This window comes from Pseudomonas palleroniana (genome assembly GCF_003031675.1).
Taxonomy (GTDB): Bacteria; Pseudomonadota; Gammaproteobacteria; order Pseudomonadales; family Pseudomonadaceae; genus Aquipseudomonas; species Aquipseudomonas palleroniana.
Map to the genome: position 1 here is coordinate 1 of NZ_PYWX01000072.1, position 57,671 is coordinate 57,671.

At 61.3% G+C, this 57,671-nt stretch carries 46 protein-coding genes and 4 tRNA genes (1 of these 50 running past the window's edge); 22 read left to right on the top strand and 28 right to left on the bottom strand.

Translation table 11 applies throughout. The features are described 5' to 3' along the window. Positions 1–533 (bottom strand): LysR family transcriptional regulator (locus C9383_RS25580; RefSeq protein WP_146164720.1); only part of this gene is annotated, 533 nt, incomplete at its 3' end. 111 nt (positions 534–644) lie between these two features. Here C9383_RS25580 and C9383_RS25585 point away from each other — a divergent pair. The 3 genes from C9383_RS25585 to C9383_RS25595 all read left to right on the top strand — a co-directional run bounded on the left by C9383_RS25585 (position 645) and on the right by C9383_RS25595 (position 3,262). Continuing rightward, positions 645–1,766, top strand: a complete 1,122-nt coding sequence (locus C9383_RS25585; RefSeq protein ID WP_090370107.1) for a 2-aminoethylphosphonate--pyruvate transaminase — start codon at positions 645–647, stop codon at positions 1,764–1,766. Further along, a complete protein-coding gene (phnX, locus tag C9383_RS25590) occupies positions 1,763–2,590 on the top strand; it encodes a phosphonoacetaldehyde hydrolase (RefSeq protein WP_090370105.1) in 828 nt (275 codons plus the stop codon). Before C9383_RS25585 ends, phnX begins: the two co-directional genes overlap by 4 nt. Before the next feature lie 114 nt (positions 2,591–2,704). After that, positions 2,705–3,262, top strand: coding sequence for a cytochrome b (locus tag C9383_RS25595; RefSeq protein WP_090370104.1), 558 nt, complete (start codon positions 2,705–2,707; stop codon positions 3,260–3,262). Here the strand turns inward: C9383_RS25595 and C9383_RS25600 are convergent. Both C9383_RS25600 and C9383_RS25605 read right to left on the bottom strand, forming a co-directional pair. After that, positions 3,252–4,136 (bottom strand): 1-aminocyclopropane-1-carboxylate deaminase/D-cysteine desulfhydrase, encoded by an 885-nt coding sequence (locus C9383_RS25600; RefSeq protein ID WP_090370101.1) that lies wholly within the window; start codon positions 4,134–4,136, stop codon positions 3,252–3,254. The two genes, C9383_RS25595 and C9383_RS25600, sit on opposite strands and share 11 nt — an antisense overlap. A gap of 55 nt (positions 4,137–4,191) precedes the next feature. Then, the gene (locus C9383_RS25605; RefSeq protein WP_090370099.1) at positions 4,192–6,231 is read right to left on the bottom strand and encodes an NADPH-dependent 2,4-dienoyl-CoA reductase; all 2,040 of its coding nucleotides are present in this window, start codon (positions 6,229–6,231) and stop codon (positions 4,192–4,194) included. A 211-nt stretch (positions 6,232–6,442) separates the two neighbouring features. On the opposite strand from C9383_RS25605, the gene C9383_RS25610 reads away from it, so the two are divergent. The 3 genes from C9383_RS25610 (at position 6,443) to C9383_RS25620 (ending at position 9,943) form a co-directional block, all read left to right on the top strand. Beyond that, a complete protein-coding gene (locus tag C9383_RS25610) occupies positions 6,443–7,573 on the top strand; it encodes a carbon-nitrogen hydrolase family protein (protein WP_090370097.1) in 1,131 nt (376 codons plus the stop codon). A gap of 3 nt (positions 7,574–7,576) precedes the next feature. Further along, positions 7,577–8,605, top strand: a complete 1,029-nt coding sequence (locus C9383_RS25615; RefSeq protein WP_090370095.1) for an AraC family transcriptional regulator — start codon at positions 7,577–7,579, stop codon at positions 8,603–8,605. Between the two features lie 333 nt (positions 8,606–8,938). Then, entirely contained in the window at positions 8,939–9,943 is a 1,005-nt protein-coding gene (locus C9383_RS25620) for a transketolase-like TK C-terminal-containing protein (protein ID WP_090370093.1), read from the top strand. A gap of 49 nt (positions 9,944–9,992) precedes the next feature. Here C9383_RS25620 and C9383_RS25625 read toward each other — a convergent pair whose 3' ends face one another. Continuing rightward, complete coding sequence (locus tag C9383_RS25625; protein WP_090370091.1) at positions 9,993–10,463, bottom strand: MarR family winged helix-turn-helix transcriptional regulator; 471 nt, start codon at positions 10,461–10,463, stop codon at positions 9,993–9,995. A 145-nt stretch (positions 10,464–10,608) separates the two neighbouring features. On the opposite strand from C9383_RS25625, the gene aceE reads away from it, so the two are divergent. After that, positions 10,609–13,269 carry a pyruvate dehydrogenase (acetyl-transferring), homodimeric type gene (aceE, locus tag C9383_RS25630; protein ID WP_090370089.1) on the top strand — a complete coding sequence of 887 codons (2,661 nt, stop codon included), beginning with the start codon at positions 10,609–10,611 and terminating at the stop codon, positions 13,267–13,269. A 1-nt stretch (position 13,270) separates the two neighbouring features. Here aceE and C9383_RS25635 read toward each other — a convergent pair whose 3' ends face one another. From C9383_RS25635 to C9383_RS25685, 11 genes are all read right to left on the bottom strand, one after another. Beyond that, the gene (locus C9383_RS25635) at positions 13,271–14,134 is read right to left on the bottom strand and encodes a DUF2242 domain-containing protein (protein ID WP_090370087.1); all 864 of its coding nucleotides are present in this window, start codon (positions 14,132–14,134) and stop codon (positions 13,271–13,273) included. A 157-nt stretch (positions 14,135–14,291) separates the two neighbouring features. Further along, positions 14,292–16,166, bottom strand: a complete 1,875-nt coding sequence (locus C9383_RS25640; RefSeq protein ID WP_060756759.1) for a SurA N-terminal domain-containing protein — start codon at positions 16,164–16,166, stop codon at positions 14,292–14,294. A 232-nt stretch (positions 16,167–16,398) separates the two neighbouring features. Next, entirely contained in the window at positions 16,399–16,671 is a 273-nt protein-coding gene (locus C9383_RS25645; RefSeq protein ID WP_060756760.1) for an HU family DNA-binding protein, read from the bottom strand. A 148-nt stretch (positions 16,672–16,819) separates the two neighbouring features. Beyond that, a complete protein-coding gene (lon, locus tag C9383_RS25650; protein ID WP_060756761.1) occupies positions 16,820–19,216 on the bottom strand; it encodes an endopeptidase La in 2,397 nt (798 codons plus the stop codon). Between the two features lie 200 nt (positions 19,217–19,416). Further along, positions 19,417–20,700, bottom strand: coding sequence for an ATP-dependent Clp protease ATP-binding subunit ClpX (clpX, locus tag C9383_RS25655; protein ID WP_003238279.1), 1,284 nt, complete (start codon positions 20,698–20,700; stop codon positions 19,417–19,419). A 112-nt stretch (positions 20,701–20,812) separates the two neighbouring features. After that, positions 20,813–21,448, bottom strand: coding sequence for an ATP-dependent Clp endopeptidase proteolytic subunit ClpP (gene clpP, locus C9383_RS25660; protein ID WP_016974096.1), 636 nt, complete (start codon positions 21,446–21,448; stop codon positions 20,813–20,815). A 91-nt stretch (positions 21,449–21,539) separates the two neighbouring features. Next, positions 21,540–22,850, bottom strand: coding sequence for a trigger factor (gene tig, locus C9383_RS25665; protein ID WP_060756762.1), 1,311 nt, complete (start codon positions 22,848–22,850; stop codon positions 21,540–21,542). Between the two features lie 399 nt (positions 22,851–23,249). Continuing rightward, a tRNA-His gene (locus C9383_RS25670) sits at positions 23,250–23,325 on the bottom strand. Between the two features lie 77 nt (positions 23,326–23,402). Then, positions 23,403–23,487 (bottom strand) — tRNA-Leu (locus C9383_RS25675). Positions 23,488–23,543: 56 nt separating this feature from the next. Beyond that, positions 23,544–23,619: transfer RNA gene (locus tag C9383_RS25680), tRNA-His, on the bottom strand. A 32-nt stretch (positions 23,620–23,651) separates the two neighbouring features. After that, positions 23,652–23,728 (bottom strand) — tRNA-Arg (locus tag C9383_RS25685). Between the two features lie 275 nt (positions 23,729–24,003). Between C9383_RS25685 and folD the strand changes: the two genes are divergently transcribed. Both folD and pbpG read left to right on the top strand, forming a co-directional pair. Beyond that, entirely contained in the window at positions 24,004–24,858 is an 855-nt protein-coding gene (gene folD / locus C9383_RS25690) for a bifunctional methylenetetrahydrofolate dehydrogenase/methenyltetrahydrofolate cyclohydrolase FolD (protein WP_090370085.1), read from the top strand. Between the two features lie 207 nt (positions 24,859–25,065). Then, positions 25,066–25,989 (top strand): D-alanyl-D-alanine endopeptidase, encoded by a 924-nt coding sequence (gene pbpG, locus C9383_RS25695; RefSeq protein WP_060756764.1) that lies wholly within the window; start codon positions 25,066–25,068, stop codon positions 25,987–25,989. Between the two features lie 182 nt (positions 25,990–26,171). On the opposite strand, the gene C9383_RS25700 is transcribed toward pbpG, so the two are convergent. Next, entirely contained in the window at positions 26,172–26,834 is a 663-nt protein-coding gene (locus C9383_RS25700) for a peptidase C39 family protein (protein ID WP_090370082.1), read from the bottom strand. A 209-nt stretch (positions 26,835–27,043) separates the two neighbouring features. On the opposite strand from C9383_RS25700, the gene C9383_RS28285 reads away from it, so the two are divergent. Next, positions 27,044–27,199 (top strand): hypothetical protein, encoded by a 156-nt coding sequence (locus tag C9383_RS28285; RefSeq protein ID WP_162843524.1) that lies wholly within the window; start codon positions 27,044–27,046, stop codon positions 27,197–27,199. Here the strand turns inward: C9383_RS28285 and C9383_RS25705 are convergent. Further along, positions 27,196–27,606, bottom strand: a complete 411-nt coding sequence (locus C9383_RS25705; protein ID WP_060756766.1) for a PA0061/PA0062 family lipoprotein — start codon at positions 27,604–27,606, stop codon at positions 27,196–27,198. The genes C9383_RS28285 and C9383_RS25705 overlap by 4 nt on opposite strands. Before the next feature lie 219 nt (positions 27,607–27,825). On the opposite strand from C9383_RS25705, the gene C9383_RS25710 reads away from it, so the two are divergent. The 4 genes from C9383_RS25710 to C9383_RS25725 all read left to right on the top strand — a co-directional run bounded on the left by C9383_RS25710 (position 27,826) and on the right by C9383_RS25725 (position 34,282). Continuing rightward, on the top strand, positions 27,826–31,047 hold the full coding sequence (locus C9383_RS25710; RefSeq protein WP_090370080.1) for an efflux RND transporter permease subunit: 3,222 nt from the start codon (positions 27,826–27,828) through the stop codon (positions 31,045–31,047). Beyond that, on the top strand, positions 31,037–32,206 hold the full coding sequence (locus tag C9383_RS25715) for an efflux RND transporter periplasmic adaptor subunit (RefSeq protein ID WP_090370079.1): 1,170 nt from the start codon (positions 31,037–31,039) through the stop codon (positions 32,204–32,206). Before C9383_RS25710 ends, C9383_RS25715 begins: the two co-directional genes overlap by 11 nt. Further along, on the top strand, positions 32,190–33,608 hold the full coding sequence (locus C9383_RS25720; protein ID WP_090370077.1) for an efflux transporter outer membrane subunit: 1,419 nt from the start codon (positions 32,190–32,192) through the stop codon (positions 33,606–33,608). Before C9383_RS25715 ends, C9383_RS25720 begins: the two co-directional genes overlap by 17 nt. Before the next feature lie 215 nt (positions 33,609–33,823). Further along, positions 33,824–34,282, top strand: a complete 459-nt coding sequence (locus C9383_RS25725) for an REP-associated tyrosine transposase (RefSeq protein ID WP_090370075.1) — start codon at positions 33,824–33,826, stop codon at positions 34,280–34,282. Between the two features lie 197 nt (positions 34,283–34,479). On the opposite strand, the gene C9383_RS25730 is transcribed toward C9383_RS25725, so the two are convergent. Then, the gene (locus tag C9383_RS25730) at positions 34,480–35,763 is read right to left on the bottom strand and encodes a Zn-dependent hydrolase (protein WP_090370073.1); all 1,284 of its coding nucleotides are present in this window, start codon (positions 35,761–35,763) and stop codon (positions 34,480–34,482) included. Positions 35,764–35,875: 112 nt separating this feature from the next. Further along, positions 35,876–37,363 (bottom strand): NCS1 family nucleobase:cation symporter-1, encoded by a 1,488-nt coding sequence (locus tag C9383_RS25735; RefSeq protein ID WP_090370071.1) that lies wholly within the window; start codon positions 37,361–37,363, stop codon positions 35,876–35,878. A gap of 591 nt (positions 37,364–37,954) precedes the next feature. Here C9383_RS25735 and hydA point away from each other — a divergent pair. From hydA to preA, 3 genes are all read left to right on the top strand, one after another. Continuing rightward, the gene (gene hydA, locus C9383_RS25740) at positions 37,955–39,394 is read left to right on the top strand and encodes a dihydropyrimidinase (protein WP_090370069.1); all 1,440 of its coding nucleotides are present in this window, start codon (positions 37,955–37,957) and stop codon (positions 39,392–39,394) included. Positions 39,395–39,519: 125 nt separating this feature from the next. Further along, positions 39,520–40,887, top strand: a complete 1,368-nt coding sequence (locus C9383_RS25745; protein WP_090372363.1) for an NAD(P)-dependent oxidoreductase — start codon at positions 39,520–39,522, stop codon at positions 40,885–40,887. Beyond that, a complete protein-coding gene (gene preA / locus C9383_RS25750) occupies positions 40,887–42,161 on the top strand; it encodes an NAD-dependent dihydropyrimidine dehydrogenase subunit PreA (protein WP_090370066.1) in 1,275 nt (424 codons plus the stop codon). The genes C9383_RS25745 and preA overlap by 1 nt, the downstream gene beginning before the upstream one ends. A 121-nt stretch (positions 42,162–42,282) precedes the next feature. Here preA and C9383_RS25755 read toward each other — a convergent pair whose 3' ends face one another. Next, a complete protein-coding gene (locus tag C9383_RS25755) occupies positions 42,283–42,903 on the bottom strand; it encodes a TetR/AcrR family transcriptional regulator (RefSeq protein ID WP_060756775.1) in 621 nt (206 codons plus the stop codon). A gap of 143 nt (positions 42,904–43,046) precedes the next feature. Here C9383_RS25755 and C9383_RS25760 point away from each other — a divergent pair, with 143 nt between their 5' ends. The 5 genes from C9383_RS25760 to C9383_RS25780 all read left to right on the top strand — a co-directional run bounded on the left by C9383_RS25760 (position 43,047) and on the right by C9383_RS25780 (position 46,669). Next, positions 43,047–43,514, top strand: coding sequence for a GNAT family N-acetyltransferase (locus C9383_RS25760; RefSeq protein WP_090370064.1), 468 nt, complete (start codon positions 43,047–43,049; stop codon positions 43,512–43,514). After that, positions 43,508–43,873: a copper homeostasis periplasmic binding protein CopC gene (copC, locus tag C9383_RS25765; protein ID WP_090370062.1), complete on the top strand. Its 366-nt coding sequence runs from the start codon at positions 43,508–43,510 to the stop codon at positions 43,871–43,873. Before C9383_RS25760 ends, copC begins: the two co-directional genes overlap by 7 nt. Positions 43,874–43,876: 3 nt before the next feature. Next, positions 43,877–44,734, top strand: a complete 858-nt coding sequence (gene copD, locus C9383_RS25770) for a copper homeostasis membrane protein CopD (protein WP_090370060.1) — start codon at positions 43,877–43,879, stop codon at positions 44,732–44,734. A 222-nt stretch (positions 44,735–44,956) separates the two neighbouring features. Next, a complete protein-coding gene (locus C9383_RS25775) occupies positions 44,957–45,778 on the top strand; it encodes an NAD-dependent epimerase/dehydratase family protein (protein WP_090370058.1) in 822 nt (273 codons plus the stop codon). 3 nt (positions 45,779–45,781) lie between these two features. Continuing rightward, positions 45,782–46,669, top strand: a complete 888-nt coding sequence (locus C9383_RS25780; protein ID WP_090370056.1) for an SMP-30/gluconolactonase/LRE family protein — start codon at positions 45,782–45,784, stop codon at positions 46,667–46,669. Between the two features lie 27 nt (positions 46,670–46,696). Here the strand turns inward: C9383_RS25780 and C9383_RS25785 are convergent, their stop codons facing one another. The 8 genes from C9383_RS25785 to C9383_RS25820 all read right to left on the bottom strand — a co-directional run. Beyond that, complete coding sequence (locus C9383_RS25785; RefSeq protein WP_060756781.1) at positions 46,697–47,842, bottom strand: HlyD family secretion protein; 1,146 nt, start codon at positions 47,840–47,842, stop codon at positions 46,697–46,699. Continuing rightward, positions 47,839–49,485, bottom strand: coding sequence for an MFS transporter (locus C9383_RS25790; RefSeq protein WP_060756782.1), 1,647 nt, complete (start codon positions 49,483–49,485; stop codon positions 47,839–47,841). Before C9383_RS25790 ends, C9383_RS25785 begins: the two co-directional genes overlap by 4 nt. Positions 49,486–49,629: 144 nt before the next feature. Then, positions 49,630–51,108 (bottom strand): DASS family sodium-coupled anion symporter, encoded by a 1,479-nt coding sequence (locus C9383_RS25795; protein ID WP_090370054.1) that lies wholly within the window; start codon positions 51,106–51,108, stop codon positions 49,630–49,632. Positions 51,109–51,185: 77 nt separating this feature from the next. Then, entirely contained in the window at positions 51,186–52,556 is a 1,371-nt protein-coding gene (locus C9383_RS25800) for an ATP-binding response regulator (protein ID WP_060756784.1), read from the bottom strand. After that, on the bottom strand, positions 52,540–53,703 hold the full coding sequence (ercA, locus tag C9383_RS25805) for an alcohol dehydrogenase-like regulatory protein ErcA (RefSeq protein WP_090370052.1): 1,164 nt from the start codon (positions 53,701–53,703) through the stop codon (positions 52,540–52,542). Before ercA ends, C9383_RS25800 begins: the two co-directional genes overlap by 17 nt. Positions 53,704–53,829: 126 nt before the next feature. Next, positions 53,830–53,901 (bottom strand): pyrroloquinoline quinone precursor peptide PqqA, encoded by a 72-nt coding sequence (gene pqqA / locus C9383_RS25810; RefSeq protein ID WP_010209364.1) that lies wholly within the window; start codon positions 53,899–53,901, stop codon positions 53,830–53,832. A gap of 371 nt (positions 53,902–54,272) precedes the next feature. Further along, positions 54,273–55,793 carry an acetaldehyde dehydrogenase ExaC gene (gene exaC / locus C9383_RS25815; RefSeq protein WP_090370049.1) on the bottom strand — a complete coding sequence of 507 codons (1,521 nt, stop codon included), beginning with the start codon at positions 55,791–55,793 and terminating at the stop codon, positions 54,273–54,275. A 121-nt stretch (positions 55,794–55,914) separates the two neighbouring features. Beyond that, positions 55,915–57,671 carry the 3' portion of a PQQ-dependent methanol/ethanol family dehydrogenase gene (locus C9383_RS25820; protein WP_060756787.1) on the bottom strand. It continues 19 nt past the right edge of the window, so only the last 1,757 of its 1,776 coding nucleotides appear in the window; the start codon falls outside the window, past its right edge — the gene reads right to left on this strand; it ends in the stop codon at positions 55,915–55,917.

The window sequence follows — 57,671 nt, forward strand, 5'->3', positions numbered from 1 at the left end:
CCCCCAGGCTGCTTGGCCCAGGCATGACCCGCCGGCACCAGCGCGCAGATCCGCGACTCACTCAAGGGCTGCAAATGCAGGCCGTGGCGCGGCTCCACCTCGGTCAGTACCGCCACGTCTGCATGCTCGGACAGCAGCGCCGCCAGGGTTTCCTGAGCATTGCCCAACCGCAGGTTGACGGTGATGCCCGGGTAACGCGCGCGCAGGCTGGCAATCATCGGCATCACCAGGTGCGGGCCATCCGCCGCCACTTCCAGGCGCCCGGTCAGCAATTGCCGGTTGGCCTCCAGCAGCATCTGCGCCTCATCCACCAGGCCGAAGATCGCCCGCGTGATCGCGGCCAGGCGCGTGCCCTCCTCGGTCAACTCTACCCGCCGGGCCGTACGGCGCAGGAGTGGGATCTGGTAGTGCTCCTCCAGGGCCTTGATATGCCCGGTCACCGCCGGCTGGCTGATAAACAACCGGGCCGCCGCCCGGGTAAAGCTGCCCTCGCGGGCCACGGCATCGAATGCGCGCAGTTGGAACAGGTTCATATCTATCGGCCTCACTGATAGCTTGCATAACAACAAACAATTTGATTGATAACAAGCCAAACTGCAATTTAGGCGCCGTAGATTGACTCGACCGTTTCACGAGGAGCTGCAATGACCCCGCCGATTCTGCTCACGCCCGGCCCCCTGACCACGTCCGCCCGCACCCGCCAGGCAATGCTGATGGACTGGGGCTCATGGGATGACCGTTTCAACCAACTCACCTCCAGTGTTTGCGAGCAGTTGCTGGCGATTATCAACGGCGCCGCGAGCCACCACTGCGTGCCTTTGCAAGGCAGCGGCACCTTTGCCGTGGAAGCCGCCATCGGCACCCTGGTGCCCCGCAACGGCAAGGTGCTGGTGCTGATCAACGGCGCCTACGGCAAACGCCTGGCGAAGATCTGCGCAGTGCTCGGCCGCGTATTCACGGCCTTTGAAACCGCCGAGGACGAGCCGACCACCGCCGCCGACGTGGACCGCCTGTTGCAGGCGGACCCCACCCTCACCCACGTCGCGTTGATTCACTGCGAAACCAGTACCGGCATTCTCAACCCGCTGGCGGCGATCGCCCGGGTGGTGAAGCACCACGGCAAGCGCTTGATCATCGACGCCATGAGCTCGTTCGGCGCCTTGCCGATCGATGCCCGCGAGGTGCCGTTCGACGCCCTCATTGCCGCTTCGGGCAAATGCCTGGAGGGCGTGCCGGGCATGGGTTTCGTTTTTGCGCAAAAGCACGCCCTGGCCGCCGCCGAGGGTAATTGTCATTCCTTGGCGATGGACCTGTTCGACCAACACCGCTACATGGCCAGTACCGGTCAATGGCGCTTCACTCCGCCGACCCACGTGGTCGCAGCCCTGCACGAAGCGCTGGTGCAATACGCCGAGGAAGGTGGCCTGCCTGCGCGCTATCAACGCTACGCCAGTAATTGCCAGGCGCTGCTGGACGGTATGGCTGGACTGGGCCTGCGCAGCTTTTTGCCGGCAGCGATCCAGGCGCCGATTATCGTGACCTTCCACGCCCCGCAAGACCCGCGTTACCAGTTCAAGGCGTTTTACGAACGGGTCAAGGCCAAGGGGTTCATCCTGTACCCCGGCAAATTGACGCAGGTGGAAACCTTCCGTGTGGGCTGTATCGGCCAGGTCGACGCCAGCGACATGCACGCCGCCGTCGCCGCCATCGCCGAGGCACTGCAATCCATGCATATCAACCTTTCTTCTCTGGGATCGCCGGCATGAACTATCAAACCCCCAACACCCTCCAGGCCGTGATCCTCGACTGGGCCGGTACCGTGGTCGACTTCGGCTCCTTTGCCCCCACGCAAATCTTTGTCGAAGCCTTCGCCGAGTTCGGTGTGCAGGTGTCCATAGACGAAGCCCGCGGCCCGATGGGCATGGGCAAATGGGACCATATCCGCACCTTGTGCGATCAGCCGCAGGTAGCTGAACGCTACCGCAAGGTGTTCGGCCGCAGCCCGACCGACGATGACGTCACCGCGATCTACCAGCGCTTTATGCCGCTGCAGATCGAAAAGATCGCCGAGCACTCAGCGCTGATCCCGGGCGCCCTCGACACCATCGCCCGGCTGCGCGTGCAAGGCATCAAGATCGGTTCCTGCTCAGGCTACCCCAAGCAAGTAATGGACAAGGTGGTTGCCCTCGCCGCCGCCCACGGCTACATCGCCGACCATGTGGTTGCCACCGACGAAGTGCCCAACGGCCGACCATGGCCGGCCCAGGCCCTGGCCAACGTGATCGCCCTGGGGGTCGATGATGTGGCGGCGTGCGTGAAGGTCGACGACACCGTGCCAGGCATCCTTGAAGGTCGCCGCGCCGGGATGTGGACCGTGGCCCTGACCTGTTCCGGCAATGCCCTTGGCCTGACCTACGAGCAGTTCCGCGCATTGGACAGCGCCACGTTAGCCGGCGAACGCAAACGCATCGAGCACCTGTTCGAAGGCTCGCGCCCGCACTACCTGATCGACACCCTCCTGGAGCTGCCGGCAGTCATCACGCAGATCAACCAGCGCCTGGCTCGCGGCGAAATGCCGCAAAGCGGCTGACAGAGGTCAAAACAACGGTATTTGCGCCAGGCAAACCACTCAAAATCGGCATACAGTTAAAGCACTCCGTCGCCAAAGAACGGAGGTTTGCCCTGATGAGTGAGGAACCCAGCGATGCCGTGGAAAAATTCCGATACGCGTTACAGCACCATGTCGATAGCGTTGCACTGGGTGATGGTGGTGCTGCTGGCGGTGGTTTACGCCTGCATTGAGTTTCGTGGGGTCTTCCCCAAAGGCAGTGGCGGTCGGGCATTGATTGTGGAAATGCACTTCATGTTCGGCCTGACCATCTTTGTACTGGTCTGGCTGCGCCTGTTCGCACGCGCACTGGGCGTGGCACCGAAAATCGTGCCGGCACCGCCACCCTGGCAGGCGGCACTGGCGACACTGATGCACGTGGCGCTGTATGTGTTCATGATCGGCACGCCGGTCCTGGGCTGGTTGATCGTCAGCGCCCAAGGGCATTCCGTGATGTTCTACGGAATAGAGTTGCCGCCCCTGATCGGCGAAAACAAAGACTTGGCCAAGCAGATCAAGGAGTGGCATGAACTGAGCGGCACCGTCGGCTACTGGCTGATCGGGCTGCATGCCTTGGCGGGGATCTACCACCACTACATCGTGCGCGATAACACTGCGCTGCGCATGATGCCGGGCAAGCGCGCTACCCCGTGAACCCTCGGCGGCCTTGCAAGCCGCCGGTATGAATGAAGATCAACCGGGTGCCAGGCTTGAAGCGCCCGGCTTCGATCTGCTGCTTTAACGCCAGCAGCGCTTTGCCGGTATAGAGCGGCTCCAGCGGCAAGCCACACGCCTGTTCGGTAGCCTCGATAAAGTCACGCAACACCGCGTCGATTTTTGCGAAGCCGCCCCGGCAGGCGTCCAGCAGTTCATAGCCGCCCTGCACGAGCGCCTCGATGTTCTGCGCAACCCCGTGATCATCCGGCACGGCCATGGCGCCGTACACCGGATGCGCCCCCGCCTCAGCCAGGGCCAGGCCCGCGAGCGTCGTGCCGGTACCCGCCGCCAGCCACCAGCCGTCATAGTCCGCCCAACCCAAGGTGTGCAATTGCGCGCGCGCCTGTTCCAGCAGCACCGCGCAGCCCAATGCGCCGGCCATTCCGCCTCCGCCTTCGGGCACAGGATGCAGGTGCGGGTATTGCTCGCGCCAAGGCAACCAGAAGTCCGGCGCATGCCGCGCGCGATAGCCGCCGTAGCCCAGCCAATGCAGCTGCATGCCGAACGCTTTCAGGTCGAGCACGGTGGGCGTGTCTTGAGGGTGGCCGCGCAACAGGCCAACGGTGGGGAAACCCAAGCGTTGCCCGGCCGCCGCCAAGGCGTGCAAATGGTTGGAGTAAGCGCCGCCCAGGCTGATGATGCCGCTGGCGGTTTGCGCCTGCGCCAGATGCCCGGTGAGCTTGAACCACTTGTTGCCGCTGATCAGCGGGTCGATGCGGTCCAGGCGCAGTACCGCCAACTCGACGCCCTTCAACCAGTCCAGGTACAAGGGTTCAAGGGGAGCGCGGGGAAGCCAGTCGAAGGGGCCCATCAGGGGATCTGCATGAAAAACGGGGCGGTAGTCTAACACCGCCCCGCTTGTGGCCTTACAGCTCGGCCGCCAGGCGTGAACCCTGGTTGATCGCACGCTTGGCATCCAGCTCGGCCGCCACGTCGGCACCGCCGATCAGGTGCACGTTCTGGCCCGCCGCGACCAGGCCATCCTGCAATTCACGCAGCGGGTCCTGGCCGGCGCAGATCACAATATTGTCCACCGCCAGCACCTGAGGCTCGCCTTCGGCACCAATACGGATATGCAGGCCCTCATCGTCGATCTTCAAATACTCGACACTGTTGAGCATCTGCACCTGCTTGTTCTTCAGACCGGTGCGGTGAATCCAGCCGGTGGTCTTGCCCAAACCGTCACCGACCTTGGAGGTCTTGCGTTGCAGCAGGAACACTTCACGTGCCGGCGCATGGGGCTGAGGCTTGATCCCGGCCACGCCGCCACGGGCCTGCAGTTGCGTGTCGATGCCCCACTCCTTCCAGAAGGCTTCGCGGTCAAGGCTGGTGGACACGCCTTGGTGCACGAGGAATTCCGAGACGTCAAAACCAATGCCGCCGGCGCCGATCACCGCCACGCGCTTGCCCACCGGCTTACGCTGCAGAATCACGTCCAGGTAACTGAGCACCTTGGCATTGTCGATGCCCGGGATCGCAGGGGTGCGCGGTGCAATACCGGTGGCCAGGATGATCTCGTCGTAACCGCCCGCTTCCAGTTGCGCCACCTCCACGCGAGTGTTCAGGCACAGTTCGACGTGGGTGGTCTGCAGCTTGCGCTTGAAGTAGCGCAGGGTTTCAAAAAACTCCTCCTTGCCCGGCACTCGCTTGGCGATGTTGAACTGGCCGCCGATTTCGCTGGCCGAATCGAACAGCGTCACTTGGTGGCCACGCTCGGCAGCCACCGTCGCCGCTGCCAGGCCGGCCGGGCCGGCGCCGACCACGGCAATTTTCTTGATCTGTTTGACCGGCAGGTAGTTAAGTTCGGTCTCGTAGCACGCTCGTGGGTTGACCAGGCAGGTGGTCAGTTTGCCGCCGAAGGTGTGGTCCAGGCAGGCCTGGTTGCAGCCGATGCATGTGTTGATTTCATCGGCACGCCCGGCCGCAGCCTTGTTGACGAACTCAGGGTCCGCAAGAAACGGCCGCGCCATCGAAACCATGTCGGCATCGCCTTCGGCGAGGATCTGTTCGGCGATTTCCGGGGTGTTGATACGGTTAGTGGTGATCAGCGGGATCTGCACCGCACCGCGCAGCTTGGCGGTGACTTTGCTGAACGCGCCACGCGGGACCTTGGTGGCGATGGTCGGGATACGCGCTTCGTGCCAGCCGATACCGGTGTTGATCAGCGTCGCACCGGCCTGTTCGATGGCCTTGGCCAACTGCACGATCTCTTCCCAGGTGCTGCCGCCTTCCACCAGGTCGAGCATCGACAGGCGGAAGATAATGATGAAGTTCGGCCCGACGGCCTCGCGCACACGGCGCACGATTTCCACCGCCAGGCGCATGCGGTTTTCGTAGCTGCCGCCCCAACGGTCGGTACGGTGGTTGGTATGGGCGGCGAGGAACTGGTTGATGAAGTAGCCTTCGGAGCCCATGATTTCAACGCCGTCGTATTCGGCGACCTGGGCCAGCAACGAACAGCTGACGAAATCCTGAATCTGTTTTTCGATGCCCTCTTCGTCCAGTTCCTTGGGCTTGAACGGGTTGATCGGCGCTTGAATCGCGCTCGGCGCCACCTGCTTGGGGCTGTAGGCATAACGGCCGGCGTGGAGGATCTGCATGCAGATCTTGCCGCCCGCTTCGTGCACCGCCTGGGTCACGATCTTGTGCTTCTGTGCTTCGGCATCGGTGGTCAGCTTGGCCGCACCGGCGTAGACCCCACCCTCATCATTCGGGCCAATGCCACCGGTCACCATCAGGCCCACGCCGCCACGGGCACGCTCGGCGAAATAGGCCGCCATGCGTTCGAAACCGCCAGGCTTTTCTTCCAGGCCAGTGTGCATCGAGCCCATCAGGGTACGGTTGCGCAAGGTGGTAAAACCCAGGTCCAACGGGGCCAGCAGATGCGGGTAGGCAGCAGCGGTCATGGTCAAGCTCCACAACAGATCATCACGGGACGTGGGGCGTTCGTATGACACCCCATCGGTTTATGTCCCACAGACTAAGAGGCGCTGAACCCACGCTCAATGACTGAAACTGACAAGTTATTGATCCAAATGTACAGCGCCCCTTGGCAAGCCGCGCCATGGGCCCTACCCTAGTCGCGAACCCTGCACCCGGTCTGTTGTCTGTTGCCCCATGCGTAAACTTCTAGCTTTGAGCTTCACCCTGGCCCTGGTTGCCGCCGCCACCGCGTATCTGGTCTGGACCCAGGAGCGCCCCGTGGCGCATTACCTGTCGGACCTGCGCATTACCCTGGCCGTCAACGAAGGCATTCCGGCCGACCGTGGCAATTTGCTGGGCATCCAGCCGGAGCTGTTTCCCGCCGACTACCAGAGCCTGGAACGCCTGCACCTGAAACTCGCGGCCTACCTGCAAAAGGCCCGAGACCAGGGGCTGATCAACAGCAAGACCGTCGTGGTGCTGCCGGAGCATATCGGCACCTGGCTGATGCTGGGCGGCGAGAAAAACGAGCTGTACCAGGCTATCCACCTCAAGGACGCGATGAACTGGCTGTCGGCCAGCAACCCATTCCTGTTTGCCCGTGCCTGGCTCAGCGCCACCGGCGACAATCGTATGGACGACGCCTACCTGCGCATGAAAGCCGCATCGATGGCCCGCGACTATCAGACGCTGTTCGGCGGCCTGGCCAAAGAGTTCGGCGTCACCCTGGTGGCCGGCTCCATCACCCTGCCCAACCCAAACGTGAGCCAGGGGCAACTGCAGATCGGCCATGGCGCGCTGTACAACGCCAGCCTGGTGTTCGGCGCCGACGGTTTGCCCTTGGGCCAGCCACAGCGCCAGCTCTATCCTATCTATGACGAACGTGGCTTTATCCAACCGGGCGCTGAAGACCTTGTCAGCGTGGTCGACACGCCGGCCGGGCGCCTCGGCGTTCTGGTCGGCAGCGACAGCTGGTACCCGGACAACTACCGCAAGCTCAATGAGCAAGGCGCACAGCTGATTGCGGTGCCGGCATTCGTGACCGGTCGCGACACCTGGGACCGGCCATGGCGCGGCTTCAAAAGTGTGTCCACGCCGCCTGAAATCAGCCTCAAGCCCGAAGAACTCAGCGAAGGCGAAGCCTGGCGCCGGCTCACCCTGATCAGCCAGCAGCCGATCAGCCAGGCCACGGCAGGCATGAGTGTATTTCTGCGCGGGCAGTTCTGGGACCTGGGCACCGCCGGGCACAGCTTCCTGAACAGCAACGGGCAGGTCAGTGCCGACAGCGACGCCCGTGGCGCACGCCTGTTGAATATCTGGCTGTAACCCGTGAAGCCGGTGCGCCTTGGGGATCTGTCGGTGGGCTTCGTGCACACCCTGGCCGATGCCATCCACAGCCACGGTATGGACCCGCAACCCTTGCTGCTGCAATACGGCCTGGACCCGGCACGCCTTGCCGAGGCTGGAGCACGCCTGTCGATCCCGCGCTATATGCGCCTGGGCCATGCGGCCATCCAACTGACCGGCGACCCGAGCCTGGGCCTGCGCATGGGCCAGCTCAGCCGCTTGAGCCAGGCCGGGCTGGCAGGTGTCACAGCCGCCCAGGCGCCCAACGTACGCGAAGCGGCACGTACATTGACGCGCTTCGAAGCCTTGTACGGCTCCAACTATCGCGGGCAGTCGAGCTTTCATGAGGATGCTGAAGGCGCCTGGCTGCGGTTTTATTCCATCAGCCCCTACAACGCTTACAACCGTTTTGTGGTGGACTCGATCATCGCCGGCTGGCTGCACCAATTGTCGAGCCTGGCCCAGCAGCCCGTGCGTGCGCAGCGTATCGACATCGAGTTCGAAACGCCGCAATACAGCGAACACTACCAGGCGCTAGGCGATGTTCACTTCGGCGCCGACGCCAACCAACTGCGCCTGGGCCAGCAAACCCTGGCCCTGCGTAACCCACAGCACTGCCCCAGCACCTGGCATCTGTTGCTGCAGTTGTGTGAAAGAGAGTTGGAACAGCTGACCCGCACCCGCAGCCTGCGCGAGCGCATCACCCGTTTGCTCGGGCCGATGCTCAATGGCGGCCGGGAACCGGACCTTGAAGAAGTGGCGGCGCGCTTGAAGCTGCCCACCTGGACGCTGCGGCGCAAGCTGGCCGAAGAAGGCACTCAGTTTCGCGCAATTCTCAACGATACTCGCCGCGACTTGGCGATGACCTACATTCGCGACACCGAACTGGCATTCGGCGAAATCGCCTATCTGCTCGGTTTTGCCTCGGCCCAGGCGTTTCAACGGGCGTTCAGGCGGTGGAACAACCAGACCCCAGGGGAATTTCGCCGCAGTCAGCGGCATTCCGCCTGAAGTCGGGGTTACAGCTCAGTGGCGTCATCCACCGGATCCAGCGGGTCCAATTCAAACGCCTGGTACTCCAGCAGTTCTTCCTGATAATCGTCCATGGGTCACTCCTCGCTAGGTTTAATGTGGCTGCAGATTAATGACCTGCACAGCCAGCCTAAAGTGCCGTCATGACGAAAAAAAGTCTGCGTCATGACGTTCCTGCACTCAAGGATTAAACGTAGCAGCATTGCGGGGATTTAGCCCGCCTGCATCGAACAACGATTGCAATCATTGCAATTGCAATCAAAAGTGGTTTTCTATTAGGGTAATGGCCTTCCTTGCCAGGTGTCCCTCTCCATGACCGTCGCCACCGCACATGCCGCTCAGTTCTGTATCGACGCCTTGAGCACTGCCAACCTTGCCGGCAACTCACCGCTGGGCACTCTGATCAACATAGCCAATACCCTTGAAGCCAGCCGTCAGGCCTGGGTGATTCGAGGCCAGTCACGCTCCCGGCGCGTGAGTCATTGGCCCACCTGGTTCGCACGCAATACCGCTGAGAGGCCCTTGCTGTATCTGCACAGCGCGCATTCGTCGGCGCAGTTGAGTGCACTGTCGGACATCACTCAACAGCGCGGCATCCTGTGTAACGACATTGAAAACCTGCCCTCGCCCTGGCCCAAGGGCGCTCAGCCTTCCTTGCCCCTGTGGCTGGCCACTCACCCGCGCTGTACGCCGTATGACCCCGCCTCAGGTGCGGAAACCCAAGCGATTGTATTGGCGGCGTTGCGTGCACTGTATGTCGACGGCAAGCCAGGGTTTTACTACCTCGCCCTCCATGATCATGAACTGGCAGCGCCCTTGAGTGAGCACAATCGTGAAGCCGCATCCAAGGGCATGTACCCGCTCCAGCACGACCTATCTGCGGATGTACGGCTGCTCGGCGCCGGCCGGGCGCTGGCGGAGGTCGTGCAGGCCAAGCGCCTGCTGGAACAAGACTGGAATATCAGCGCGCAATTGTGGAGCTGCCCCAGCTATACACGCCTGGCTCGGGAGGCAGCGGCGGCGGCTCGCTGGAATCGCCTGCACCCCACGGCCTCCAGGCGCAGTTGCCATTTGCGTGATTGCCTGGCTGGGAGTACTGCGCCGGTGATTGCCGTCACCGGCTACCCGCAGGCGATTGTCGATCAATTGGCAGCGCACGTGGACGCGCGGTTCATCGCGTTGGGCGCGGGGTCAGTGCAAGCGGCGGCGCCGACCCGGTATTGGATTGTGCTGGCGGCCTTGAAAGCACTGGCGGATGAAGGTCATGTCGATGTTCGCCAGGTGGAAAAAGCGTTGGATCGGTACCGACTGCAATGAAGCGCAGGGCGAACTAAATGTGCGGGAGCCTGGCTCCCCCTATTTGAACTCAGGGTTTACGTCGACCACGAACCTGCACGCCAGCCTCCATCGCCAGCCCTGCCGTACGCTCCAACGCATCCGCAAACGCCTGGCGCTGAGCAGGTTCAATCTGCGACAGAAACAGCTCTTCCACTGTGCTTTCGTAGATCTTCCACATCTTTTTACGGAGCCCCCGGCCGGCATCGGTGATTGAGGCAAACGCCGCGCGACCGTCACCGTCTGAGCGGGAACGCACTACCAGGCCGTCCTTTTCCAGGCGGTCAACCAGGCGCGTGAGGTTATAGCGCTCGATGGCCAGCACATCGGCCAATTCATGCATGCGGCGCGTACCGTCGGGGCCGCTTTCCAGGCCCCACAACGCGTCATACCAGGCATATGGCGGCAGGCCCGCCTCTGCCAGTCGACGCTCGATTTCACGGATGACCGTCCTGTGGGCCCTGACAAAACGAAACCATACATCAGGCTCTTTCGAAGCCATGCAACACCATCCGCGGGAATTTCAAGAAGGTTGCAATAGTAGCCCATCCCGCGCTAGATTCCGCCATGTAGTTGCAATTGCAATTACTTATCGGCACTCCCACAAAGAGCCCGTCATACGAAATCCGCCTACCCTGGAGCCTCACATGACCCAGAACCATGCACTCAGACACGACGATGATCCCCTGGAGACACGCGAGTGGCTGGAGTCCATCGAATCGGTATTGTCCGCCGAAGGCCGCCCGCGCGCGCACTACCTGATCGATCAGTTGCTGGATTTCGACGTGGCGCGCCATGGCGACTTCCACGGGCGGGTCACTACGCCGTACGTCAATACCATCCCGGTAGACCGCCAATTGCCCTACCCCGGCAACCTGGACATCGAACGCCGTACCAACGCTTTTATCCGCTGGAATGCGATGGCGATGGTATTACGTGCGGGCAAACACTCAGGTGTCGGTGGGCATATCGCGACCTATGCGTCAGCTGCCGTACTGTACGACGTAGGGTTTGACCATTTTTTCCGTGGCCGTACCGACAGCGTTGATGGCGACCTGGTGTATATCCAGGGCCACTCCGCCCCAGGCATCTATGGCCGGGCTTACCTGGAGGGCCGCATCAGCGAAGCACAACTCGACAACTTCCGCCGCGAGGCCGGTGGCGAGGGTATCTCGTCCTACCCGCACCCACGGCTGATGCCCGACTTCTGGCAGTTCCCCACCGTGTCCATGGGCCTCGGCCCGATCACCGCGGCTTACCAGGCGCGCTTTATGCGCTACCTGGAACTGCGTGGCCTCAAGCAACACCAGGGACGCAAGGTATGGGCCTTTCTCGGTGATGGCGAAATGGACCAACCGGAATCCTTGGCCGCCCTTTCCATGGCCGGGCGCGAGAAGCTCGACAACCTGATCTTCGTGGTCAATTGCAACCTGCAACGCCTGGACGGCCCTGTGCGCGGCAATGCCAAGGTCATCCAGGAGTTTGAAAGCCTGTACCGTGCCGCCGGTTGGAACGTGATCAAAGTGATCTGGGGCAGTGGTTGGGACGCACTGCTGGGAAAAGACCAGAGCGGCCTGCTGCGCCAGCGCATGATGGAATGTGTGGACGGCGACTATCAGAACTACAAATCCCAGAACGGCGCTTATGTCCGCGAACATTTCTTTGGCAAATACCCGGAGTTGCTGTCGTTGGTTGCGGACATGTCCGACGACGAAATCTGGAAACTGTCACGGGGCGGGCATGACCCGGAAAAGGTCTATAACGCCTACGCCGCCGCCATGCGTCACAAGGGCCAGCCCACGGTGATCCTGGCGAAAACCGTCAAGGGCTTTGGCATGGGTGAAGCGGGTGAAGGCCAGAACATTAACCATCAATTGAAGAAGATGGGCGCTGATGCGGTAAGAGCTTTCCGCGATCGCTTTGGCCTGGACGTCACTGACGGTCAACTCGCCGATATTCCCTACCTGAAGCCCGCCGCCGACAGCGTAGAAGCCCGCTACTTCGCCGCACGCCGCCAAGCGTTGGGCGGCTACGTACCGGCGCGCAACAGCGCGGTCGAGCCGTTGCAGATTCCCGAACTGTCGGCCTTCGCCACCCAGCTCAAGGACACGGGCGAGCGTGCGATCTCCACCACCATGGCCTTTGTACGCATCCTGGGCACGCTGCTCAAGGACCCACACCTGGGCAAACTGATCGTGCCGATCGTGCCGGACGAGTCGCGTACCTTCGGCATGGAAAGCCTGTTTCGTCAGATTGGCATCCATTCTGCCGTAGGCCAGCTCTATACCCCACAAGACGCAGGGCAACTGAGCTACTACAAAGAAAGCAAGGACGGACAGATCATGCAGGAGGGCCTGAATGAATCCGGTGCCATTTCTTCCTGGATTGCAGCCAGCACGTCCTACAGCAACCATGGCCTGATGACAGTGCCGTTCTATATCTTCTACTCGATGTTCGGCTTCCAGCGCGTCGGCGACCTCGCCTGGGCGGCAGGCGACGCGCGGGCGCGTGGTTTCCTGCTGGGGGCCACGGCCGGCCGCACCACCCTGATGGGCGAAGGCTTGCAGCATGACGATGGGCACAGTCACATCCTGTCGTCGGTGATTCCGTGCTGCGTATCCTACGACCCGACGTTTGCCTACGAGTTGGCAGTAATCATCCGCGAGGGCATGCGGCGTATGTACGTGCAACAGGAGGATATTTACTACTACATCACCCTGCTCAACGAAAACTACCCACACCCGGCCATGCCCGAAGGCGTGGAAGACGGCATTCTCAAGGGCATGTACCGACTCAGTGCCAGCGACCAGGCCCAAGTGCAACTGATGGGCAGTGGCTCAATCCTGCGCGAAGTGATTGCCGCGGCTGAGCTGCTTGAAAAGGACTTCGGCGTAAGAAGCAACGTGTGGAGCGCAACCAGCCTGACTGAATTGCGCCGTAACGGCCATGAGGTGGAGCGCTGGAACCTGCTGCATCCGCAGAGCGAGCCGCGGGTGAGCTACGTCGAGCAATGCCTGGAACGGCAGACGGGGCCGCTGGTAGTAGCAACGGACTATATGAAGCTCTTTGCCGATCAGATCCGCCCTTTCGTCTCCGGCCGACGCTTTGTAGCGCTGGGAACGGACGGCTTCGGGCAATCGGATACCCGTGAAACCCTGCGGGCATTCTTTGAAGTGGACCGGCACTTCATCGCGTTGGCGGCCTTGAAAGCACTGGCCGATGACGGCGTCATCGGCCGTGAAAAAGTCAGTGAAGCCATCAGCCGCTACGGGATCAACGTCGACAAGGCCAACCCCGCAGCCGTCTGAGTTACTGCCCAGGCGTCGGCAGGGGTGCAATCACCTCTGTCGGCGGCGGCAGGTCCGGGCGAGTAGGCGCCGGTGCAGGCTCTGCTTGCGGCACAATCGGCGCGGCCTCGACAGGCGGCGTGACAGGCTGAGAATTGGCAGGCTGCGAGCTGGCAGGCTGAGAACCGGCCGGTTGCGAAACAGCGGGCTGCGAAACGGCTGCCGGTGCAGCGGCCGGCGATGAGGTGGTCGGCGCCTCCTTCGGTGGCTCGACCTTCTCGGTAGCCGGTGCAGCCTTGGGCTCCGGCACCCCCAGCTCGGCTTTCGGCTTCTCAGGGCTACTCTCGGCCCGCTTCGCTTCCTGCGGCAGGAACACGTCCACCAGCGCAAAGTAACGCTCATAGAACTTCGGTGCCGATACGGTCTCACTCGCCACCTTCACCATCGAGTCATCGGTGGAGCCGATCGGCATCGACACCGAGCCCAGCACACCTACACCCAGGCTCGCGGAGTTGTTGACCTTCTTCAGCGCATACCGGTCCTGCAAGGCGTTGGCGAACATCGTCGAGTGATTGTTGCCCTTGCCATCATTGGCACACACCACATTGAAGCTGATCTGCATGTGGGTTTCGCCGGTTTGCTGGAAGCTCTTGTTGCCCACTACCAGTTTGGGATCGCTGCTGGTGATGATGTAGCCCTGGCTCAACAGCGCCCGCCGCGCCGCCTCGCAGGACGCCGTGGCACTGACCGGATAATCACGGGAAAACGTACCGGAATCGTCGAAGTTCTCATGTTCATAAATAGCGGTCTTGGGCGACGAGCAGCCCGCGGCGCCCGCCAACACAAGCGCCAACCCGAGGCTACGCACGTGAAATGATGTCGACATCGAAAATCCTGAGAAAAACAGTCAGGGCGGTATTGTGCAACAGAACGAGACCTTGGCGCGCATATTCCTGTCGGTAAAACGTCACAGATCTACAGATCAAGCACCATAAAAAAAACCCCGGTCTTTTCAGGCCGGGGGCTTTTCATTCAAACCGTCATCAGAACTTCTTGATGTCAGCCTGGGTTTCCAACTGCTTACGGTACGCCGCAAAGTCTTGCTGGCCGATGCGCGAAGCGAGGAATCGACGGTATTGCGCCTTTTCTTCGTCCGACGGCGCTGCCGCTTCGTTGACGCCGTTCAGGCGCACGATCACCAGGCTGCCATCAGCCAGGGTCACGGTAGTGAACGTCGGCTTGTCCTTGCTCGCAGGCTTGGGCATACGGAACAGGGCTTGCAGCACTGCTGGATCAACAGCCTCGGCGTTACGGGTCGCCGCTTCGGTGACTTTCCAGGCCTGGCCGTCGACCGGCTGGTCCAACGGGGTCTTGCCGTCGCGCAGACTGGCGATCACTTCGTCAGCGTGAGCCTTGGCCGCCGCGCTGGCGCGCTCCTTGGTCATCTGGGTGCGAATCGCCGCAGCAACACGCTCCAGCGGCAATTGCGCCGGCTTGAGGTGCTCTTTGGCACGCAGCACGATGACGGTTTCCGGGTCCAGCTCGATGGCGGTGCTGTTGGCACCCTCATCCAGCACTTCCGGGCTGAACGCAGCGGTGACCACGGCACGGTTGGCCGCGATACCTTCACCACCCTCACGGCCAAACGGCGCGGAGGTGTGCACGGTCAGCTTCAGGTCGGACGCCGGCTGAGCCAGGTCGGAGGCTTCGAAAGCCGCGTCTTCCAATTGCTTGGTGGCTTCGACAAAACGCTGTTCAACCTGTTGGGTCTTGAGCTCGCGGGTCAGCTTGTCTTTCAGGCTGGCAAACGATGGCACCTGCGGTGCTTCAACGCCCAACAACTTGATCAGGTGCCAACCGAAGGTGGTACGCACCGGGGCCGACACCTGGTCCTTGTTCAAGGCATACAGGGCAGTTTCAAACGCAGGATCATAGACGCCAGGGCCGGCGAAACCGAGGTCACCGCCATTGTTGGCCGAACCCGGGTCCTGGGAGAACTCCTTGGCCAGGGCTTCGAACTTCTCGCCCTTGGCCAGGCGCGCCTGGATTTCCTCGAGCTTGGCCTTGGCTTGCGCGTCGGTGGTCTTGTCGTTGACTTCAATCAGAATGTGCGCGGCGCGACGCTGTTCAGCGAGGTTGGCGGTTTCTTTCTGATAGGCAGCCTGCAGTTCATCGTCCTTGACGGTGACCTGGTCGAAGAAGGATGACTTCTTCAGTTCCAGGTAGTCGATGACCACCTGGTCCGGGGTCATGAACTCTTTGGCGTGCTGGTCGTAGTAAGCCTTGACCTCGTCGTCGGTGAGCTTCACCGCCGCAGGGTCGGCCTTGACATTCACGGTGGCGAAATCGCGGGTCTGTTTTTCCAGGCGGGCGAATGCGAGCACTTCGGCGTCGGTCACGAAACCGCTGCCGGCAATACCTGCGCGAACCTGGCCGATGAGCATTTCCTGGGTCAGCATCTGACGGAATTGCATACGACTGTAGCCCAGCTGACGGATCACCTGGTCAAAGCGTTCGGGATTGAACTTGCCGTCCACCTGGAATTCCGGCGTCTGCAGGATGACTTGGTCCAAGGCTGCTTCGGAGAAGCCGAACTTGGAATTCGCAGCGCCTTGCAGCAACAGCTTGCGGTCGATCAGCCCTTTGAGGGCCGCATCGCGCAGCAATTTCTCGTCCAGCAGGGAAGCATCGAAATCCTTGCCCAGCTGTTGCATCAGCTGGCGACGTTGCATATCGACGGCCTGGCTCAATTCGGTTTGGGTGATTTCTTCACCGTTGACCTTGGCCACGTCCTGCTTGTTGTTGGTCGAAGCCTGGAAAATGGCTTCGATACCGGTGAACGCCATCAATGCGACGATGATCCCGATAATGGTCTTGGCAATCCAGCCTTGTGAATTGTCCCTGATATTCTGCAGCATGCGTCCCCCAGAAACGGTTGAACTTCAAAATTAGGCAACCGTGGAGCGTGGGTAGAGTCCGGATAGAAGAAAGGCGCATCCGAGGATGCGCCTTCTCGTAACTGGCGGAGCGGACGGGGGTTTGAACCCACACCCCCGGCGTTGCGACCCGATGGATACCTGGGTCGGCTGTGCCGCTCCGCTGCCAGGCCAGACCTGCGTCTGACCCGGATAGGTAAGGCTTGAACGAGGCTTAGTTAACGGCTTCTTTCAGGGCTTTACCGGCTTTGAAACCTGGTTTCTTGGCAGCAGCGATTTGCAGTGCTTTGCCAGTCTGTGGGTTGCGGCCAACGCGAGCTGGGCGGTCAGTCACAGAAAAAGTACCAAAGCCTACCAGCACCACGGAGTCGCCGGCCTTCAGAGCGCCAGTGACGGATTCGATAACTGCGTCCAGCGCACGGCCAGCAGCAGCTTTCGGGATATCAGCGGATGCGGCAACAGCATCAATCAGTTCCGACTTGTTCACTCTAAGTCCCCTTATATATCTATTGAGTATGATTCTAAGTTTTTTGGTGAAAGCAAAAACCAGTGCTGAATGGCCTACAGACACTTAAGAGCCGCTTTATAACAAGGGCTCTAAAAATCTGTCAAGGAAGCCCCCAGGCTTAAACGCATTAATGCGTGCTAATTCTTTCCTTGGAATCAGACTCGCGTTTTTCATCCTTCGCGACGATCTCCGGAGCCACATCCGGCAAGGGCTCCGGCGCGTATTGCAGCGCAATTTGCAGGACCTCGTCAATCCATTTAACGGGTTTAATCTGAAGATCTTGCTTGATATTGTCAGGAATTTCCTTCAAGTCGCGGACATTCTCTTCAGGAATGATCACCGTCTTGATTCCACCCCGGTGCGCGGCCAGCAATTTCTCTTTCAGACCACCGATAGCCAGTACCTGACCACGCAAGGTAATTTCCCCGGTCATGGCCACATCCGCTCGCACCGGAATGCCGGTCAATGCCGACACCAGGGCCGTGCACATGCCCACGCCTGCGCTAGGGCCGTCCTTCGGAGTCGCCCCTTCCGGCATGTGGATGTGCGTGTCGTGCTTCTCGTGGAAGTCCAGGGGGATGCCCAGGCTCTTGGCGCGGCTGCGCACCACGGTTTGCGCGGCAGTGATGGATTCAACCATCACATCACCCAGCGAGCCGGTCTTGATCAACTGGCCCTTGCCAGGGATCACCGCCGCTTCAATGGTCAGCAATTCGCCGCCCACCTGGGTCCATGCCAGGCCAGTCACCTGCCCTACCTGGTCCTGCTGCTCAGCCAGGCCATAACGGAATTTGCGCACGCCCAGGAAGTGCTCCAGGGAGTCTGCAGTGACCTTGACGCAGAAGCGTTTTTCCAGCGCATGCTCCTTCACGGCCTTGCGGCAGATCTTCGCGATCTGGCGCTCAAGCCCCCGCACACCGGCCTCGCGGGTGTAATAGCGCACGATGTCGCGGATCGTCTCGACCTCAAATTCGATCTCGCCCTTTTTCAGGCCATTGGCCGAAATCTGCTTGGGCGCGAGGTACTTGACGGCGATGTTGATCTTCTCGTCTTCGGTGTAACCCGGCAGACGAATCACCTCCATCCGGTCCAGCAAGGCTGGCGGAATGTTCATGGAGTTGGAGGTGCACAGGAACATCACGTCGGACAGGTCGTAATCGACCTCCAGGTAATGGTCATTGAAATTATGGTTCTGCTCCGGGTCGAGCACTTCGAGCAAAGCCGATGCCGGATCGCCCCGCATATCGCTGCCCATTTTGTCGATTTCATCGAGCAGGAACAGTGGGTTGCGCACACCGACCTTTGTCATCTTTTGAATCAATCTTCCTGGCATCGAACCGATATAAGTCCGGCGATGACCACGGATTTCCGCCTCATCACGCACACCACCCAGGGCCATGCGCACGAATTTGCGGTTGGTGGCGTTGGCGATGGATTCGGCCAGCGAGGTTTTACCCACACCTGGAGGGCCGACCAGGCACAACACCGGACCACGAATCTTCTTCACGCGCTTTTGCACGGCGAGGTATTCGAGGATGCGTTCTTTGACTTCTTCGAGGCCATAGTGATCGGCGTCGAGGATATCTTCTGCACGAGCCAGGTCCAGGCGCACCTTGGTCTGGGCCTTCCACGGCACCTGCACCAGCCAGTCGATGTAGGAGCGAACCACGGTGGCTTCGGCCGACATCGGGGACATTTGCTTGAGCTTGTTCAGCTCGGCGGTGGCTTTGGCCAGGGCGTCCTTCGGCAGGCCGGCGGCATCGATACGCTTTTTCAGCTCCTCGATTTCATTGTGGCCTTCCTCGCTGTCGCCAAGCTCCTTCTGAATGGCCTTCATCTGCTCATTCAGGTAGTACTCGCGCTGGCTGCGCTCCATTTGCTTCTTCACACGACCACGGATGCGCTTCTCAACCTGCAACAGGTCGATTTCGCCATCCAGCAGTGCCAGCACATGTTCAACGCGGGCGGCCAGGTCGATGATTTCGAGAATGTCCTGCTTCTGCTCGATTTTCAGCGCCATGTGCGCAGCCATGGTATCGACCAGGCGGCTTGGCTCATCAATGCTGTTGAGGGACGACAGGACTTCAGCCGGGACTTTCTTGCCCAACTGCACATACTGCTCGAACTGCGAGAGCAGGCTGCGTACAAACACTTCGGATTCGCGCTCAGGGGCTTCGACTTCGTCGATCAACGCGACTTCGGCACGCAGGTGACCATCCACCTCCATGAAACGCTCGACCGCGCCACGCTGCTCGCCTTCGACCAGCACCTTGACGGTGCCATCAGGCAGCTTGAGCAGTTGCAGCACGGTGGCAATGGTGCCGACGCGATACAGGGCTTCTTCGCCCGGATCATCATCAGCAGGATTCTTCTGGGCCAACAGCAGGATCTGCTTGTCGCCCGTCATCGCAGCCTCGAGGGCTTCGATAGACTTCTCGCGCCCCACGAACAGCGGGATAACCATGTGCGGATAGACGACGACATCACGCAACGGCAGGAGAGGCAATTCGCTGGTTGTCTTCATGATTTCGCCTCTATGACAGTTGAAAAATAAGCTTGGAGCCAAGATGGGGGCTGCATGCAAAAAAAACAAGCTCAATGCCAGCAGTTAAACGCATGAATACCTATGAATTTAAAAGCCGTCCTGAAAAACCACCCCAAAAGGCACACCAAAAACAAAGGGGCCCCGAAAGGCCCCTTGCTGGTACTGCAGTTGCAAAACGCTTACGCGTCCGGCGCAGCCTTGGCAGTCGGCTCACTGTTTTCGTAGATATACAGTGGCTTGGACTTGCCTTCGATAACGCTTTCGTCGATCACCACTTTACTCACCTCGGACTGCGAGGGGATCTCGTACATGGTGTCGAGCAACACGCCTTCGAGGATCGAACGCAGACCACGTGCACCGGTCTTGCGCTCCAATGCCCGCTTGGCCACTGATTTGAGCGCGTCGGTACGGAACTCGAGGTCCACACCTTCCATCTCGAACAGCTTGGCGTATTGCTTGGTCAGGGCGTTTTTCGGCTCGGTGAGGATCTGAATCAGAGCCGCCTCATCCAACTCGTCCAACGTGGCCAGGACCGGCAGACGGCCGACGAATTCCGGGATCAGACCGAACTTGACCAAATCGTCAGGCTCGACTTCACGCAGGGACTCGCCCACCTTCTTGCCTTCTTCCTTGCTGCGCACTTCCGCACTGAAACCGATGCCACCACGGGTGGAGCGCTGCTGGATGACCTTTTCGAGACCAGAGAACGCACCACCACAGATGAACAGGATGTTGCGCGTATCGACCTGAAGGAATTCCTGCTGCGGGTGCTTGCGACCACCTTGAGGCGGAACGGAAGCCACCGTGCCTTCAATCAGTTTCAACAGGGCCTGCTGCACGCCTTCACCGGAAACATCCCGGGTGATGGACGGGTTGTCCGACTTGCGCGAAATCTTGTCGATTTCGTCGATGTAGACAATACCCATCTGGGCTTTCTCTACGTCGTAGTCGCACTTCTGCAGCAGCTTTTGAATGATGTTCTCGACGTCTTCGCCCACGTAGCCAGCCTCGGTGAGGGTGGTGGCGTCGGCGATGGTGAACGGAACGTTCAACAGGCGAGCGAGGGTTTCGGCAAGCAGGGTTTTACCCGAGCCTGTCGGGCCGATCAGCAAGATGTTGCTCTTGCCGAGTTCGACTTCGTCGCCCTTCTTGTCACGCTGGTTCAAGCGCTTGTAGTGGTTGTACACCGCTACGGCCAGAACCTTCTTTGCACGCTCTTGACCAATTACATACTGGTCAAGGATGCCGCTGATTTCTTTAGGCGAAGGCAATTTATGCGCGCTGCTCTCGGCCTGGGCTTCCTGCACCTCCTCGCGGATGATGTCATTGCACAGGTCGACGCACTCGTCGCAGATAAACACCGAGGGGCCGGCAATCAACTTGCGTACTTCATGCTGGCTTTTGCCGCAGAAGGAGCAATAGAGCAGCTTGCCGTTGTCCTCGCCGTTGCGGGTGTCAGTCATTCGTTCGATCCAAATCCGATAGGCTTGCAACACAAGATGAAGGCTTATGCGGGCTTTTTCAAGCCCGCCGGTGGTCAGACATGCCGACCAGCCCTATTTTGAGCGGCTTATATTAAGCAGGGCGCTTGTCGATCACTGCGTCGATCAGCCCGTATTCACGCGCGGCTTCGGCACTCATGAAATTGTCGCGGTTGGTGTCACGCTCGATTTCTTCGAGGGTGCGCCCGCTGTGCTTGGCCATCAGCGTGTTGAGACGCTCACGAATAAACAGGATTTCCTTGGCGTGGATTTCGATATCCGACGCCTGGCCCTGGAAGCCGCCCAGTGGCTGGTGAATCATCACTCGCGAGTTAGGCAGGCAGAAACGCTTGCCCTCGGCACCGGCAGTCAGCAGGAAAGCGCCCATGCTGCAGGCCTGGCCGATGCAAGTGGTCGACACGTTCGGCTTGATGAACTGCATGGTGTCGTAGATCGACATGCCCGCCGTCACCGAACCGCCTGGAGAGTTGATGTAGAGATGGATGTCCTTGTCCGGGTTTTCCGCTTCAAGGAACAGCAGTTGCGCACAGATCAGGTTGGCCATGTAGTCCTCTACCGGACCAACCAGAAAGATCACTCGCTCCTTGAGCAGGCGCGAGTAGATGTCGTAGGCGCGTTCGCCACGAGCAGATTGCTCGACAACCATCGGGACCAGGCCGCCGGCGGCCTGGATATCAGAGTTCTGCTGAATATAGGAATTACGGAACATGCTCTGCAGTTACTCCCAAATAGTCATGTCTTGAAAACGCATAAGCCAGCGCGAGGCTGGCTTATGGTTGTATTTCCAACGAGTTGGACAATCAGTCGGCTTGTGCTGCTTCCGCCGGCTTGACTGCTTCTTCGTAAGAGACCGCTTTGTCGGTCACCTTAGCCTTCTGCAGAACAGTATCCACAACTTGTTCTTCCAGCACAACCGAACGTACTTCGTTCAGTTGCTGGTCGTTCTTGTAGTACCAAGCCACGACCTGCTCAGGCTCCTGGTAGGCCGAAGCCATTTCCTGGATCATTTCGCGAACGCGATCTTCGTCAGGCTTGAGGTCGTGTTGCTTGACCACTTCAGCCACGACCAGGCCCAGCACGACACGGCGCTTGGCTTGCTCTTCGAACAGTTCGGCCGGCAGTTGATCAGGCTTGATGTTGCCACCGAACTGCTGAACCGCTTGAACGCGCAGGCGATCCACTTCGTTGGACAGCAGAGCCTTAGGCACTTCGATCGGGTTGGCGGCCAGCAGACCGTCCATGACCTGGTTCTTGACCTTGGACTTGATGGCCTGACGCAGCTCGCGCTCCATGTTCTTGCGAACTTCGGTACGGAAGCCTTCGATACCGGTTTCCTTGATACCGAATTGCGCGAAGAACTCTTCGTTCAGCTCTGGCAGCTTAGGCTCGGAAACGCTGTTGACGGTCACGGTGAACTCAGCGGCTTTGCCGGCCAGGTCCAGGTTCTGGTAGTCAGCAGGGAAAGTCAGGTTCAGCACGCGCTCTTCGCCGGCTTTAGCGCCAACCAGGCCGTCTTCGAAACCAGGGATCATGCGGTTGGAACCCAGCACCAGCTGAGTACCCTTGGCGGAGCCGCCAGCGAATGCTTCGCCGTCAACCTTGCCCACGAAATCGATGTTCAGCTGGTCTTCGTTCTGGGCAGCGCGGTCGGCCACTTCGAAACGGGTGTTCTGCTTGCGCAGGATTTCCAGCATGTTGTCCAGGTCGGCATCAGCTACGTCAGCGCTCAGGCGCTCAACGGTGATACCGTCGAAACCGGCCACTTCAAACTCAGGGAACACTTCGAATACGGCAACGTATTCCAGGTCCTTGCCGGCTTCCAGGGACTTAGGCTCGATCGATGGCGAGCCAGCCGGGTTCAGCTTGTGCTCGACAACGGCTTCGTAGAAAGAAGCCTGGATCACGTCACCTACAGCTTCCTGACGCGCATCGGCACCAAAACGACGCTTGATTTCGCTCATTGGCACTTTGCCTGGACGGAAACCAGCGATCTTGGCCTTCTGGGCAGTCTGCTGCAGACGCTTGTTGACCGCAGTCTCGATACGCTCAGCCGGCACGGTGATGCTCAGGCGACGCTCGATAGCAGTAGTATTTTCAACAGAAACTTGCATGGATATTCCTCGTTGCACAGACGTTAGCCGGCCATTTCCGACCCCAATCAAGGGCATGCATTCTAGTGGGTCAAACTCAAGAAGTCACCCTACTGGAAATACGCCCGAAAACAGCCGGCACTTTATCGGTACGAAGGCACTGATGCCCCCCGCCCCGCTGACAAATACAGCCCATCACGCCAGGGCTCTGCGCCGCTCCTTCTATATATAGAGGAAGTCGTCATCCATCTCCCTGACGGCCCACCCCTCAGACGGGGCGGCAGGCAGTGCGGCATCATCGAGATACACAAATACGACGAAACGCCCTGCCCTTGCGACCCACTACCTGCAGTCGCGGAATATTCGAACCGCTGAAACCAAAAAAGGCGCCAGACTGTTAAATCTGGCGCCTTTCGAATATGGGGTGGACGAAGGGGATCGAACCCTCGACAACGGGAGTCACAATCCCGTGCTCTACCAACTGAGCTACGCCCACCATATTGCGTTAACAAAGAAACCAAACCACTTCTTTGTTGAGCCCTACCCTGCTTTTCAACGGGGCCAAGCTTTATTTGGTGCGGATGAAGAGACTCGAACTCTTACGCCTCGCGGCGCTGGAACCTAAATCCAGTGTGTCTACCAATTCCACCACATCCGCGCTTGAAGCTCTTAAAGCAAAGGCGCCAGATGATTAATCTGGCGCCCTTCTAAATATGGGGTGGACGAAGGGGATCGAACCCTCGACAACGGGAGTCACAATCCCGTGCTCTACCAACTGAGCTACGCCCACCATATAGCGCTACTTGTGCCAAAGCTGCCTAATGGCGCACCCGGCAGGACTCGAACCTGCGACCATCCGCTTAGAAGGCGGATGCTCTATCCAGCTGAGCTACGGGCGCCTTATTAATCTGTACTCTTGGAGGATTACAAACTAAGTGCTTCCAGCCTTGCAGAACAACTATTCTGCTCGACCTTCTTAACCAGTGCTAGGCTGTGCCCGACAAGTGCGACGAATAGTATAGAGGGCGTTGATACCCGTCAAATCTTTTTTGAAAAAAACTGATTTTATTTAAGGGGTTAGGGCAATTTGCAGACCAAGCGCCTTTGCCCTCACGTCACGGCGTGCGAGAATGCGCGCACTTTTCTTCCCCCTCTCGATGGTTAATCACGCGTAATGACTGCACAACTTATCGACGGCAAATCAATCGCCGCCAGCCTGCGCCAGCAGATCGCCAAACGCGTCACCGAGCGCAGCCAGCAAGGTCTGCGCACGCCCGGCCTCGCGGTGATCCTGGTCGGCAGCGATCCTGCCTCTCAGGTTTATGTCTCGCACAAGCGTAAAGACTGTGAAGAGGTCGGCTTTATTTCCAAGGCCTACGACCTGCCTTCCGAGACCACCCAGCAGGCACTGACCGACCTGATCGACACCCTCAACGACGACCCGGCCATCGACGGCGTCCTGCTTCAACTGCCACTGCCCGAGCACCTGGATGCCTCCAAGCTGCTCGAACGCATCCGCCCGGACAAAGACGTCGACGGCTTCCATCCTTATAACGTCGGCCGTCTCGCACAACGCATCCCGCTGCTGCGCCCCTGCACCCCCAAAGGCATCATGACCCTGCTGGAAAGCACCGGTGTCGACCTGTACGGCCTCGATGCCGTGGTCGTCGGCGCGTCCAACATCGTCGGCCGCCCCATGGCCATGGAGCTGCTGCTGGCCGGCTGCACCGTGACCGTCACCCACCGTTTCACCAAGGACCTCGCCGGCCACGTCGGCCGTGCCGACCTGGTGGTGGTCGCCGCCGGCAAGCCGGGTCTGGTCAAGGGTGAGTGGATCAAGGAAGGCGCCATCGTGATCGACGTCGGCATCAACCGTCAGGAAGATGGCAAGTTGGTCGGTGATGTGGTCTACGAGACCGCCCTGCCCCGCGCCGGCTGGATCACTCCCGTGCCAGGCGGTGTCGGCCCGATGACTCGTGCCTGCTTGCTGGAAAATACGCTGTACGCAGCAGAAACCCTGCACGGCTGATAACCAGCCGTACTGAAAAAACCCCGCGTTATAGCGGGGTTTTTTATTTCCGCGGCTAAAACACTTTTTTCTTTGTTTTTAAGTACTTTCGTCCGAGTTTAGAAGAACATTCGACAGTTATTGATCCATACTCCTAAAATGTAACGGCATTTATCATAAAACCCGTTCTCGAACGGTATTTCCTTACTTTTTAGCGAGTTCACCCGCGTGAAAATTCGTCTCTCTATCGTCAGCCTATTTTTTGCATTTACAGGCACCTTCGCGCACGCAGCCGAAACCACCCAGGCCCCGCGTGATACTTCCAAACTGCAAATCGCCTCCGGCAGCGCCATGCTGGTCGACTTACAGACCAACAAAGTCATCTATTCCAGCAACCCCGACGTGGTGGTACCCATCGCCTCCGTGAGTAAATTGATGACCGGCCTGGTGGTGCTGGAAGCCAAGCAGAACATGGACGAATACATCGACATCAACATCAAGGACACGCCGGAAATGAAAGGCGTGTTCTCCCGTGTGAAAATCGGCAGCGAAATGCCGCGTAAAGAAATGCTGCTGATTGCCCTGATGTCCTCGGAAAACCGCGCAGCTGCCAGCCTGGCTCACCACTACCCGGGCGGCTACCCCGCGTTTATCGCGGCAATGAACGCTAAGGCCAAGGCACTGGGCATGACCAGCACCCACTATGTGGAACCCACCGGCCTGTCGATTCACAACGTGTCCACCGCCCGTGACTTGAGCAAGCTGCTGGCCTATGCACGCAAGTTTCCAATGCTCAGCCAGCTCAGCACCACCAAAGAAAAGACCGTGTCGTTCCGCAAACCCAACTACACCTTGGGCTTCTCCAACACCGACCACCTGATCAACCGCGCCAACTGGGATATCAAGCTGACCAAGACTGGCTTTACCAACCAGGCCGGCCACTGCCTGGTGCTGGTGACGAGCATGGGCAACCGCCCGGTTTCATTGGTGATCCTGGACGCCTTCGGCAAATTCACCCACTTCGCAGATGCCGGTCGTATTCGCAACTGGGTCGAGACCGGCAAGAGCACGTCGGTGCCGGACGTCGCGTTGCGCTACAAGGCCGACAAAAACCTCAAGAACCGCCCGATTGCCGCAGAGGTGCGCCGCTAAGCCCCCCGGTAACCACAACCGAACTCTTGTAGTGAGCGGGCTCGCCCCGCGCTGGGTGGCGCAGCCGCCCCCAACAAGAACGCCGCGGTGTTTCAGGAATACCGAGGTGACCGGATTTGGGGCGGCTGCGCCGCCCAGCGCGGGGCAAGCCCGCTCACTACACTCGCGCCTTGGGCGCGGTTTTATTTGCGCTCCGCCAGCACCTTGAGCGCCTGCGCCGCCGCCCTCTCCTGCCCAGCCTGCGCCGTGGCGTTGGCCGCATCACGCCAGCGCTGTGCGTCCACATTGGCGGGCAACTGGCTCGGACGCTGGGTCAGGATGGCCCAGTGGCCGGCGCTCTTCCACGCTGACTCAAAGTCACTGAAGCTCATCGACAGCCGTCGTTCCATGCCCGAGCGCAGCAACACCGTGCTCTTTTGCTGATTGAACCCCACCACCACGACATAGCGGGTGCCCGACCAGAAACTCGGGTTGAGCCGCGCCATCACCGGGTAACCCGCAGCGACCTGCGCCAGCACCGCCGTCAGTTGGCTGTCCAGCCGATACACCATCAGCCCGTATTCGCGAGCCAGCACCTGCATGTTGCGCTCAAGGTCTGCCTCCGCGCCGGGTAGATGCAGTGGCTTATCCAGCAAGCCAGGTGTCATGACAATGCCTTGTTGCGACAGCATGCTGGCCAAAGCACTGGGGCCACTCAGGTAGGCCTCGCTGCGAAAGGTCGGCACACCATTGAGTTCGACGCGCTCCGGCAGGCCCGGCAGTTTCGACGGCTGCCCGGAACACGCCGCAAGCCCCAAGGTACATGCCAGCAACAGGGTGGTTTTAACGTTCGACCGTAACCGCAATTTTTTACTCTCTTGATCAACTGCCGGTGAGGCTCCAGATCATAGGGTGCTCTGCCACGTCGGTATAGCCTTGAGTCTCAGTAAAACGCCGGGGATAGAGCAAACAAGTTGGACAGACTCGACCATTGGTCAATAGCAGGCAACCGCCCGGTAGCTAGACTGTCCATAAAGAAGTGTGTGTGTGCCCCAAGGGGCGAAAGGAGGCCAGAATGAGCCTTGCAACAACGATTTTCCTGTTGATCTGCGGTTGGCTGGCTGTCGCCAGTGCCATGTTGTGGGGCGTGATGCGCGTAACCCGTCGCCATCATCACCCCCACGTCAAACCCGCCAAGCCACCAGAGGCGTCGGCGGCACGTCACGCTTAGCCTGGCATGCAATTGAAGTCCTGGGTCGCGGCAACTTCCTTGCCGTGACCATCCTTGAGCACGGCGCGCACGGTAGTGCCGAGGCTCGACTCCACCAGGGTGTAATGCTCACCCGCCTTGAAGTGCTTGTACTCGACCCGTCCCTGGCAGTCCTGCTGGTTGTCGTCGCCTGGCTCTTCTTCAAACAGGGTCACATCCAGGCGATGGTCGCCTGGCGGCACTTCAAAAAAACGCCCGTCATCCACACGCTTGCCGTCGACGCGTTCGGCCATCAGGTCATTCGGGGCTTCTTCTTTCAAACCGATCCACGCCTCGCTTGGGTCCGCCTTGGGGATCGGGCCGGCACACGCCGACAACAGCAGCACAGCACCGAGGGCAGGAATCAAAAGCAAAGGTTTAAGTGACATGGCAGGGCTCCATAGGACATGAGTAAAAAGACGAGGCGAAATGTGTCGCCGCCGATGGATGACAAGCTTGGGGAGCAGCCCTTTGTAGAACAAATGAATACACATGAAAGCTTCTTAAGCGCTTAACTAAATGTTCCTTCATTTGGCTGAAAGGTGCGTGTTAGGTGGGTCGGGCAAGACTGCCGGGGTTTGCAATCCTGCTCCCTCGGAGGTTCACGCATGCTCGGGCTGGTAAAGACCGCACTGCAAAAGCCGTACACGTTTATCGTGTTGGCCATATTCATTTGCATCATCGGGCCGATGGCGGCCCTGCGAACCCCTACGGATGTGTTTCCCGATATCGGCATCCCCGTAGTCGCCGTGGTCTGGCAGTACAACGGCCTGTCACCGGACGCCATGGCCGGCCGGGTGATCTACACCTACGAACGCTCCCTGAGCACCACCGTCAACGACATCGAACATATCGAATCGCAATCGCTGCCCGGCATGGGCATCGTGAAGATCTTCTTCCAACCCGGCGTGGATATCCGTACCGCCAACGCCCAGGTGACCGCTGTTTCACAAACCGTGCTCAAGCAGATGCCGCCCGGCATCACGCCGCCACTGATCCTCAACTACAGCGCCTCCACGGTGCCGATCCTGCAAATGGCGTTCTCCAGCCCCAGCCTCTCGGAAGCCAAGATCCGCGACCTGGTGCAGAACAACATTCGCCTGCCTTTAAGTGCCCTGCCCGGCCTGGCCATGCCCACGCCCATGGGCGGCAAGCAGCGGCAGATCACCCTCGACCTCGACCCCCAGGCACTCGCCGCCAAAGGCCTGTCGGCGCAGGACGTGGGCAACGCCCTGGCGCTGCAAAACCAGATCATCCCGGTGGGCACCGCCAAGCTCGGTCCCAACGAATATACGATTCTGCTCAACAACAGCCCCAAGGCCATCGATGAGCTCAACGACCTGCCGATCAAGACCGTCGACGGCGCGCTGATCACCATCGGCCAAGTCGCCCACGTGCGTGATGGCTCGCCACCGCAGACCAACATCGTGCGGGTCGACGGCCACCGCGCCGTACTGATGCCGGCGCTGAAAAACGGCAGCATTTCCACCCTGTCGATCATCGACGGCATTCGCCAGATGCTGCCGCGCATCAACGAAACCCTGCCACCTTCGCTGAAGACCTCGCTGCTCGGTGACGCCTCGGTGTTCGTCAAGCAATCGGTCGGCAGCGTGGCCCAGGAAGGCATCATCGCCGCGCTGCTGACCAGTGCAATGATCCTGCTGTTCCTCGGCAGTTGGCGCTCCACCCTGATCATTGCCGCCTCGATCCCCCTGGCGGTGCTGTCAGCCATCGCGCTGCTGGCTGTCAGCGGGCAAACCCTCAACGTGATGACCCTCGGCGGGTTGGCGTTGGCGGTCGGGATCCTGGTGGACGACGCCACGGTGACCATCGAGAACATCAACTGGCACCTGGAACAAGGCAAGGCGGTGAAAACCGCAATCCTCGACGGCGCCGCACAGATAGTCGGCCCGGCATTCGTCTCGCTGCTGTGTATCTGCATCGTGTTCGTGCCGATGTTCCTGCTGAACGGGATTGCCGGCTACCTGTTCCGGCCGATGGCCCTGGCGGTGATCTTTGCCATGGCCAGCTCGTTCATCCTCTCGCGCACACTGGTGCCGACCCTGGCAATGTTCCTGCTCAAGCCACATACGCCGGAGCAAGGCGCGGGGCATCACCCGGAAGATGCATTCATCAACCACCACGAGGGCGAGCAGCACCAGAAACCGCGCAATCGCCTGCTGCAATCGGTGCTGAATTTTCAGCAAGGCTTCGAGCGTCACTTCTCGAACATCCGCGACACCTACCACGGCCTGCTGACCTTGGCGCTGGGCAACCGCAAACGCTTTATCGCAGGTTTCCTGGCGTGCGTGCTCGCCTCGTTCCTGCTGCTGCCTAGCCTGGGCCAGGATTTCTTTCCGGCCACCGACGCCGGCGCCCTGGCCCTGCACGTACGCTTGCCGCTGGGCACGCGTATCGAAGAAAGCGCGGCGGCGTTCGACCGCATTGAAGCGCGGATTCGCGAAGTGATCCCGGCGCAAGAACTGGACACCATCGTCGACAACATCGGCATTCCGCTGAGCGGCATCGACATGGCCTACAGCAGCAGCGGCACCATCGGTCCGCAGGATGGCGACATCCAGGTCAGCCTGAAAAAAGACCATGCGCCCACCGCCGACTACGTTAAAAAACTGCGTGAAGCCTTGCCGCAGAGTTTCCCCGGCAGCCACTTCGCGTTCCTGCCGGCCGATATCAGCAGCCAGATCCTCAACTTCGGCGCCCCCGCACCACTGGATGTGAAAATCTCCGGGCGCAGCGATGCAGAAAACCGCGCCTACGCCGTGGAACTGGAACGTCGCCTGTCGCACATTCCAGGCATCGCCGACTTGCGTATCCAGCAGTCCACCGGCTACCCGTCGCTGCAAGTCAACGTCGACCGCCTGCGTGCCAATGGCCTGGGGATTACCGAGAAGGACGTGACCAACAGCATGGTCGCCTCCCTCGCGGGCAGCTCGCAAACCGCGCCGACCTTCTGGCTGAACCCGGCGAACGGCGTGTCGTACTCCATCGTCGCTGCAACGCCGCAATACCGCCTGGACAGCTTGCCGTCACTGGAAGCGCTGCCGGTCACAGGGGCTGATGGCCAGTCGCAAATCCTCGGCGGCGTGGCAACCATCTCCCGCGTGCAAAGCCCGGCGGTGGTGACTCACTACAATATCCAACCGACCCTGGACCTGTACGCCAACGTGCAAGGCCGTGACCTGGGGGGCGTGGCCCGTGACGTGCAAAAAGTGCTCGACGACACCGCCTCCATGCGCCCCAAAGGCGCGGTGATCAGCCTGCATGGGCAAATCGACGCGTTGCATGAAGCCTTCAGCGGCTTGAGCTTCGGCCTGCTCGGTGCGGTCGTGCTGATCTACCTGCTGATCGTGGTCAACTTCCAGTCGTGGGTCGACCCGTTCGTGATCATCACCGCCCTGCCGGCTGCCTTGGCGGGCATCGTGTGGATGCTGTTCCTCAGCGGCACCTCGCTGTCGGTGCCGGCGCTCACCGGCGCCATCCTGTGCATGGGCGTGGCCACCGCCAACTCGATCCTGGTGGTGAGCTTCTGCCGCGAACGCCTGGCCGAACATGGCGATGCGCTAAAGGCTGCGCTGGAAGCCGGCTACACACGCTTTCGCCCGGTGTGCATGACCGCCCTGGCGATGATCATCGGCATGTTGCCGCTGGCCCTTTCCGAAGAGCAGAACGCGCCTCTGGGCCGGGCGGTGATCGGCGGTTTGATCCTCGCCACCACTGCCACTTTGTTGTTTGTTCCCGTGGTCTTCAGCCTGGTCCACGGTCGTCATTCTACTCGCGCTGTTGCTGGAGAAACTTCACATGTCGTCTGATCACAAACCCTCGCGCAAGCGCTTGATGCTCATGGGTGTCGGCGGCCTGACTGTGGCCGCCCTGTTGGTCGCCAACGGCCTGCACGCCCGCACATTGCACGAGCAATCGGTTACCGCCTGGACGGAAACCGCCGCCATCCCACAGGTGATGGTGTTCCAACCCCAACAGAACGCCGCCGGCGACACCCTGCGCTTGCCCGCACACCTGGAAGCCTGGAGCAAGGCACCGATCCACGCCCGGGTCAGCGGCTATTTGAAGGACTGGAAAGTCGACATCGGCAGCCCGGTGAAAGCCGGCCAGGTGCTCGCCGAAATCGACAGCCCGGACCTTGATCAGCAGGTGGCGCAAGCCCACGCCCGGCTGATTCAACAACAGGCTGATGCACGCCTGGCGCAAACCACCGCCACGCGCTGGCAAAACCTGCTGGCCAGCCACTCGGTGTCGCGCCAGGAGGCCGATGAAAAAACCTCCAACGCCGCCGCCGCCAAAGCCAATGCCGAAGCTGCGGCTGCCGATTACGCACGCCTGTCGGCGCTGGAGAGCTACAAGACCCTGCGCGCGCCCTTCACCGGCACCATCACCGCACGTAACACTGATATCGGTCAGTTGATCAAGGCCGATACCGACAGCGACCCGGAGCTGTTCGATATCGCCGACACACATCAGCTACGCCTCTACGTGCCGGTGCCACAGAACTATGCGGCGGTGATCCGCCCGGGCCTTGAAGCCGAGCTGACGGTGCCCGAGCACCCCGGCGAACACTTCAAGGCGCGCCTGATCGGCGACTCCACCGCCATCGATCGCCGCTCCGGCACCCTGCTCGCCCAGTTCGTCGCCGACAACCCCCAGGGCGAGTTGCTGCCGGGTGACTATGCCGAAGCCACCCTGCCGATTCCGGCAGACACCCACGGCGTCAGCATTCCGGCCAGCGCGTTGATCTTTCGCGCCCAAGGCACCCAAGTCGCGGTGCTGGATGCGCAGAACCACGTGCACCTGCGGGACATCCACATCGGCCTTGACCTCGGCGAGCGCCTGGTCGTCGACCAAGGTTTGAAACCCGCCGACCGCGTGGTCGACAACCCACCCGACGCCCTGCGCGAAGGTGACCCGGTACAACTGGCCGATGCCTCCGGAGGTGCGCATGCGCCCAAGGCTTAAACCCCTCGCCGCATTGATACTGCTGATGCTGCAAGGCTGCTCGATGGCCCCCGCCTATCAGGTGCCGGCGGTGGACCTGCCGGCCGGCTACCGTGAACAGACCAGCGACGGTCCGTGGCACAGCGCGCAACCGTCCGATCACCTGGCTCCCCAGTGGTGGAAGCTCTACCACGACGCGCGCCTCAATGACCTGCAACAACGACTGCTCAAGGCCAACCCGGACTTGGCTGCGGCGCTGGCACACTTCGATGCGTCCCAGGCCTACGCCAGCCAACTGCACGCAGGGCTGTTCCCGCAGATCACCGCCAGCGCACAAACCTTGCGTCAGCGCCAGTCGGATTCACGGCCACTGCGCGGCGCCACGCAGCCGTCGGTGTACAACAGCAATAGCGCAGGGTTTGCCCTGAGCTACGACCTGGACCTATGGGGCAAGATCCGTAATCAGGTCGCCGCCGGGGATGCCCAGGCGCAGGCGTCCGGAGACGACCTGGCGGTGGCACGCCTGAGCCTGCAACACCAGTTGGCGACCCTGTATGTGCAACTCAATGGGCTGGATGCGCAAGCGCGGATCCTCAACCGCTCGCTGGATGATTTCAGCCAGGCATTGCAACTGACCCGTAGCCGCTATGAAGGTCAGATTGCTTCTGAGCTGGACCTGACCCGCGCCCAAAACCAACTGGCCGAAGCCAAGGCACAATGGGATGAAGTGCGTGGGCAACGCAACCTGACCGAACATGCCATCGGCGAATTGGTCGGCGTAGCGGCCAGCGACTTCACCTTGCCGGCAAGTCAGCAACTGATCGCCTTGCCAGGAATGCCTTCACAACTGCCCAGCCAACTGCTGCAACGTCGCCCCGACATCGCAGCGGCGGAACGCCGAGTGTTTGCCGCCAATGCCAATATTGGCGTGGCCAAGGCGGCGTGGTATCCGGATTTCAGCCTGACCGGCTTGATTGGCGGGCAGACCCAAGGCGTCGGCAACCTGCTGTCGGCCGGCAACCGTTACTGGGCGCTGGGGCCGTTGGTGAATCTGCCGATCTTTGATGGCGGCCGCTTGAGCGCCAATGAGCGCCAGGCCAAAGCCGAGTTTGAAGAAGCCTCTGCGCAATACCGCAGCCAGGTGTTGAAGGCCGTGCGGGAGGTGGAAGATAACCTGGCGCAGCTAAGGGATTTGCAACAGGAGGCACAGGATGAACAGGCGGCGGCGGATGCGGCGCAGCATACCGAGTCTCTGGCGATGAACAGCTATCAGGCCGGGGCGGTGAGTTATCTGGATGTGGTGACGGCACAGACCGCCGCACTGCAGGCGCAGAGAACCTTGCAGGCGGTGCAGACACGGCAGTTACAGGCGAGCGTTGGGCTGGTCACAGCGTTGGGGGGTGGATGGCAACCTGATGCATGAGCTGAAGACCGCTATCGGGAGCAAGTCGAATCGTCGCACCGCCCCTCCCACATTAGATCAGCATCAGACACAAAATGTATGAACGCCGCAGAGCCAATGTGGGAGGGGGCTTGCTCCCGATGGCGTCCGCCTGGACACATCCTGCCAAACCCCTGCCCATCAGCCTCTCACTCCCCAATCTAGCCTCTCTAAACCCATCTAGAGAGGCCCAGGGAATGGCAGATCTACCCGCTTCACACCGCCTGCGTATCGGTCGTTTCAGCGAACCGAACCGCATCTATCTCATCACCACCAACACCCACGAACGCTTACCCCTATTCAGCGACTTCCACCTCGGCCGCCTGGTGGTCTGGCAATTTCGGCTGGCCCAATACAAAGGGCTGGCGAACTCCATGGCCTGGGTCGTCATGCCGGACCATTTCCATTGGTTGCTCGAGCTGAAAAAAGGCTCGCTGGCGGATCTGATGTGCCAGGTGAAATCCAGAAGTACGCGAACCGTCAACGGCGCGAGTGGGCGCAAGGGACGACTGTGGCAGGAAAGCTTCCATGACCGTGCGCTGCGCAAGGAGGACGACTTGGTAAAAATGGCCAGATACGTGGTGGCCAACCCGCTGCGAGCGGGATTGGTGAAGCGCATAGGCGACTATCCGCTATGGGACGCAATCTGGATATAGCGCCAAACACGGCTCAATGTGAGTCCAATGTGGAAAGGGGCTTGCTCCCGATGGAATGCGTAGCAGGCCCATTTTTGAGGCCGCTGCGCGGCCTATCGGGAGCAAGCCCCCTCCCACAGGTTATCCATCGTCCGCTCTGTCGCTTATTAACTGACTGGCATTAGGGCTCACCCCCCGCCCACATTCCTCAGCTGCTTTCAGGCAGCGAGTTTGCCGCTGGCGATGGCGGCTGAAGCAGCAACCATTGCGCGCAACAAGACTGCACAGCCTGCCGCCAGATCATCCGGGGCGGCGTTTTCGATTTCGTTGTGGCTGATGCCGCCTTCACACGGCACGAAGATCATCCCTGCCGGGCCGAGTTCAGCGACGAAAATCGCGTCGTGCCCTGCCCCGCTGACGATGTCCATGTTCGACAGGCCCAGGCCATTGGCCGCGTCGCGCACAGCTTTGACGCAGCCCTGGTCGAAATACAGCGGGGGGAAATCCGCCGTAGGCTCTATCTCGAAGCTCAGGCCATGCTTGGCACAGGTCTCATCGATGACCTTGCGCACTTGGGCGATCATCGAATCCAGTCGCGCCGGCTCCAGATGGCGGAAGTCCAGGGTCATGCGTACTTCACCCGGAATGACGTTGCGCGAGCCAGGATAGGCTTGCAGGCAACCCACGGTTCCACACGCATGGGGCTGGTGCCCCAACGCCGCTGCATTCACCGCCGCCACTACCGCTGCCGCGCCGACCAAAGCATCCTTGCGCAGGTGCATCGGCGTCGGTCCCGCATGGGCTTCAACGCCGCGCAGTTTCAGGTCGAACCACTTCTGCCCCAATGCCCCGAGCACCACACCGATGGTTTTTTTCTCGTCCTCGAGAATCGGCCCTTGCTCGATATGCGCCTCGAAATACGCGCCGACTTTGTGCCCGCTGACCGGACGCGTCCCCGCGTAGCCGATCGCATTCAACGCATCGCCCACGCTGACCCCCTCCGCATCGACCCTGGCCAGGGTATCGGCCAAGGTGAATTTCTCGGCGAACACCCCGGACCCCATCATGCACGGTGGAAAACGCGAGCCTTCTTCGTTGGTCCACACCACCACTTCCAACGGGGCCTCGGTTTCCAGCTTCAGGTCATTGAGCGTGCGCAGCACTTCCACGCCCGCCAGCACGCCAAAGCACCCGTCAAACTTGCCCCCGGTGGGCTGGGTGTCGATATGGCTGCCGGTCATGACCGGTGGCAGGTTGGGATTGCGCCCGGGGCGGCGCGCGAAGATATTGCCGATGCCGTCGATGGTGACCGTGCAACCCGCCTCCTCGCACCACTGCACGAACAGATCGCGGGCCTTGCGATCGAGGTCGGTCAGGGCCAGGCGGCATACGCCGCCCTTGGGCGTGGCGCCGAGCCTGGCCAGGTCCATCAGGGACTGCCACAAGCGGTCGCGGTTGATGTGCTGATGGGTGGATTGCAGAACGTCCATCACAGCGTTCATGGGGGATCTCCTCAGGCTACATTTCTTATGGGTTGACCCGATTCCAGGCATGGAATGAGGCCAAAAATGTGGGAGCGGGCTTGCCCCCACATTTGAATTGCATTTCAACCTCTCACAACGAGGATTTGGCCGTGACCGGGCTGATGCCGCGCTTGGCATTCAGGCCGTAATACAACACACCGCCCAGTGCCGAACCGGTAAACCAGCCGTAGCTGTAGAACCAACTGAACGCGTCGCTGCCCAGCGACAGCAAGGTCAGCACCACCGGCACGCCGAAGGCGATAAAGCCACTCCAGTTCCACGCGGGGTAAATGTCGTCGCGGTACAGGCCGGCAAGGTCCAATTGCTGTTTGCGGGTGATGAAGTAGTCCACCACCATGATCCCGGCGATAGGCCCCAGCAGACTTGAATAGCCGAGCAACCAGTTGGAATAGACCGTCTCCAGGCTCACATCGGAAACAATCAGCCCGAGCTTTTTCAGCAACTCGTGGCCCATCAATGCCAGCCCCACCAAGCCAGTCAGGATCACGGCGGTGGTGCGGTTGATCAGCTTGGGCGCAATGTTCTGAAAGTCGTTGGTGGGCGAGACGATGTTCGCCGCCGTGTTGGTGGACAACGTCGCGATAATGATCAACGCCATGGCGATCGCCACCCACACCGGGCTCTGGATATGCCCGATCAGGCTCACCGGGTCGGACACGCTGACACCCACCAGCTTGACCGACGCGGCCGTCATGATCACGCCGAGGGCGGCGAACAGGAACATGGTCAGCGGCAGGCCGAAAATCTGCCCCAGGATCTGGTCCTTCTGGCTCCTGGCGTAGCGGCTGAAGTCGGGAATATTCAGCGACAACGTGGCCCAGAAACCCACCATCGCAGTGAGCCCGGCCATGAAGTAACCGGTGAGGCTCGCGCCTTCAGGGCGCTTGGGTGGGATGGCCATGAGCTCGCTGAGCGACACATTCGGCATCGCCCACACCAGCAGACCGATCCCCACCGCCACCAGCAACGGTGCCGACAGGGTTTCCAGGCGCTTGATCGACTCGGCGCCACGCAATACCACCCACAGGTTCAGGGTCCAGAAGATCATGAAGCCGATCACTTCGCCAGTGCCGCCCAGGGACTTCCAGCCCTCGAAAATCGAGCCCAGGAACAGGTGGATCGCCAGCCCGCCAAACATCGTCTGGATCCCGAACCAACCGCACGCCACCAGCGCCCGGATCAGGCACGGCACATTGGAGCCGAGAATGCCAAAGGACGAACGCAACAACACCGGAAAGGGAATGCCGTACTTCGTGCCGGGAAACGCGTTAAGGGTCAGCGGGATCAGCACCACGATATTGGCCAGCAAGATCGCCATCAGCGCCTCGCCCACCGTCAGCCCGAAGTAGGCCGTCAGTACCCCGCCCAGGGTGTAGGTCGGCACGCAGATCGACATGCCGACCCACAGCGCGGTGATGTGCCATTTGTTCCAGGTGCGTTCATGCACCTTGGTCGGTGCCATGTCGTGGTTATAGCGAGGGCTGTCGAGGACGTCGGGGCCGGCGTCGAGTTCGTACAGGCCGTTGCGTTCAATGACTTGCGATCTGTTCTGTTGCATGGCCGCTCCACGGTTTTTTCGAATTATTGTTGCTCACCCAGGGTTTGAACCTGGGTGGCCGGAGTACCGCGTTAACAACATGACATCACGGGTCCGGCCAGCCGCCATTGCACTCAATAACCGTGCCGACCGCCCACCTCGAACCCACACCGCTTATATAACGTACTGATGTTTATCAACTTTCCGATTGAGCCTCAGGCACTCGCCGCGCTACTCAGGCTAAATAACGTGGAAGTTGCCCGAACCGTCAGGACTCAATCTGGTGCAACACAATTATTTTTATTTACCGGCCCCGTCAAGAGGCATCTCTCAAGCATCTGATTTGCAATAAGAAATGTTGCTCAATTTAAGAACCTGTCAAGTGCGTCAAAATGGTGAGACATCGCTACATTTTGGTGATTTTTATTTTTTATCCTTATAAATCAATATATTAAAGACGATATAAGCTTATAAAAAATCTTCTTGCCCAATCGAAAATCTCGGGCTAGTTTCTATTCCTGTCACCGATGACAAGAATTAAACGAGCATCGGCAAGCCGCATTACAACACTTAGAACTGGCACAAGCCGGTCAAGCCTGTGAGGAACTCGACATGTCGCTGTTGATCCGTGGCGCCACCGTTATTACCCATGATGAAAGTTACCGCGCCGATGTTTTATGCACAGACGGTCTAATCCGGGCCATAGGGACTCAGCTGGATATTCCCGCCGGCACTGAAATACTCGACGGCAGCGGCCAATACTTGATGCCTGGCGGCATCGACCCTCATACCCATATGCAACTGCCCTTCATGGGCACCGTGGCCAGCGAAGATTTTTTCACTGGCACGGCGGCGGGCCTGGCAGGGGGCACCACCTCGATCATCGACTTTGTGATTCCCAACCCCCAGCAGTCATTGCTTGAAGCCTTTCACCAGTGGCGCGGCTGGGCACAGAAGTCCGCGGCCGACTACGGTTTTCACGTGGCGATCACCTGGTGGAGCGAGCAGGTCCGCGAGGAAATGGCCGAACTGGTCAGCCATCACGGCATCAACAGCTTCAAGCACTTCATGGCCTACAAGAACGCGATCATGGCGGCCGATGACACGCTGGTCGCCAGCTTCGAACGCTGCCTGGAACTGGGCGCGGTGCCCACTGTGCATGCGGAAAACGGCGAACTGGTGTATCACCTGCAACGCAAGCTGATGGCCCAGGGCATCACCGGGCCGGAAGCACACCCGCTGTCGCGGCCGTCCCAGGTGGAGGGTGAAGCGGCCAGCCGCGCAATCCGTATCGCCGAGACCCTGGGCACGCCGTTGTACCTGGTGCACGTATCGACCCAGGAAGCCCTCGACGAAATCACCTACGCCCGTGGCAAGGGCCAGCCGGTGTATGGCGAGGTCCTCGCCGGCCACCTGCTGCTGGACGACAGCGTCTACCAGCACCCCGACTGGCAAACCGCCGCCGGCTATGTGATGAGCCCGCCGTTCCGCCCACGCGGGCATCAGGAGGCGCTGTGGCGTGGGCTGCAATCGGGCAACCTGCACACCACCGCCACCGACCATTGCTGCTTCTGCGCCGAACAAAAAGCCGCCGGCCGTGACGACTTCAGCAAGATCCCCAACGGCACCGCCGGTATCGAAGACCGCATGGCGCTGCTGTGGGATGAGGGCGTCAACAGCGGGCGCCTGTCGATGCAGGATTTCGTCGCGCTGACCTCCACCAACACCGCGAAGATCTTCAACCTCTACCCGCGCAAGGGCGCGATTCGGGTGGGTGCGGATGCCGACCTGGTGCTGTGGGACCCGCAGGGCACACGGACCATTTCCGCCAAGACCCACCACCAGAATGTCGACTTCAACATCTTCGAAGGCAAGACCGTACGCGGTGTGCCGAGCCACACCATCAGCCAGGGCAAGCTGGTCTGGGCCGATGGCGACCTGCGCGCCGAACGCGGCGCCGGGCGGTATGTGGAGCGGCCGGCGTATCCGCCGGTGTTCGAGCAGTTGAGCAAACGGGCTGAGCATTCCAGGCCGGTGGCCGTGAACCGCTGAGCGCGCATTCGCGAGCAAGCCCGCTCCCACATTCGACTGTGGGAGGGGGCTTGCTCCCGATGAGGCCAGTACAGGCAACAACAATGCCCGCCAGAGGCAACCCACAAAACCGTGAGGCCAACCCCGTGATCCAGACCCTGACCCACCTCCCCCACCCCCAAGAAGACGGCGCAACGCTGGCCAGCCATTTCAGCGACCTGGCGCCGCCCCTCAATCGCCGACAAGCCCAGCTGGAAGCCTCGCGTTGCCTGTATTGCTACGATGCGCCGTGCGTGAATGCGTGCCCCAGCGAGATCGATATCCCCTCGTTCATCCGCAATATCCACACCGATAACGTGCAGGGTGCGGCGCAGAAAATCCTCTCGGCCAACATCCTCGGCGGCAGTTGCGCCCGGGTGTGCCCCACCGAGATCCTGTGCCAGCAAGCCTGCGTGCGTAACCACGCCGAGGAATGCGCCCCGGTGCTGATCGGCCTGTTGCAACGCTACGCGATCGACAATGCGCACTTCAGCGAACACCCGTTCCAGCGCGCCGCGCCCACCGGCAAACGCATCGCGGTGGTCGGCGCCGGGCCTGCGGGGCTGGCCTGCGCCCATCGCGCCGCCTTGCACGGGCATGACGTGGTGATTTTCGAGGCGCGGGAAAAAGCCGGCGGGCTGAATGAATACGGCATCGCCAAATACAAGTTGGTGGATGACTTTGCGCAAAAGGAGTTGGATTTCCTGCTGCAGGTCGGCGGTATCGAGATTCGCCACGGCCAGCGCCTGGGCGATAACCTGACCTTGAGCGAGCTGCACCAGCAATTTGACGCGGTGTTCCTCGGCCTCGGCCTGGCCGCCAGCAAACAACTCGGTCTGCCCCACGAAGAGGCTCCCGGCCTGTTGGCCGCCACCGACTACATCCGCGAACTGCGCCAGGCCGAGGACCTCACCCAACTGCCCCTGGCCGATCGCTGCATCGTGCTCGGCGCCGGCAACACCGCCATCGACATGGCCGTGCAAATGGCCCGCCTGGGTGCCCGCGATGTGAACCTGGTGTACCGCCGTGGCCTGGCGGACATGGGCGCAACCCAGCATGAGCAGGACATCGCCAAGGCCAATCAGGTGCGCCTGCTGACCTGGGCCCAGCCCGAAGCCGTGCTGCTGGATGATCAAGGTCGTGTGCGCGGCATGCGCTTCCTGCGCACGCACATGGAAAACGGGCGTCTGCACGCGACCGGCGAAACCTTCGAATTGGCCGCCGACGCCATCTTCAAGGCCATCGGCCAGGGCTTCGACAACGCCGCCCTGCACGACCCGCTGGCCCAGCAACTGCACCGCGTCGGCGAGCGGATCTTCGTCGACGAGCAGTTGCGCACCAGTATTCCAGGCGTCTATGCCGGCGGCGATTGCGTCAGCCTCGGCCAGGACCTCACCGTGCAGGCGGTGCAACACGGCAAGCTGGCCGCCGAGGCCATGCACGCCCAACTCATGCTGAACGTGGAGGCTGCGTAATGGCCGATCTTTCGATTGTGTTCGCCGGTATCAAGGCTCCCAACCCCTTCTGGCTGGCCTCCGCACCGCCCACCGACAAAGCCTACAACGTGGTCCGCGCCTTCGAGGCCGGCTGGGGTGGCGTGGTGTGGAAAACCCTGGGGGAAGACCCGGCGGCGGTCAATGTGTCGTCACGCTACTCGGCCCACTACGGCGCCAATCGTGAAGTGCTGGGCATCAACAATATCGAGCTGATCACCGACCGCTCCCTGGAGATCAACCTGCGGGAAATCACCCAGGTCAAAAAGGACTGGCCGGACCGTGCGCTGATCGTGTCGCTGATGGTGCCCTGCGTCGAACAGTCGTGGAAAAACATCCTGCCCTTGGTGGAGGCCACCGGCTGCGACGGTATCGAGCTGAATTTCGGCTGCCCCCACGGCATGCCCGAACGCGGCATGGGCGCGGCGGTAGGCCAGGTGCCGGAGTATGTCGAGCAAGTCACGCGCTGGTGCAAGACGTACTGCTCGCTGCCGGTGATCGTCAAGCTCACGCCGAATATCACCGACATTCGTGTGGCGGCGCGGGCGGCCTATCGCGGCGGCGCGGACGCGGTCTCGCTGATCAACACCATCAACTCCATCACCAGTGTGGACCTGGAACGCATGGTCGCCCTGCCGGTGGTCGGCACCCAGAGCACCCACGGCGGGTATTGCGGTTCGGCGGTCAAGCCGATTGCCTTGAACATGGTCGCGGAAATCGCCCGTGACCCGCAGACCCAGGGCCTGCCGATCTGCGGCATTGGTGGCATCGGCAACTGGCGCGATGCCGCCGAATTCGTCGCGCTGGGGTGCGGCGCGGTCCAGGTGTGCACGGCGGCGATGTTGCATGGGTTTCGGATTGTGGACGAGATGAAGGATGGGCTGTCGCGTTGGATGGACAGCCAGGGCTACACCAGCCTGCAGGATTTTTCCGGGCGGGCGGTGGGCAATACCACGGATTGGAAGTACCTGGACATCAATTACCAGGTCATCGCCAAGATCGATCAGGCGGCGTGTATCGGCTGCGGGCGTTGTCACATAGCCTGTGAAGACACCTCGCACCAGGCGATCGCGAGTGTGAAACAGGCGGATGGCACGCATCAATACAGCGTGATCGATGATGAGTGCGTGGGCTGCAACCTGTGCCAGATCACCTGCCCGGTGGCGGATTGTATCGAGATGGTGCCGATGGAGACGGGCAAGCCGTTTTTGAATTGGACGCAGGATCCACGCAACCCTTATCGGGAGGCGGTGTAGGGCTTCAGGCCGCTATCGGGAGCAAGCCCCCTCCCACAGTTGATTGCATGCCTCCAGGTGAATGCGGTCATTTGTGGGAGGGGGCTTGCTCCCGATGAGGCCACCACTCAAAACACAAACCTCAAGGCTCCAAGCCGATCCCCCGCAAAATCACACTGGTCACCGTCTGAATGGCCTTCTCGAACTGCATGTCCGACAGCGGCTGGTGATCATTCAGAATCGTCACCTGATGATCAAAGTCCGCATAGTGCTGGGTCGATGCCCAGATCATATACAGCAGGCTCGACGGCTCCACCGGCAGGATTCGTTTGTCTTCCACCCATTGGCGAATTTTCGCTTCCTTCATCTTGGCCCAGTCGTACAGGCTTTCATCCAGCGCCTGGCCCAGGGTTGGCGCGCCGTGGATGATTTCGTTGGCCCAGACTTTCGACCCATAGGGCCGCGTGCGCGAGCGCTGCATCTTGGCGCGAATGTAGCTGCTCAACACCACACGCGGATCGTCGAAGGTTTCGAAGCTCAGGGCGTCCTGTTTCCAAACGTCCAGCAGGTCGAACAGCACCGCGCTGTAGAGCTCGCTCTTGGTGGTGAAGTAGTAATGCAGGTTGGAGCGCGGCAATTGCACTTCTTCGGCGATGTCGGCCATGGCGGTGCTGCCATAACCTTTCACCGCGAAGACTTTTTCCGCCGCCAACAGGATTTTTTCGACGTTGACTCGACGAATTCCGATCTTGTGATTGCCCATAAGGGCTCCCTGACAACAACATGGCCTCAAGACTACCATCGGCTCCAGGGCGCGGCGACACACCACAATGAAACTTCTGACGCGAACCTTTCCCCTGGAAAACGGATTGGTTAGCATCGCTCTCCCGATCAAGGACCCAGATCATGACTATCCGACCTCGTGTCGCCACTGACGACCCCGTGCTCGGCGCACTGTGGGAACGCTCGGTACGCGCCACCCATGACTTCCTGCCAGAGGACGACATCCAACGTCTGCTACCCCTGGTGCGCGACACCTATTTGCCCATGCCTGCCCTGGATGTGTGGGTGTATGAAGACGCGCAGGGTATCGCCGGTTTCATCGGCACCGGCGGGCATAACGTCGAGATGCTGTTTATCGAACCCGACCGCCGTGGCCAAGGCATCGGCCGGCAATTGCTCGACCACGCGCGTGCGCGCCATGACACCCTGACGGTAGACGTCAACGAACAAAACCCACAGGCCGTGGGGTTTTATCTGCACTATGGCTTCATCCAGGTCGCACGCTCGCCGCTGGATGGCGAAGGCAAACCCTTTCCCTTGTTACATATGGCTCTACCGACTTCCCCACCTGAAGGTATCGAACAATGTTGATCAAGAAAGCCCTGACCACCGTCGCCCTGCTCGCATCGCTGCTGGGCGCCTCGGCCGCGTTTGCGCATGCCCACCTCAAGAGCTCGACGCCTGCGGCCGACAGCACCGTCGCGGCGCCTGCCGACCTGCGCCTGACGTTCAGCGAAGGCGTCGAAGCCGTCTTCACCAAGGTGTCGCTGAGCAAGGACGGCACCGAAGTCGCGATCAAGGGCCTGGAAACCCCCGACGCCGATAAGAAGACCCTGGTCGTCACGCCTACCGCACCGCTGGCCGCCGGCAACTATCGAGTAGTGTGGAACGCGGTGTCGGTCGACACGCACAAGAGCAACGGCGAATACAGCTTCAAGGTCGGCCAATAACCCATGGCGACACTGCTGGTGCTGTGCCGCTTTGTGCACTTCATCGTCGTGCTGTTGATGTTCGGGGCCTGTGCCTTCAGGCCCTGGCTGTTAGGCACTGAACGGCAACCGGCACTTGACCGGCACCTGCTGCACATCACCCGCGTGCTCGCCGGCTTGGCGCTGTGCTCCGGCGTGGCCTGGTTGTTGTTGATCACCGCCAGCATGGCCGGCAGTTGGAGCGCGGCGCTGCAACCGGCGACCGTGCAGTTGGTGCTGGGCAAAACCTTCTTTGGCCAGGTGTGGGCCTGGCATCTGTTGTTGAACCTGCTGCTGGTGATCGCGCTGATCAAACCCTGGCCGGCCTTGCGCCTGCCGTTGATCAGCCTGCTGCTGGTCACGCTGGCACCGGTGGGCCATGGCGCCATGCTCAATGGGTTGAGCGGGCAACTGCTGATCCTCAACCAGGTGGTACACCTGGTGTGCGTCGGCGCCTGGCTCGGTGGCTTATTGCTGCTGGTGTTGATCCTGAGGCACCCGCGAGAGGATGCGCTGGCAACCATCCTCAAGCGTTTCAGCGGCGTGGGTTATGGCTTGGTCAGCGGGTTGCTGGTGACGGGGCTGATCAATGTGCGCGTGCTCACCGGGCAGCTATGGCCCACGCCGTTGTTCAATGGCTTTGCATTGATTCTGTTGATCAAGGTGCTGCTGGTGCTGGGCATGCTGGCGCTGGCGCTGCTGAACCGCCTGCGTATCGAACGCTGTGATGAACGCCTGGGCAGCTTGAAGGCCAGTGTGATGCTGGAGTGGTCACTGGGCGTAGCGGCGGTGGCGGCGGTGTCCCTGCTCGGCACGCTCCCGCCGATGCTCCTCGCCGACTGAGCCCCAACTTCCGACCACCTCATCATACAACCCCCAGCACACAGAAAATCCCCTGTGGGAGGGGGCTTGCTCCCGATAGCGGTGTGTCATCCACCGCAAGCATCATTGATAGACCGCTATCGGGAGCAAGCCCCCTCCCACAGGTCGGGTTGACAAGCTGGGGGGAGCGTAAGGATACTCGAGACAAGTCATACGACAACCTACAACAATAATGGAATCCACATGACCACAATCACCTCGCCCACACCCTTCAACCGCCTGCTGCTCACCGGCGCCGCCGGGGGCTTGGGCAAAGTCCTGCGTGAACGCCTGCGCCCCTATGCTCGGGTGTTGCGCCTGTCGGACATCGCCCCGATGGCCCCGGCCGCCGACGCGTCTGAAGAAGTGCAACCCTGTGACCTCGCCGACAAACACGCCGTGCACCAGTTGGTCGAAGGTGTCGACGCGATCCTGCATTTTGGCGGCGTGTCAGTGGAGCGCGCCTTTGAAGAGGTACTCGGCGCCAACATCTGCGGGACTTTCCACATCTACGAAGCCGCCCGCCGCCACGGCGTGAAGCGCGTGGTCTTCGCCAGTTCCAACCATGTGATCGGCTTCCACAAACAAGGCGAAATCCTCGACGCCCACTCCCCTCGCCGCCCGGACAGCTACTACGGTCTGTCCAAATCCTACGGCGAAGACCTGGCCAGTTTTTACTTCGACCGTTACGGCATCGAGACCGTGAGCATCCGTATCGGCTCCTCGTTCCCCGAACCGCAAAACCGCCGGATGATGCACACCTGGCTGAGCTTCGACGACCTCACGCAACTGCTGGAACGTGCGCTCTACACCCCCAACGTCGGCCATACCGTGGTGTACGGCATGTCGGCTAACCTCGACACCTGGTGGGACAACCGCTACGCCGTGCACCTGGGCTTTGTGCCCAAGGACAGTTCCGAAGTGTTCCGCGCCCAGGTCGAAACCCAGCCACCCATGGCTGAAAACGACCCGGCCAAGGTCTACCAAGGCGGTGCGTTTTGCGCGGCCGGCCCCTTCGGTGACTGAACCATGCCCGCTGAATTGATCGTCGACGCCCGCAACACCGTGGGCGAATGCCCAGTCTGGGTACCCGAGGAACAGGCGCTGTATTGGGTCGATATTCCCAACGGCGGCCTGCAACGCTGGAGCGCCGCCACCGGCCACCTCGCGGCCTGGAAAGCCCCGCAAATGCTTGCCTGCATCGCACGTAGCGACGCCGGCAACTGGGTTGCCGGCATGCAAACCGGGTTTTTCCAACTCACCCCGCACAACGACGGCAGCCTCGACACCACCCCCTTGGCGACCGTCGACCACCCGCGCGCGGACATGCGCCTGAACGACGGTCGCTGTGATCGCCAGGGCCGCTTCTGGGCCGGCAGCATGGTCTTGGACATGGGCCTTGGGGCCGCCGAGGGCACTCTTTATCGCTTCGCCGCAGGTGCAACGCCGCAGGCTCAGCTAAGCGGGTTTATCACCCTCAACGGCCTGGCCTTCAGCCCCGATGGGCGCACGATGTATGTCTCGGACTCGCATCCGTCGGTGCAGCAGGTCTGGGCGTTCGATTACGATCTGGAGAGCGGCACACCGTCCAATCGCCGTGTGTTCATCGACATGCACGCGCACCCCGGCCGCCCCGACGGCGCGGCCGTCGATGCCGACGGCTGCTATTGGATCTGCGCCAACGACGCAGGCTTGGTCCACCGTTTCACCCCCGAGGGCCGCCTCGACCGCTCGCTCAGCGTGCCGGTGAAAAAACCCAGCATGTGCGCGTTCGGCGGCAGTCGCCTGGACACCTTGTTCGTCACCTCGATTCGGGACGACCACAGCGAGCAGTCCCTGGCTGGCGGCGTGTTCGCCCTCAACCCCGGTGCCCAGGGGTTACCCGAACCTACGTTTGCGTGTCGCAAGCCTGGGTGACGCTGGTACCTGTTGAACGGCGTGGTCTCAAGGCGGGCTGTTTTTCAAGCGCCCCGCGGTGTCGATACTGACGACCACCGACAACCCCGGCCGCAGCCGCTCGCTCTCGGCCTGGTCGGGGTCGACCGTAATCCGCACCGGCACGCGCTGGGCGATCTTGACGAAGTTGCCGGTGGCGTTATCGGCCTGCAACAGGCTGAACTCCGAACCGGTCGCCGGGGAAATATGCTGCACCGTGCCATGAAACTTGCGGTGGTTCAGCGCATCCACGGTGAAGGTTACCGGCTGGCCGACCTGCACGTTGTCCATCTGGGTTTCTTTCATATTGGCGATCACCCACAACTGCGGGGGCACCAGGGCCATCAACTGCGCGCCGGAATTGACATAGGCCCCAAGGCGCACGCCAATCTGCCCCAACTGGCCGTCACGCGGTGCGGTGATGCGGGTGTTGGACAGGTCGATGCGCGCCAGTTCCACCGCCGCCTCGGCACTGGCCACGGCGGCCTCCAGCGAACCGCGATTGACGATCACGGTTTGCAGATCCTGCCGGGCAATTTCCAGGCTGGCCTGGGCTTGGGCCACCGAGGCGATCGTCTGCGCGTTCGCCGCACGGGTCACGTCCAGCTCGCGCTTGGACACGGAACCGTCGCCGATCAGCTCTTCATTGCGGCGCAGGTCGGCAAGGCTCTTGCGCGACTGCGCCTGGCTATCGGCCAACGCGGCCTGGCGCAGCTTGATGGTGGCTTCGGCGCTGTTGCGCTGCTGCACTACATTGGCCAACGCGGCTTTCTGTACCGCCAGTTGGGCCAGTGCCTGGTCGAGGCGTTGCTTGTAGATGCGGTCGTCCAGGCGCACCAGCAGGTCGCCGGCTTTCACGTACTGGAAGTCCTGCACCGGCACCTCAAACACATAACCGCTCAGTTGCGGGCCGATGATCGTCACCTGGCCGCGTACCAGCGCATTTTCAGTGGTCTCCACGGCGCTGCTGAACGGCGGCAATTGCCAGGCATACAACACGATCAACACACCGACGATGGCAATCGCGGCAAAGCCCAGCGAAGAGACGATGCGCACCCGCAACGAGCGCGGTTCGGTAATGGTCGAGCCCGGTGGGGTGCTGCCTTCCGGGGTCGAGGCAATGGCGTTGGTGGTCGTAGTTGTCGATTCGGTCATGAAGAAACGCCGCTAGGTTGAACGGGAGGAGTGGCTGCTCGGGTGGTACTCATCAGCCATAGGCTGCGCAAAAAGATCCAGGTCATGGTCAGTATCGCGATGATCGCGATCAGCATGAAGACATCGTTGTAAGCCATTACGTTCGCCTCCCGGGTCGCGGCCGTGGCGAGGCTGCGGATGCCCATCAGGTTACGCAATTCCGGGTCGGCGACGATACCGCCATAGGCCGAACCGCCGCTCTGTACCCGTGCGGCCACGCGGGGGTCGAGCAAGGTCAAGTGCTCGACGATCATGCTTGAATGATACTTTTCGCGCACGATCTGGAAGGTGCCGAGCAACGCCGCGCCGATCAGGCCGCCGAGGTTCTGGCAAATGCCGAACATCACCGAAAAACTCACCAGGTTGCGCGGGTTGGTCAGCACGTTCTTCGTGCCCAGCACCATGGTCGGCCCCAGGAAGAACGTACCGCCAAAGCCCAGCAGGAACTGACTGATATACAGGTTCTGCGGCCGGGTCAGGTTGCTGGAAAAACTGTCCATCACCGACCCCGTGGCCATCAGCGCCAGGGAAATCACCAGGGGCATCAACAGGTGCGCGGGGTTGATGGTCAACGCGCTGACCACCAGCCCGGCGATCGCGCCGGCCAGCATGACCACGTACAGCGTGTGCATCTGTTGGTAGCTCATGTTCAACATCTGCATGAACCCCACCGCGCCGGTGGACTGCTCGGACAGCACCATGCGAATCAGGATCACCGCCAGCGCCAGGCGAATCATGGTGCCGCTGCCCAGCCAGCGGGTCATCAGCATCGGGTTGGCGCGGTTATGTTCGATGGCCAGGCCAGCCATGATCAGTATCAGCGAGGCGGCCGAGGCGATGCCGATCCACGGCGCTTCCAGCCACCAGTCGATACGGCCCAGGGACAACACCGCGCACAGCAGCGCCACGCCGCTGGCGAGGATGGCGAAGGTGAGGAAGTCGAGTTTTTCAAAGGTCTTGAAACGGTCGCCCGGCGGCAGCTTGAGCAGGAACACACAACCCAGGCAGATCAGCGCCAAGCCCAGCTCGAACAGGTACAGGCCGCGCCACTCGGCAATCTGCAGCAAGTCTTCGGAGAACAGTCGCGCCAGCGGCAAGGCCAGCTGCGCGGTGCCCAACCCCAGGACCAGGGCTTTGAGGCGCCACTTGGCCGGGAATGCCTGGATCATGTAGTACAACCCCAGGGAACTCAGCGCCGCACCCACCATGCCGTGCGCCGCCCGCACCGCAATGGCCGAACTGAGGTCGTTGACGAACAAGTGGCCGAAGGTCACCAGCGCATATAGCACCAGGAACACTTCGGTAAACGCGCGCAGGCCGAACTGCTGGCGGAACTTCACCAGGAGCAGGTTCATGCACACGTTGGTCATCACATAGGCGGCGGGCAGCCAGGCCATTTCGGCGGTGGTCGCCCCCAATGCGCCTTGCAGGTATTGCAGGTTGGCGATGACCAGGGCATTCCCCAGCCCCCCGGTGATCGCCACCAGCACGCCCACCAGCGCGAACAGCCAGCGTTTGTGGGTGGGGTGCAGCGGCGTCGACGGCGAACCGGGCAGGCTCGGGCGCTCGTGGGGTTCCCAGGTGTGGGGAGTGTATTTGTCCATTCGATGACCTAGATGAACCGACGGGGCCGGTCGGTAAAAGCACGACTCAGGGATAGTAAACCTGAGAGCCGCTCATCTTGCCATCTTGGGGTGGGGTTCACGTCAGTCTGTGGCTGCTCGGATGCCTCTAAAGCGCACTCCTGATCAGATCCAGCCCAGCCAACTCCAGTAAGTCGCCGCAAATACCAGCATCAACCCATACCCCACCAGCGTCACCCAGACCCCGACCTTGGCAAATTGCCTGGCCGTAAACGTCGCCGTGCCCAGGCACACCATGTTCTGCGGCGCATTGATCGGCAGGATAAACCCATAGCTCATCACAAACCCCAGCAGCATGGTCATCCCCAACCGGTTGAACTCCCCCGGCAAGGTCTGCAACACCGCAATCAGGATCGGCAGCAACGCCGAGGTCAGGGCCGTGGCGCTGGCGAAGCCCAGATGGATCAGGATCAGGAACGCGCCAAGAATCGCAAACACGCCCAACGGCCCCACCTGATCCAGCCCGGTGTGCGCCACCACCTGCGAACCCAGCCATTGCCCGGCGTGGGTGGTCAGCAGCGCCGTGCCCAGGCTGATGCCCACGCCGAACACAATCACCGTGCCCCACGGAATGCGCGATTGCACATCCTTCCAGGTCATCACGCCCAGGCCCGGCAACAGCAGGCATACCAGCCCGGCGTAAGTGGTCGAGGTGGTGTCGAAATTGTGCAGGCGCCCTTCCGTGGCCCAAGCCAACAACAGCAATACCGACACGGCGAGCAAGCGTTTCTGCGGGCCGCTCATGGGGCCGATGTCCAGCAGCGACTGCGCCACCGCTTCTTTACCGCCGGGGATGCTGTCGGTTTCCGGCGGCAGCAACTTGAGCACCAGAAACAACAACACGGCCGACATAATCAGCGCCCACGGCGCGCCGGCGATCAGCCAGTCGATCCACGACACGCGCTGGCCGAGCATCTTGTCCATGAAGCCGACGCTCAGCAGGTTCTGCGCCGCGGCGGTCTGGATACCGACGTTCCAGATGCTGGTGCCCTGGGCCACCACGATCATGATACCGGCGGCGATGTTCGAGCGTTTATCGACGCCAAAGGCGGCGATCACCCCCATCATGATCGGCACCACACAGGCACTGCGCGCCGTGGCGCTGGGCACCACCAGGCTGAGCAGGATCGTCACGGCAATCGCGCCGAGCAGGATGCGCCGGGTAGTGGTGCCGACGCGGCTCAGGGTCACCAAGGCAATGCGCCGGTCCAGGCCGGTGTGGGTCATCGCCGCCGCAATGAACAACGCGCCCGCCACCAGCGCCAGCGCGGGGTTGGAGAAGCCGGTCAGCGCCATGCTGATGGCCGGGCTGGAGCCGATCAGTTGCGTCGGGTCTTGCAGCGAGGGTGCGGTGCCGAGCAAAAACGCCATGAGCGAGGTGATCATGATCGCGCTGGCTTCATAGGACACCGCTTCGCTGATCCACACCACCACGGCAAACGCGAGGATCGCCAGCATGCGCTGCCCAGCCACGGGCAGGTCGGCCGGCAGCGGCAACCACAGCACGCCGACCATCACCAGTACGGCGACCATCAGGCCCAGGGGTAACTTGAAGGATGCAGCGCTTGTAGCAGGGGCGTTCATGGACGGCTCCGGGCCTCTGGATCGGGCCTGGAGCATGAGGCAAAGCGTCGCGTGGCGTGTTGACAGGTATCAACACCCTAGGCCAATAACTGGCTCAACACTGCGCGCAACTTGCCCGGTTTGACCGGCTTGTTCAGCAACGGCGCATCCAGCCGGCGCAACGCGCGGCGGCATTGGTCGGTGCGGTCGGCGGTAATGATCACCGCCGCAATCTTCTGCCCGAAATGCTCGCGCAGGTGCTTGACCACCTCGCACCCCAGCACCCCATGGTCCAGGTGGTAGTCCGCCAGGATCAGCTCCGGCGCCCGGCCCTGCAACGCCAGCAATGCGCCCGCCTGATCGGTGGCGGTCAGCACTTCGCAGCCCCATTGGCCGAGCAATGCACGCATGCTGTCGAGGATGCTCACTTCGTTGTCGATCACCAGTAAACGCCGCCCCGGCAGCGGGTTGCCGGTCGTCGCTTGCACCGGCAGTTGGCTGATTGCCGCAGGCATCTCGGCGCTCATCGGCACCTCAATGCTGAACATCGAACCGCGCCCCGGCCAGGACCGCACCGCCACCGGGTGGCCGAGGATTTCGGCGATCCGCTCGACAATCGCCAGGCCCAGCCCGACGCCCTTGCGGTCCGCCGCACGGCCGACGTCGAGCTGGTTGAACTCCAGGAAGATCGCCTCCAGCCGGTCCGCCGCAATACCACGCCCGGTATCCCAGACCTCGAGGCGCAGGCGATCGCCCCGGCGGCGTGCGCCGAGCAGGATGCACCCCTCATCGGTATAGCGGCAGGCATTACTCAGGAAGTTACGCAAGATGCGCGTCAACAACCGCAAGTCGCTGCGGATCGCATAGCGGCCGGTGTGCACCCGCAGGTTCAACCCCGACGCCTGGGCCACCGACTGAAACTCCGAAACCAGCGGCGCAAATAGCTCATCGAGCCGATACACGGCCATGTCCGGCTTGACCGCCGCCTGGTCCAGGCGCGAGATATCGAGCAAGTCCGTCAGCAGGTCCTCGGCACCTTCCAGCGCCTGGTGCGTACGTTCCACCAGCACCTGCTCGACGCTGGGCAACTGCCGTTCGCGCAAGGTGGCGATCAACAAACGGGCGGCATTCAGTGGCTGCAACAGGTCATGGCTGGCGGCGGCGAGGTATTTGTCCTTGCTGCGGTTGGCGGCTTCGGCGGCGTCGCGAGCGTCGCGCAGGTCCTGTTCGATCCGTTCGCGCTGGGCGATCTGCTGTTGCAGGTTGTGGTTGGCTTCCAGCAGCTCATCGGTACGTGCGGCGACCCGCTGTTCCAGCTCGTCGTTGAGACGGATGTAGCGCTTGCGTTCGGCCTCCAGCTCATCCAGGCGTGCGGTGAGCTCCGGGTAATGGCTCTTGCGCGCCGACTGGTCGCCAAGGCCCAGCAACCCGGCGAGGGCGCGCTGCTGGTCGTCAGAGAGCTTCGCCATAGACGACCTCGACGTCACGCTGGCTCGACTCCCGAGGGTTGGTGAGGATGCAGGGGTCGTGCATCGCATGGCGCGACAGGAACGGAATATCCGCCACACGCACCCCATGCAGGCCCAGGGTTTCGTGGAAGCCAATCGCATGTTTCAGCGCGATCAGATGGTCCACCAGCCGCCCGCAGATCTGCCGATGGTTGAGCCCCCGGCAGTCGATGCCGAACGTCTCGGCGATCACCTGGAAACGCTCCGGCGCCGAGTTGTAATTGAACGCCACCACATGCTCCACCAGCACCGCGTTGCACAGGCCATGAGGCAAATCGAGAAACCCGCCCAGGCTGTGGGACATGGCATGCACCGCGCCGAGGATCGCATTGGAAAACGCCAGACCGGCCTGCATGCTGCCGAGCATGATCTTCTCACGCAGGGCAATATCGCCGGGGTTGGCGATCATCTGCACCAGGTTGCCGTTGATCAGGCGCATCGCTTCCAACGCGTGAGGATCGGTGAGCGGGCCGTGGCCGGTGGAGACGAACGCTTCGATGGCATGCACCAACGCGTCAATGCCGGTACAGGCCGACAGGAACGGGTCCATGCTGGCGGTGGTTTCCGGGTCGATCAGCGACACATCCGGCACCACCGCCTTGCTGACGATGGAGAACTTCATGCGTTCCTGCTGATTGGAGATGATCACGAACTGCGAGACATCCGCCGAAGTGCCGGCGGTGGTCGGTATCAGTATCAGCGGTGGGCTGGGCACGCGGAGGGTATCCACGCCTTCGAAATCGAGGATGCTACGGTCGTGGGCGACCACAATGCCGATGGCCTTGCCGCAATCCATCGGGCTGCCGCCGCCGATGGCGACAATCACGTCACAGTGGTGTTCACGGTACACCTCGGCACCGAGCATTACTTCCTCGACACGGGGGTTGGGCGAGACGGCGCTGTACAGGCAGTAATCGATGCCGAGCGCTTGCAGGCTGGCTTCGACATCGGCCACCCAACCGGCGGCAATCACGCCGGGGTCGCTGACCACCAGCACCTTGCGTGCGCCGAAGGTCTTGGCGTAATTACCGACGTTGTGCCGGCAGCCGGCACCAAAGATGATTTCAGGAGAAACGAATTTACGCAGCGGGCTCAGAGTCTGGCTCATGGGTAAGCCTGTTTTTATTATTTTGGAAGATGCGCTCCACACTAACCCATCCGGCTGCGATTGCAATCAGACCAAAGGGGCATCCTCCACACAGCACCGGCCAGCACAAGGCTGGCCGGCGGTGAATCAACGGCTGGCGAAGTACATGGTCACTTCGAAGCCGATACGCAGGTCGGTAAACGCGGGTTTAGTCCACATGGGCATGTCCTCTTGTTGTGCCGGAAGATCCCGGTCGGGCCATTAATGCATGGGGGGTGTGGGCGGCGAATGCTACTTTCGAAGTAGCGGTTGCAGTGCATTAGTCGCGGATGCAGGCAAATCAAAATGGGAGATGCAGAGCCCGCCATGACCCAATGCCACTACCTCGACCAATCCCAACATTGAAATACGGTCCATGTGGGAGGGGGCTTGCCCTAATGCCAGTTAGTTAAGCGATATAGCAGACGATGGATAACCTGTGGGAGGGGGCTTGCTCCCGATAGCAGTGTGTCAGTCAACACCTATGCCACTGACACACCGCTATCGGGAGCAAGCCCCCTCCCACAATGAATTGCATTGCAAGTTGAGGGTTAGAAGAAGCCCAGCGGATTGATGTCGTAGCTCACCAACAGGTTTTTGGTCTGCTGGTAGTGATCGAGCATCATCTTGTGGTTTTCACGCCCCACGCCCGACTTCTTGTACCCGCCAAACGCCGCATGCGCCGGGTACAGGTGATAACAGTTGGTCCACACCCGCCCGGCCTTGATCGCGCGGCCCATGCGGTAGGCGCGGTTGATGTCGCGGGTCCACAGGCCGGCGCCCAGGCCGAATTCGCTGTCGTTGGCGATCGCCAGTGCTTCGGCCTCGTCCTTGAAGGTGGTCACGCCCACCACAGGGCCGAAGATTTCCTCCTGGAACACGCGCATCTTGTTGTGCCCCTTGAGCAAGGTCGGCTGGATGTAATAGCCGCTGGACAGGTCGCCCTCCAGACGCTCGGCCGCGCCGCCGGTGAGCAGCACGGCGCCTTCTTGCTGGGCGATCTCCAGGTAGGACAGGATCTTGTCGTATTGCTGCTGCGACGCCTGGGCGCCGACCATGGTCTCGGTGTCCAGTGGGTTGCCGCGCTTGATCTTGACGACCTTCTTCATCACCTCGGCCATGAACGGCTCGTAGATCGACTCCTGCACCAGCGCCCGCGACGGGCAGGTGCACACCTCGCCCTGGTTGAAGAACGCCAGCACCAGACCTTCGGCGGCCTTTTCAATAAAGGCCGGCTCGGCGCGCATGATGTCTTCAAAGAAGATGTTCGGCGACTTGCCGCCCAGCTCGACGGTGGACGGGATGATGTTCTCGGCGGCGGCATGCATGATGTGCGCGCCCACCGGGGTGGAACCGGTGAAGGCGATCTTGGCGATACGCTTGCTGGTGGCCAGCGCCTCCCCCGCTTCTCGTCCAAAGCCCTGCACGATGTTGAGCGCGCCCGGCGGCAGCAGGTCGCCGATCAGCTCGGCGAACACCATGATCGAAAGCGGCGTCTGCTCGGCGGGTTTGAGCACAATGCAGTTACCGGCCGCCAATGCCGGTGCCAGTTTCCACGCGGCCATCAGCAGCGGGAAGTTCCATGGAATGATCTGCCCGACCACGCCCAGCGGCTCGTGGAAGTGATAGGCCGCAGTGTGCTCGTTGATCTCGGCGGCGCCGCCTTCCTGGGCGCGGATGCAACCGGCGAAGTAACGGAAGTGGTCGGCGGCCAGGGGCACGTCGGCGTTGAGGGTTTCGCGCACGGCCTTACCGTTGTCCCAGGTCTCGGCCACGGCCAGCACTTCGAGGTGTTGCTCAATACGGTCGGCGATTTTCAACAGCACCAAAGCACGATCCTGGGCCGAGGTTTTGCCCCAGGCATCGGCGGCGGCGTGGGCCGCGTCCAGGGCCTTGTCGACATCGGCGGCGCTGGAGCGCGGGAATTCGGCGATCACTTCACCGGTGACCGGCGAGGTGTTGGTGAAATACTCACCCTTGAGCGGCGCGACGAACTCGCCGCCGATGTAATTGCCGTAGCGCGGCTTGAACGTGACGATGGCGCCGGGGGTGCCAGGTTGTGCGTAGATCATGATGAGGCCTCTGTCGGGGTCCGAGCCTGTCGGTCAACAGGCGATGAGCCGATGGTAAAGAGCCCTCGCTGCCGGGCGAATGCGCCGTTGGCAGGAGGGCCCTGGTCATTTGGTCGTAGAACTAGTGCTTGGCCACCAGTTCCTTGGGGAGCTTGAAGGTCCAGAGCATGCCGCCCTGGTTGAAGTCCTTGACCCGCTTGGCCACCTCGCCGCCCCACAGCGGCACCGCGCCGCCCCAGCCGGAGAGCACCGACACGTACTGCTCGCCGTCCATCTCCCAGGTCACGGGTGAGCCGAGCACGCCGGAGCCGGTCTGGAACTCCCAGACTTTTTCCCCGGTCTTGGCATTGAAAGCCTGCAGGAAGCCTTCCGGCGTACCGGTGAAGACCAGGTTGCCCTTGGTGGTCAGTACCCCGCCCCACAGCGGCGCGAAGTTCTTGTGGCGCCAGACTTCCTTGCCGGTTTTCGGATCGATGGCGCGCAGCACGCCGATATAGTCTTCATTCAGCGGTTTGATGGTGAAGCCCGCGCCGAGGAACGCCGCGCCTTTCTTGTAGGCGATGCCTTCGTTCCAGATGTCCATGCCCCACTCGTTGGACGGCACGTAGAACAGCCCGGTGTCGCGGTTGTAGGCCATCGGCATCCAGTTCTTCGCCCCCAGGAACGCCGGGGCGACAAACACCGAGGTGCCTTTGGTTTCGCTGCCGGGGGCGCCGGGGCGGCTGGCTTCGTTGTAGATCGGGCGGCCATCTTTATCCAGGCCGCTGGCCCAGGTGATCTTGTCGACAAACGGGAAGCCGCGGATGAATTTGCCGTTGGTGCGGTCGAGCACGTAGAAGAAGCCGTTGCGGTCGGCAGTAGCTGCCGCCTTGATTTCCTTGCCGCCTTCGCTGTAGTTGAAGGAAATCAACTCGTTGACGCCGTCAAAGTCCCAACCGTCGTGCGGCGTGCTCTGGAAATGCCACTTGATGCTGCCGTCATCCGGGTTCAGCGCCAGGCGCGAAGAGGAATAGAGGTTATCGCCAGGGCGCAGGTGGGAGTTCCACGGTGCCGGGTTGCCGGTGCCGAACAGCAGCAGGTTGGTCTCCGGGTCGTAGTAGCCGCCCAGCCAAGGCGCGGCGCCGCCGGTTTTCCATAGGTCGCCGGGCCAGGTCTTGCCCGGCGCACCGCCGGAAATGCCGTTTTCCACGGCCTTGCCGTCCTTGTACACGTAGCCCATATGCCCTTCTACCGTGGGCCGGGTCCACAGCAGGTCGCCGTTTTTCGGGTCATACGCTTCGATCTTGCCCACCACGCCGAACTCGCCACCGGCCACGCCGGTAATCAGCTTGCCGTTGATCACCAAGGGCGCGGCGCTGATGGAGTAGCCTTCCTTGTGGTCGGCGACTTTTTTACTCCATACCACTTTGCCGGTGTCTTTGTTCAGCGCCACGAGCTTGGCGTCGAGCGTGCCGAAGAACACCAGGTCGCCATACAGTGCCACGCCCCGGTTGATCACGTCGCAGCACGGGCGAATGTCATCGGGCAGGCGCGCGTCGTATTGCCAGAGTTTCTTGCCGGTGCGCGCATCGACCGCGAATACCCGCGAGTAGGAGCCGGTGAGGTACATGACCCCATCCTTGACCATCGGCTGCGCCTGCTGCCCGCGTTGTTTCTCGCCACCAAAGGAAAACGCCCAGGCCGGGCGCAGGTCTTTGACGTTGTCGACATTCAGCGTATCGAGCGGGCTGTAGCGCTGGCCCTGGACGCCCAGGCCATTGGTCACGATCTGGCCGGGGTTTTTCGGGTCCTGGAGAATATCCTGATCGGTCACGGCGGCATGGGCCTGGCCGGCCAGCAGGAGGGCACCGAGCAACACACTCAAGGCGAAGGGTTGGC

What these genes read in the sequence shown, in the direction of transcription:
- C9383_RS25715 (WP_090370079.1), top strand. Translation starts at nt 31,037, where the DNA reads ATGTCGTCTGATCACAAACCCTCGCGCAAGCGCTTGATGCTCATGGGT.
- C9383_RS25585 (WP_090370107.1), top strand. Translation starts at nt 645, where the DNA reads ATGACCCCGCCGATTCTGCTCACGCCCGGCCCCCTGACCACGTCCGCC.
- copD (WP_090370060.1), top strand. Translation starts at nt 43,877, where the DNA reads ATGGCGACACTGCTGGTGCTGTGCCGCTTTGTGCACTTCATCGTCGTG.
- preA (WP_090370066.1), top strand. Translation starts at nt 40,887, where the DNA reads ATGGCCGATCTTTCGATTGTGTTCGCCGGTATCAAGGCTCCCAACCCC.
- C9383_RS25730 (WP_090370073.1), bottom strand. Translation starts at nt 35,763, where the DNA reads ATGAACGCTGTGATGGACGTTCTGCAATCCACCCATCAGCACATCAAC.
- C9383_RS25780 (WP_090370056.1), top strand. Translation starts at nt 45,782, where the DNA reads ATGCCCGCTGAATTGATCGTCGACGCCCGCAACACCGTGGGCGAATGC.
- clpX (WP_003238279.1), bottom strand. Translation starts at nt 20,700, where the DNA reads ATGACTGACACCCGCAACGGCGAGGACAACGGCAAGCTGCTCTATTGC.
- exaC (WP_090370049.1), bottom strand. Translation starts at nt 55,793, where the DNA reads ATGATCTACGCACAACCTGGCACCCCCGGCGCCATCGTCACGTTCAAG.
- C9383_RS25785 (WP_060756781.1), bottom strand. Translation starts at nt 47,842, where the DNA reads ATGACCGAATCGACAACTACGACCACCAACGCCATTGCCTCGACCCCG.
- C9383_RS25735 (WP_090370071.1), bottom strand. Translation starts at nt 37,363, where the DNA reads ATGCAACAGAACAGATCGCAAGTCATTGAACGCAACGGCCTGTACGAA.
- C9383_RS25635 (WP_090370087.1), bottom strand. Translation starts at nt 14,134, where the DNA reads ATGTCGACATCATTTCACGTGCGTAGCCTCGGGTTGGCGCTTGTGTTG.
- C9383_RS25620 (WP_090370093.1), top strand. Translation starts at nt 8,939, where the DNA reads ATGACCGTCGCCACCGCACATGCCGCTCAGTTCTGTATCGACGCCTTG.
- C9383_RS25725 (WP_090370075.1), top strand. Translation starts at nt 33,824, where the DNA reads ATGGCAGATCTACCCGCTTCACACCGCCTGCGTATCGGTCGTTTCAGC.
- C9383_RS25795 (WP_090370054.1), bottom strand. Translation starts at nt 51,108, where the DNA reads ATGAACGCCCCTGCTACAAGCGCTGCATCCTTCAAGTTACCCCTGGGC.
- C9383_RS25595 (WP_090370104.1), top strand. Translation starts at nt 2,705, where the DNA reads ATGCCGTGGAAAAATTCCGATACGCGTTACAGCACCATGTCGATAGCG.
- phnX (WP_090370105.1), top strand. Translation starts at nt 1,763, where the DNA reads ATGAACTATCAAACCCCCAACACCCTCCAGGCCGTGATCCTCGACTGG.
- C9383_RS25790 (WP_060756782.1), bottom strand. Translation starts at nt 49,485, where the DNA reads ATGGACAAATACACTCCCCACACCTGGGAACCCCACGAGCGCCCGAGC.
- C9383_RS25705 (WP_060756766.1), bottom strand. Translation starts at nt 27,606, where the DNA reads ATGTCACTTAAACCTTTGCTTTTGATTCCTGCCCTCGGTGCTGTGCTG.
- ercA (WP_090370052.1), bottom strand. Translation starts at nt 53,703, where the DNA reads ATGAGCCAGACTCTGAGCCCGCTGCGTAAATTCGTTTCTCCTGAAATC.
- lon (WP_060756761.1), bottom strand. Translation starts at nt 19,216, where the DNA reads ATGAAGACAACCAGCGAATTGCCTCTCCTGCCGTTGCGTGATGTCGTC.
- C9383_RS25625 (WP_090370091.1), bottom strand. Translation starts at nt 10,463, where the DNA reads ATGGCTTCGAAAGAGCCTGATGTATGGTTTCGTTTTGTCAGGGCCCAC.
- aceE (WP_090370089.1), top strand. Translation starts at nt 10,609, where the DNA reads ATGACCCAGAACCATGCACTCAGACACGACGATGATCCCCTGGAGACA.
- C9383_RS28285 (WP_162843524.1), top strand. Translation starts at nt 27,044, where the DNA reads ATGAGCCTTGCAACAACGATTTTCCTGTTGATCTGCGGTTGGCTGGCT.
- C9383_RS25760 (WP_090370064.1), top strand. Translation starts at nt 43,047, where the DNA reads ATGACTATCCGACCTCGTGTCGCCACTGACGACCCCGTGCTCGGCGCA.
- hydA (WP_090370069.1), top strand. Translation starts at nt 37,955, where the DNA reads ATGTCGCTGTTGATCCGTGGCGCCACCGTTATTACCCATGATGAAAGT.
- C9383_RS25720 (WP_090370077.1), top strand. Translation starts at nt 32,190, where the DNA reads ATGCGCCCAAGGCTTAAACCCCTCGCCGCATTGATACTGCTGATGCTG.
- C9383_RS25775 (WP_090370058.1), top strand. Translation starts at nt 44,957, where the DNA reads ATGACCACAATCACCTCGCCCACACCCTTCAACCGCCTGCTGCTCACC.
- C9383_RS25600 (WP_090370101.1), bottom strand. Translation starts at nt 4,136, where the DNA reads ATGGGCCCCTTCGACTGGCTTCCCCGCGCTCCCCTTGAACCCTTGTAC.
- C9383_RS25755 (WP_060756775.1), bottom strand. Translation starts at nt 42,903, where the DNA reads ATGGGCAATCACAAGATCGGAATTCGTCGAGTCAACGTCGAAAAAATC.
- folD (WP_090370085.1), top strand. Translation starts at nt 24,004, where the DNA reads ATGACTGCACAACTTATCGACGGCAAATCAATCGCCGCCAGCCTGCGC.
- C9383_RS25800 (WP_060756784.1), bottom strand. Translation starts at nt 52,556, where the DNA reads ATGGCGAAGCTCTCTGACGACCAGCAGCGCGCCCTCGCCGGGTTGCTG.
- C9383_RS25640 (WP_060756759.1), bottom strand. Translation starts at nt 16,166, where the DNA reads ATGCTGCAGAATATCAGGGACAATTCACAAGGCTGGATTGCCAAGACC.
- C9383_RS25710 (WP_090370080.1), top strand. Translation starts at nt 27,826, where the DNA reads ATGCTCGGGCTGGTAAAGACCGCACTGCAAAAGCCGTACACGTTTATC.
- copC (WP_090370062.1), top strand. Translation starts at nt 43,508, where the DNA reads ATGTTGATCAAGAAAGCCCTGACCACCGTCGCCCTGCTCGCATCGCTG.
- C9383_RS25605 (WP_090370099.1), bottom strand. Translation starts at nt 6,231, where the DNA reads ATGACCGCTGCTGCCTACCCGCATCTGCTGGCCCCGTTGGACCTGGGT.
- clpP (WP_016974096.1), bottom strand. Translation starts at nt 21,448, where the DNA reads ATGTTCCGTAATTCCTATATTCAGCAGAACTCTGATATCCAGGCCGCC.
- tig (WP_060756762.1), bottom strand. Translation starts at nt 22,850, where the DNA reads ATGCAAGTTTCTGTTGAAAATACTACTGCTATCGAGCGTCGCCTGAGC.
- C9383_RS25610 (WP_090370097.1), top strand. Translation starts at nt 6,443, where the DNA reads ATGCGTAAACTTCTAGCTTTGAGCTTCACCCTGGCCCTGGTTGCCGCC.